The organism is Micromonospora cabrerizensis, from assembly GCF_022230955.1.
Taxonomy (GTDB): domain Bacteria; phylum Actinomycetota; class Actinomycetes; order Mycobacteriales; family Micromonosporaceae; genus Micromonospora; species Micromonospora cabrerizensis.
Genome location: NZ_JAKKFI010000089.1, coordinates 56,788 through 114,458, shown reverse-complemented (window position 1 = coordinate 114,458; position 57,671 = coordinate 56,788). Strand labels below are relative to the sequence as shown.

Genomic DNA, 57,671 nt, shown 5'->3' with positions numbered 1-57,671 from the left:
TGGCGGTCGCGGCGTGGGCGGCGCCAGCCGGCGCCACGAGCGTGCTCAGCCCCGCGGCGAGCAGCAGCGCCAGACTCGGGCGTACGAGGTTCGATGACCTCATCGCCGCTCCTTTCGTGTTGCGATCCTGGCCTGCGCCGGGATGGTCGAGCCGGGCTGGCGGTTGACCGGACCGGCGATGATCTTCCTGGCCAGCCGATCAGGCGGGGGTGAACACGGCAGGCGATCGACGTGAACCGCCAGCGCCGACTTGATCAACTGCCGGCGCGGGCCCGATGCCGGCCGGCTCGGGGCCGGCTCGGGGCCGTGGGGCTGCCTGGCCGCCAAAAACTTTTGTTCACTTCCTACAACTGAGAGACGGTTGGTTCGGTGGTTGCGCCATAGCGCTGGCAGCCGCCAGCCGGAAAGGTGATCACTGCTGGGAGCCGTCGTCTCGCGGTACGCAGTTCAAGGTCTAGCTAAGGGGTCAGTCGGGTGTTCAACCGTGTCGCCATCGTCAACCGTGGTGAAGCCGCCATGCGGCTCATCCACGCGGTCCGCGAGTTGGCCGCGGAGACCGGCAACCAGATCGAAACCGTCGCTCTCTACACCGACGTCGACCGCACCGCCACCTTCGTCCGCGAAGCGGACATCGCCTATGATCTCGGACCGGCGTCTGCCCGTCCGTACCTCAATCTGGCGGTGCTGGAACGCGCCCTCACCGAGACCGGGGCCGACGCCGCCTGGGTCGGCTGGGGTTTCGTCGCCGAGGATCCGGCGTTCGCCGAGCTGTGCGAGAAGATCGGCGTCACGTTCGTCGGACCGAGCGCGGACGCCATGCGCCAGCTCGGCGACAAGATCGGCTCCAAGCTGATCGCCGAGAAGGTCGGCGTGCCGGTCGCGCCGTGGAGTCGCGGCGCCGTCGAGACCCTGGACGCCGCCCGGGCCTCGGCGGCCGAGGTCGGCTACCCGCTGATGCTGAAGGCGACCGCCGGCGGCGGCGGGCGCGGCATCCGCGTGGTCCGCACCGAGGCCGACCTGGTCGACGCGTACGAGCGGACCAGTCAGGAGGCCGCGCGGGCGTTCGGCAGCGGCATCGTGTTCCTGGAACGCCTGGTCACCGGGGCCCGGCACGTCGAGGTCCAGGTGATCGCCGACGGGCAGGGCACCGCCTGGGCGCTCGGCGTGCGGGACTGCTCGGTCCAGCGACGCAACCAGAAGGTCATCGAGGAGTCGGCGTCGCCGGTGCTCGATGCGGCGCAGGCCGCCGAGCTCAAGACGTCGGCCGAGCGGCTGGCCATCGCGGTCGGTTACCGCGGCGCGGCGACCGTCGAGTTCCTGTACCACCCCGGCGACCGGCTGTTCGCGTTCCTGGAGGTCAACACCCGCCTCCAGGTCGAGCACCCGATCACCGAGCTGACCACCGGGTTCGACCTGGTCAAGGCGCAGCTGCACGTCGCCTCGGGTGGGCGGCTCGACGGCGAGCCGCCCATGGAGCGCGGGCACGCCATCGAGGCCCGCCTGAACGCCGAGGATCCCGACCGCGACTTCGCGCCGTCGCCGGGGCGGATCGCACGGCTGGACCTGCCCAGCGGCCCCGGCATCCGGGTGGACACCGGCGTCAGCGAGGGCGACACCATCCCGGCCGACTTCGACTCGATGATCGCGAAGATCATCGCGTACGGCCGCGACCGCGACGAGGCGCTCGGCAAGCTCCGTCGGGCGATGGCGAACACCACGGTGATCATCGAGGGTGGCGCGACGAACAAGAGCTTCGTGCTCGACCTGCTCGACCAGCCCGAGGTGATCGACGCCAGCGCGGACACCGGCTGGATCGACCGCGTCCGCGGTGAGGGCCGACTCGTCACGCACCGCCACTCCGCGGTCGCCCTGGCAGCTGCCGCCATCGAGTCGTACGAGGAGGAGGAGCGCGTCGAGCGGCAGCGGCTGCTGTCGACGGCGTCCGGTGGGCGCCCGCAGGTGCAGCACGCCAGCGGCCGACCGCTGGATCTCAAGCTGCGCGGTGTCGGCTACCGCACCCGCGTGGCGCGGGTCGGCCCGCACCGGTTCCGGGTCGGCATCGAGGCGGGCACGGTCGTGCGCACCGCCGACGTCGAACTCGACCGGTTCGACCGGCACACCGGCCAGATCGTCGTCAACGGCATCCGGTACCGCCTGCTCACCGGCACGTACGGGCCGACGCACCTGGTCGAGGTGGACGGTGTGACGCACCGGGTCAGCCGCGACGAGGGCGGCGTCCTGCGCTCCCCGATGCCGGCACTCGTCGTCGCCACGCCACTGGAGGTCGGCGCCGAGGTCGAGGCGGGCGCTCCGGTGCTGGTGCTCGAAGCGATGAAGATGGAGACGGTGCTGCGTGCGCCGTTCAAGGCGCGGCTGAAGGAGTGCGCCGTCTCGGTGGGCAGCCAGGTCGAGGCGGGTGCGCCGCTGCTGCGCCTGGAGCCGCTCGCGGACGACGCCGAGGAGAGCACGGACGACCCGACCGCCGAGACCGTCGAACTGGACCTGCCGACCGCCGCCGAGACCGTTCCGGCGGACGAGCGCGGCAGGCGCGGTCAGGAGGACCTGCGGGGTCTGCTGCTCGGCTTCGACGTCGACCCGCACGACGACCGACGGGTGCTCGACGGCTACCTCGCCGCGCGCCGGGAGGCCACCGATGCCGGCCGTCGGCCACTCGCCGCCGAACTCGACCTCATCGAGGTCTTCGCGGACCTCGCCGAGCTGAGCCGGAACCGGCCGACGGGTGAGGACGGCGGCGCCGCCCACGTGCACAGCGCGCGGGAGTACTTCCACACCTACCTGCAGAGCCTGGACGTCGAGCGGGCCGGGCTGCCGGACGCCTTCCAGACCAGGCTCGCCAAGGCACTCGGTCGGTACGGCGTCACCGACCTGGAGCGCACCCCCGCCCTCGAAGCCGCCGTCTTCCGGATCTTCCTCGCCCAGCAGCGCGCGTCCGCCGACGCCACGGTCATCGCGACCCTGCTGCGCGCCTGGCTGCGGGAGACCCCGCCGGACGAGACGTTGCGCGAGCCCGCCGGCCTGGCGCTGGAGCGGTTGATCGCCGCGACGCAGGTCCGCTTCCCCGTGGTCGCCGACCTCGCCCGCGGCGTGGTGTTCGCCTGGTTCGCCCAGCCGCTGCTGCGCCGCAACCGGGCCCGGGTCTACGCCGAGGTCCGTGGGCACCTGCGGCACCTGGACGCGCACCCGGACGCGGCGGACCGCGCCGAGCGCATCGCCGAGATGGTACGCAGCACCGAGCCACTGGTCCGGCTGCTCGGGCAGCGGCTCGTCCGCGACCACCTCGACAACGCGGTCATGCTAGAGGTGCTGACCCGCCGGTACTACGGCAACCGGGCGCTCACCAGCGTGCGTACCCACGAAGCCGGGGGCTGCACGTTCGTGGTCGCCGAGCGCGCCGACTCGAGCGTGGTCTCCGCCGCGGTGAGCTTCGACGCGTTGGGTGGCGCGCTGCGAGGGCTGGCCGAGCTGGCCGGCGACGAGGACTCCGTCGACGCCGACATCTACCTCGGCTGGGAGAACCAGCCGGAGGACTTCGACGCGATGGCGGCGGCGCTGACCGAGGTCATCGCCGCGCACCCACTGCCGGCTCAGGTCCGCCGGGTCACCACCACCGTCGCGGGTCGCGGCGGAGCCGTCATGCACCACCACTTCACCTTCCGGCCGTCGGGCACCGAGCTGACCGAGGACCGGCTGATCCGCGGCCTGCACCCGTACATCGCGCAGCGGATGCAGTTGGAGCGTCTGCACAAGTTCGACCTGACCCGGCTGCCGTCGTCGGACGAGGAGGTCTACCTCTTCCAGTGCGTGGCGCGCGAGAACCGGTCGGACGAGCGTCTCGTCGCGTTCGCGCAGGTGCGTGACCTGACCGAGCTTCGCGAGCAGGACGGCCGCCTGGTCGCGCTGCCGACGACCGAGGACGCCATCGCGGCCTGCCTCGACTCGATCCGCCGCGCCCAGTCGCTGCGACCGTCGAAGACGCGGTTCAACACCAACCGGATCGTGGTCTACGTCTGGCCGCCGAGCGAACTCACCCGCGAGGAGATGGAGATGATCGCCGGGCGCGTGCGCCCGACGACCGCGGGCGCCGGGCTGGAGGAGATCCTGTTCATCGCCCGCCAACGCGACCGCCGGACCGGCGAGCTGACCAAGATCGCCGTGCGGATCTCGTTCGACGCCGCGGGCGGCGCGGAGCTGGCCGTCGGCGAGCCGCCGGTCGAGGCCATCGAGCCGCTCGACGAGTACCGGCTCAAGGTGTTGCGCGCGAGCAGCCGCAACACGGTCTACCCGTACGAGTTGACCGGCCGGCTCGGTGACTTCGTCGAGCACGACCTCGACGACGACCACGTGCTGGTGCCGGTGGACCGGCCGAGGGGGCGCAACAGCGCCGCGATCGTCGCCGGGGTGGTGACGACGCCGACCGAGCGCTACCCGCAGGGTGTCACCCGGGTGGTGCTGCTCGGCGACCCGACGAAGTCGCTGGGCGCCCTGTCGGAGCCGGAGTGCCGGCGCGTGATCGCCGCCCTCGACCTGGCCGAGCGGATGCACGTGCCGCTGGAGTGGTGGGCGCTGTCCGCCGGCGCCCGGATCTCGATGACGTCGGGCACGGAGAACATGGACTGGGTGGCCGCCGCGCTCAAGCGGATCGTGGAGTTCACCCAGGCCGGCGGTGAGATCAACATCGTGGTCGCCGGCATCAACGTGGGCGCGCAGCCGTACTGGAACGCCGAGGCCACGATGCTCATGCACACCAGGGGCATCCTGGTGATGACGCCGGACTCGGCGATGGTGCTCACTGGCAAGCAGTCGCTGGACTTCTCCGGAGGCGTGTCGGCCGAGGACAACTTCGGCATCGGTGGCTACGACCGGGTCATGGGCCCGAACGGGCAGGCACAGTACTGGGCGCCGAACCTGACGGCCGCCCGGGACGTGGTGATGGCGCACTACGACCACACGTACGTCGCGCCCGGCGAGGACGCGCCACGGCGGGCGGCCACCACCGACCCCACCGACCGCGACATCTCCGACTTCCCGCACGACGTGGCCGGCAGCGCCTTCCGCACCGTCGGGGAGATCTTCTCCGTCGAGGCCAACCCGGACCGCAAGAAGCCGTTCGACATCCGTACGGTCATGCGGGCCCTCTCCGACCAGGACCACCCGGTGCTGGAGCGCTGGGCGGGCATGGCCGACGCGGACACCGCGGTCGTGCAGGACATCCACCTCGGTGGCATCCCGGTCTGCCTGCTCGGCATCGAGTCCCGGTCGGTGCCACGGCACGGCTTCCCGCCCACCGATGGTCCGGACACCTACACGGCGGGCACGCTGTTCCCCCGCTCGTCGAAGAAGGCCGCGCGGGCCATCAACGCGGCCAGCGGCAACCGGCCTCTCGTCGTGCTGGCGAACCTGTCGGGCTTCGACGGCTCACCGGAGTCGATGCGCAAGCTGCAACTGGAGTACGGGGCCGAGATCGGCCGGGCGATCGTGAACTTCCAGGGGCCCATCGTCTTCTGCGTGATCTCGCGCTACCACGGCGGCGCGTTCGTGGTGTTCTCCAAGGCACTGAACCCGAACATGACAGTGCTCGCGCTGGAGGGCTCGTTCGCCTCGGTGCTCGGTGGCGCACCCGCCGCCGCGGTGGTGTTCGCCGCCGACGTCAACGCTCGTACGGCTGCCGACCCCCGTGTGCGGGACCTGGAAACCCGCGCCGGGGCCACGGCCGGCACCGAGCGCGCCGCGCTGACCGCGGAACTGGACGAGCTGCGCTCGTCGGTGCGCGCGGAGAAGCTCGGCGAGGTGGCGACCGAGTTCGACCGGGTGCACAACATCCAGCGCGCCGTGCAGGTCGGCTCGGTGGACGCCGTCATCCGCGCCGCCGAGCTGCGCCCGCGCATCATCGAGGCCATCGAGACCCGCCTGGGATGACGCCGACCAGGGACCAGCCGATCAGGCTGGTCCCTGGTCGATGACCGCGAACCCGGTGACGTCACTGTCGCCGTCATTGACGTGCACCCCGTCGCGTGTGCTGAACGCGACGACACCGGACGCGCTCTCGATCCGGTAGGTGCGCCGGCCCTCGCTGTCGCGCTTGTCGGTCTCGACGAAGCGGAAGAGTTGCCCCTGCGCCTCCGGGTCGCAGACGGCGACCACGAGGGTCGGCGGCCCGCTGGCGTTGCGGCGTACCCCCACGCACGAGTTGTCGGCGAAGGCGGTCCTGATCTGGTGACGGGCACCGACCGGGACGGGAACGAAGACGCTGCGCTCGGTCAGCCGCACGTTACCGATGACCTTTCCGTCAGCGGCGACGACGAGGTACCCCGGCGGCCCCGCTTCCATCCAGAGGGCGACCTCGCGCGTACCCGAGAAGACGCCGCCGCCCGACGGCGACGCACTCTCGGCGGGCGGCGACGCCGACGACGACGGGTTCGCGGCCGGTGTGGTGGGAACGTCCTCCGCCGGAGCCGCGCACGCCGGTGCGCTGAGCGTGAGTGCGGTGACGGTCGTGATGAGGCCGGTACGGAACACGGGTTCCTCCAGGGTGGTGGGTGGGAATGCTCCAACCAGGACACGCGGCAGCGGTCTAGCCGATTGCAGGCGGCCAGGTGCAATCGGCGGCCGACCCGGCGCGTGTCTGTGGTGGGAGATCCGCGACCGCAGGAGGTGCCGTGCAGGGCGACCAGCCGGATGACCGTGCCGCCTTCGAAAGGTTCTTCCAGACCTCGTACGGCCGGGTCACCGCACAGATCCACGCGTATCTCGGTGACCGGACCGAGGCCGAGGACGTGAGCCAGGAGGCGTTCCTGCGGGCCTGGCAGAAGTGGCGTCACATCTCCTCGTACGAGGATCCCTTGGCGTGGGTGCGCCGGGTGGCCTGGAACCTCGCCACCAACCGGCACCGCCGACTCACCGTCGCGGCCCGCGTGTTACGCCGCCAGCCCCTTGTGGCGCCCACGCCCGGGGTCGAGCCGGACCACGTGGCGCTGGTCGCCGCCCTGCGTACGCTGCCGGAGCGGCAGCGCCGGGTGATCGTGCTGCACTACATCGCGGACCTGCCGACCGCCGAGATAGCCGCCAGCCTCGGCGTGCCCCAGGGCACGGTGCTGTCGTGGCTGCACCGTGGCCGCGCGAAACTGGCGGAACATCTGAGCGAAACGTCGAGCGGAGAGGCGGTCACGTCGTGACACCCCCGGAGCCGGATCCCGGTCGAGACGACGTCACCGGTTTCATGCTGCGGTCGTACGCCGACAGCGGCCACCTGTCGTTCACCGCGCCCCCGGCCGACGTGATCGTGCGCCGGGCCCGGCGTCGCACCACGACGAAGCTGGCGCTGTCCTTCGCCGCGGTGGTGGCGGTCGCCGCCGGGAGCATCGCGGCGATCACCGGGCTTGGTCCCGACCCGGACCGGGACCCCCCGATCATCGGGCCCACTCCGACACCGTCGGTCAGCCTCTCCCCCACGCCGTCGCCACCGCCCACACCCGCGACGACGCCGCCCTCGACACCACCCGACCCGTCAGGCCGCTCTCGGCCGGCGTCACCGGACAACACACCGAGCGGGACCGGCAGCGCTCCGACGCCGGTGAGCGTGCGCGGCGTCGACTGGGCGAACGCCACGATCACCATGACGGCGTCGACGGGCGACGAGTGCCTGACGGGCAGGATCCGGTTCGTCGACGGCAGGGGCGGCAGGCCGGGCGACGACGCTCCGCACATCATGATCGCCCCCTCGTACTATGACGAGCGTGCCGCGACGTTCGGTGATCTGAACGGCGACGGCCGAGACGAGGCGGTCGTGCACGGGTCCTGTCTTTCAGGCCCTGGCGACGAGGACGGCTCCGGTCAGGTCCTGGTCGTCACCGGGCGCAGCGGCCAACTGGTGGGCAGTTGGGTCGGGCCCGTGGCCGAGGTGGTCAACGACGTGGAAGTCACCGGCGAACGACTGGTCATCTCCTCGACCAAGAAGTACGCCGAGCCCGAGGTCCCGGTGGATCGAACGTACCGCTGGACGGGAACCCGCTACGTCCAGAGTTGAGCCGTCAGTCGCGGTGGCGTTCGCCGCGGACGTCGGCGCCCCCGTACGGTCAGCACCACCGATCGTCGACCGGTGGGACCGTACGGGGGTGCTGCCAAATTCAGCTGGTCGCCGCGTTCAGTGCGACAGCGATGACGAGCCAGACCATGGCCGTGACGATGCCGACGCCCACCATGGCGAGCGCCTTGACGGCGGGTGCCATCCGGGTGCGGGCAACGGTCAGGTTCGCCAGGAAGCCCAGCGCCCCGATCAGTCCACCCAGGACACCGCCGACGATGAGCAGCAGGATCGGCAGTGGGGCCAGGATGCGCAGGAAGACCGGTACCGGGGGCCCGGTCCGGTGCTGCACACCATTGATCTCCATGGTCGGGTAGGGGTCGGCGAAGGGGGTGCGCAGCGTGGCCTGGACGACGCCACCGTCCACTGCCGGCAACGCGTAGCGCCTGCCCGTCCTGGGGGCGGGGACTCCAGCGACGCTGACGGCAGGGTGGCCCCAGAGGGCCTTGGTGGCGATGACGATCGGGCCAGCTACGCCGGCGACGCTGAGAGGTTCTGTGTTCACCGGCGTGATCTTAGGAAGCGCGGTACGCCTCGTCCAACCCCTTGATCGAGCGGGTCAGTTCCACCGGTCCTGGTTCAGGAACCGGGCGAAGCCCCGCCACGAGTTCGGGCCCATCACCCCGTCGATCGGGCCGGTGTAGCCCCAGCCCGAGGCGAGTCGCTGCACCGCCCTCCAGGTGTTGGTGCCCGGCACGCCGTCGACGGGGCCGGTGTAGCCGTAGCCGCGCATGGCCTGTTGCAGTGCCGCGTACGTCCGGGTGCCGGGCGCGCCGTCGATCGGGCCGGTGTAGCCGGCGGTGATCCGCAGCCAGTTCTGCATCCGCTGGTAGAAGATGGTGCCGGGGATGCCGTCCTGCTCGGTCGACGTCTTCGGCAGGCCCCCGCCGCCCGGGTTCTGGTTGACGTAGGTCAGCGGGTTGATGCGGACGCCGCTGGGGTTGATCATGTGCCAGTGCAGGTGCGGGCCCGTGGAGCTGCCGGAACCGGGAGCGCCCACCGCGCCGCCTGAGCGGCCCACGATCGTGCCGGCACCGACGGCGGTGCCGTTGCCCAGCAGGAACTGCGACAGGTGCAGGTACTGGCTGCGGTAGCCGTCGGCATGGTGGATGGTCACCGTGTGGCCGCCCGTACCGTTGTTCGGGATGTTCTGGATCGTGCCGGCACCACAGGCCGGCAGGTTGGTGCCGACGCCCATTCCGAAGTCGATGCCGCCCAGCGAGCCGCTGTTCAGGTGGTCCTGCCAGCTTCCGGTGATCGGATAGCCGGCGAACGGGTTGTAGATCGCGGGCGCGGCGTGAGCGACCCCCGGCAGGCCGACGACACCCCCGACGGCGAGGGCGCCGGTGGTCAACGCGGTGCCGCGCAACAGCCCGCGGCGGGTCAACCCTGCCTGCGGCCGCTCCCCGTCGCCGCCACAGCAGGCGGGCAGGTGGTCGTGGTTCATCGCCAGTCTCCGAACGGTCGCAGTTGACCATGGACCAACCGAGGGTAGCCGTCCAAGTGACTCCGATCAATGTCGAGCGGCGCTGTTCGCCCTCAGCCGGTGCGCCGCGTACGACTCTGGTCGCCCTCGGCCTGCCAGGCGGCGACGAGATCCTCTCGTGCCCGGGCGACCCGGGAGCGGATCGTGCCGATGGGGCACTGGCAGACATCGGCGGCCTCGGCGTAGGAGAGGCCGAGCACGTGGGTGGCGACGAACGCCTCGCGACGCTCCCGGGAAAGGCCGGCGATCAGCTGGTCCAGCGTGACGCCCTCGTCGGCACCGGCGGTGATCGCGCCGGCCGACTCGGCCGCGGTCTGCCAGTCCGGCACCGACGCGATCCTCGGCCGGGCCACCGCCGTCCGGACGTGGTCGACGGCGACGCGCCGGGCGATCGTGAACACCCACGTCCGGGCGGACGAGCGGCCGGCGAAGCCGGACAGGTTGCGGAACGCCCGCAGGAACGTCTCCTGGGTCAGGTCGTCGGCCTCACCCGGCCCGGCGAGATGCGACAGGAACCGCCAGACCTGGTCCTGGAGGGCCCGGACGAACGCGGTGGCGGCCTGCCGGTCACCCCGGCCCGCCTCCTGCGCCCAGCGGGTCACCTGGTCGTCGTCAGCGACGCCGTCTCGCACGGACCACCGTCCTGTGTGCCACGGGCGCTCCTTATGGCGAGGTGCCGTCGTCGGGACGCCGCCGGTCAGCCGCGCATCCTGGTTGTCGCTGGCCGGCCCGGAAAAGTTCCCGGGCTCCCACGTTCGGTCGACCAGGCGGTCGCGTACCGGCAGGGCCGGGGCCACGGCGGCACGACACGCGCCTGGTCGGCCGCTCAGCCCAGGACGGGCTGCTCCTCGATCTGCTCCGTGCTCGCGCGCCCCTGCGGCGGCACGGGGTCGGGCATGTGCCAGGACCGCCACAACCGGCTGTAGCCGCCCCCGGCGGCCAGCAGCTCGGCGTGCGTGCCGTGCTCGGCGACACGCCCGTGGTCCATGACGACGATGCGGTCCGCGGTGGCCGCCTGGCTGAGTCGGTGGGCGACGACCAGGGTGGTACGCCCCTCGGTGGCCGCCACGGCGGCGCGGTCGAGGTCACGCGCGCCCGCGCTGCCCGCCTCCGCGGTGGCCTCGTCGAGGACGGCGACGGCGGGATCGGCGAGCACGAGGCGGGCCAGCGCGAGCTGCTGGGCCTGCGCCGCGGTGAGGCGTCGTCCACCCTCCCCCACCTCGGTGGCAAGGCCGTCCGGCAGGGTGCGGAGCCAGGGGGCGGCGCCGACGAGGTCGAGCGCGGCGGTCAACTCGTCGTCGGTGGCGTCCGGGTCGGCCAGCCGCAGGTCGTCGGCGAGCGGCCCGGCGAAGACGTGCACCTCCTGGCTGACGAGGGCGATCTCGCGGCGGAGACGGTGCTCGCCGAGCTGGGCCAGCGGCACGCCGCGCAGGGTCACCGACCCGTGGGTGGGCGCGATGATGCCGGCGATGATGCCGGCGAGTGTGCTCTTGCCCGCGCCGCTGGCACCCACGAGGGCGACGCGCTCCCCGGGTGCGAGACGGAGGTCGACGTCGCGCAACACGACCGGCCCGTCGTCGTAGCGGTGCTGCGCGACGGTCACCTCCAGTGCCGCCGGTTCGCGCCGCGCCTGCCGGGCAGGTTCCGGGCCGGACGGGGTCGCGGTGTCCGGCAGCGCGGTGACCCCGACGAGCCGGGCGAGGCTGGCCCCGGCCTGCAGCACGGAGTCCGACTCGAACAGCAGCAGGCCGATGGGGTTGAAGAGGCGGTGGAAGTAGAGCGCGGCGGTGGTGGCGGCCCCCACCGTGGCCAGGTCGTCGCGCACCAGCAGAAAGCCGGCCAGCAGCACGGCGGCCAGTCCCACGAACTCCGACCGGTTGATGCGCAGGCCGAACCGCGTGAACAGCCCGAAGATCTCCAGCGACAGGTCGCGGGCGATGCCGGAGCGCTCCGCGATCCGTGCGACGTGGGCGTCCTCCATCCGGTAGGCCCGCACGGTCGCCGATCCGCGGAGCGCCTCGGCCGTCGCCTGCGCACGCTCGCCCGTGGCGATCCGCTCGCGGGCGTAGTACGGGATCGACCGTCTGAGGTACCAGCGCAGCGCCAACGCGTACGCCGGTGCGGCGGCCAGCCCGGCGATGCCGAGCCGCCAGTCGAGGGCGAAGAGCCCCGCCGCGGTCAGCACGACGGACAGCAGCGCGCCGAGGAAGGCCGGGCCGCTGGTGGCGATCACGTTCGTCACCACGGCCACGTCGTCGCCGGCACGGGCCACCAGGTCCCCGGTGCCCGCTCGCTCCAGGGTGGCCGACGGCAGGTGCAGGGCGCGGTCGAGGACCCGCTCCCGGAGCCGGGCCAGCACCGTCTCGCCGAGGCGTGCGGCGACCGTGGCGCCGACCGCGGTGAGGAGTCCCGCGAGCACCGCGGCGCCCGCGATCACGCCGGCCCAGGTCACGATCTGCGTGGTGTCGGCGTCGGCGATGACGTCGTCCACGAGGCGACCGAGCACCCAGGGGGCGACGAGCCCGGTCGCGGACGCGGCGACCAGCAGCGTGCCGGCGAGTGCGCTGAGCCCCGGCAGGCGGGCCAACTCGGCGCGGAGGGTGGCCCAGGTCTGTCCGGCGGTGGCCGTCGGCAGCAGTTGGCGGGGCTCGACCCCGGCCCTGGTCGACTCGGTCATCGCAGGATCTCCTCCCGGTAGCGGGCGTCGCTGGCCAGCAACTGCTCGTGCGGCCCCTCGGCGATGACCCGGCCCCGGTCGAGCACGGCGACCCGGTGCGTGACCCGCAGCAACGCCGGGCTGGTGGTGATCAGCACCGTGCCGTGGGTGTCCGCTCCGCGAGCCGAGGCCAGCCCTTCGGCCAGCAGGCCCTCGGTGACCGCGTCGACCGCCGTGGTGGGGTTGTGCAGCACCAGCACCGGGGGGTCGGCGACGAGCGCCCGGGCCAGCCCGATCCGCTGCCGCTGCCCGCCGGACAGGTTCGCCCCCCGCTCGGTGAGCTGGCGGTCGAAGCCGTGCGGGTGCGCGGCGAGCACGTCCTCGGCCGCCGCGGCCCGCACAGCGGCCCGCAGGACCGTGTCGTCGACCTCGGTGCCGGCGCTGAGGTTGGCGCGCAGGGTGCCCTCGAACAGCGCCACGTCATGCTGCTCCACCAGCACCACGGCGCGCAGGGCGTCGATGTGCAGCTCCTCGGCGGGCACGCCGTCGACGTACAGCGTTCCCCGGTGGTCCGGGTGCGGCACCCGGCCGGCCAGCACCGCGACCAGCGCCTCGGCGTCGCTCGGGTCGTAGGCGAGCACGCCCAGGATCTCGCCGGCGCGGACGTGCAGGTTGACCTTGTCGAGGCCCGCGTGACTGACCCCGTCGAGCGTCAGCCGGGACGGGGTCGGTGCGGGCGGCCCGGCGTCGCCCGGCGCCAGGACCGGTGCCGCGCCGAGGACCCGGGCGACCCGCCCGGCGGAGGCGCGGGCCATGGCGAACAGCTGGACGCAGTACCCGAGCGTCTGCACCGGCTCGGCGATGAACTGGGCCAGCCCGACGACGGCGACGAGTTCGCCGATGGTGAGCCGGCCCTGGAGCGCGAGCCAGCCCGCGACGCCGGCGACCGTCGCGAGGAACAGACCGTTGACCATGGTGGTGAGCCCGAGGTGAAGGCCCTTGGTGGTGGCGGCACGCAGGGTGACGTCGAGCGCGTGGCGGCTGGCGCCCGCGTACCGCCGCGCGGCGTGGTCCTGCGCGCCGATGCCGCGCAGGACGCGCAGGCCGGTGACGAGGTCGACGGCGAGCGCGGTCGTGGCGGCGAGGGCTTCCTGCTGCGACGAGCTGCGCCGGGTGAGCAGCGGCGCCATCCGTTGCAGGGCGAGGACCAGCAGGGGTACGCCGAGGAGCACTCCGAGCCCGAGCGGGACGTCCACGACGAGCAGCGCGACGGCGGCGACCACGATGGCGGTGAACGCGGCGGCGGTGAGCCCGGCGACCCGTACGACCAGCGCGGACAGCTCGGCGTCGGAGGCCGTGACGGACAGCAGCTCGCCGTCGCGCATTCCCGAACGGTGCCCTCGCGGGTCGAGGGCGCTCCGGGCGATCTCGACCCGCGTCGCGTGCGCCTCGTGCTCCACCGCGGCGTAGGCCATCCGGGCTCCGGCGCGGTAGGCGAAGGCGAGGACGGTGAACAGGGCGGCCAGCCCGGCGAGTGAGAGCAGCAGCGCGCGGACGTCACCGGTGGCGACCGCCCGGTCGATGACCACCCCGATGGCGACCGGGACGAGGGCTTCGGTGGCCTGGTGGGTGCACAGCAGCGCGATGCCGAGCAGCACCCGGCCACGCTGTCGGCGCAGCGCGCGACGAAGCACCACGCCACCGCTGATCTCGGCGACTGACATGCGAGGCGGACTCCGTTATCGATTAGGGCAGGCTAACCTAACATGCTCCGGCGAGGGTCGGGACGGCGGGATGCGCCCAGATCGAGGCCCTCGATGGCCGCCGCGACCAGGGCCTCCGGAGCGAGCGAGACGTCGAGCACGAGCACCGACTCGTCCGGATGCGCCGGTTCCAGCGTGGCGAGCTGTGACTCGAGCAGGCTGGCCGGCATGTAGTGCCCCTCGCGCCGGGCCATCCTGGCCCGGATGACCTCCGCCGGCCCGGCGAGGTGCACGAAGTCCAACCGGGGTGAGCCCTGGCGCAGCACGTCCCGGTACGACCGCTTGAGCGCCGAGCAGGCCAGCACCGTCGAGCGGCCCTCCGCGCCGCGATCGGCGATCCACGCGGCGATGTCGCGCAGCCAGGGCCAGCGGGTGGTGTCGTCCAGCGGCACGCCGGAGCGCATCCGGGCCACGTTCGCCGGGGAGTGGAACTCGTCCGCCTCGGCGAACGCCAGCCCGGTCGCCGCGCTGATCCCCCGCGCCACCGTGGTCTTGCCGGCGCCGGAGACACCCATCACGACGACGTGCCGGGTGGGTGGGGCGTCGCCGCGCCACTCACCAGTCATGGATCGTGCCGTCCTTGAGCCGGTTGAACGGCAGGTAGGCCGGCTCGTACGGGAACCGGGCCGCCACCTCCTCGTCCAGCTCCACCCCGAGACCCGGCTGGTCGCCCGGGTGCAGGTAGCCGTCGGTGAAGGTGAACGACTGCCGGAACACCTCGTTGGCCAGCGGGGTGTGCTTCATGTACTCCTGGATCCCGAAGTTGTGGATCGCCAGGTCCAGGTGCAGCGCCGCGGCCATGCCCACCGGGGAGATGTCGGTGGGGCCGTGGATGCCGGACTTGATCTGGTACTGGGCGGCGAAGTCGAGCAGCTTGCGCATGGCCGTGATGCCGCCGGTGTGGGTGACCGCGGAGCGGACGTAGTCGATCAGCTGCTCGCGGATCAGGGTCTGGTAGTCCCAGACCGTGTTGAAGACCTCGCCGATCGCCAGCGGGGTGGTGGTGTGCTGACGCACCAGGCGCAGCGCCTCCTGGTTCTCCGCCGGGGTGCAGTCCTCCAGCCAGAACAGGTCGTACGGTTCGAGGGCCTTGCCGAGCTTGGCGGCCTGGATCGGGGTCATCCGGTGGTGACCGTCGTGCAGCAGCGGCAGCTCCGGGCCGAACTCGCCGCGCACGGCCTCGAAGACCGACGGCAGGTGGCGCAGGTACGCGCGGGTGTCCCAGTCCTCCTCGGCGGGCAGCGGGGTGCGCTGCGCGGGCTCGTAGTCGTAGCGCTGACCGGTGGCGCTGGGCTGCGCGGCCACGCCGTAGACGGCGTTGATCCCCGGCACCGAGGTCTGCACCCGGATCGACCGGAAGCCCTCGTCGAGGTGGCGACGGATCGAGTCGAACAGCTCGGGGATGTCCCGTCCCGACGCGTGCCCGTACGCCATGATGCCGGTGCGCGACGCGCCGCCCAGCAGTTGGTACAGCGGCATGCCCGCGGCCTTGGCTTTGATGTCCCACAGCGCGACGTCCACCGCGGCGATGGCCGCCATCGTGACCGGTCCACGACGCCAGTACGCCGAGCGGTACAGGAACTGCCAGGTGTCCTCGATCCGGTGCGGGTCCCGCCCCATCAGCAACGGGGCCACGTGGTCACGCAGGTAGGAGGCGACGGACAGCTCACGGCCGTTGAGCGTGGCGTCGCCCAGACCGGTGATGCCCTCGTCGGTGGTGATCTTCAGGGTGACGAAGTTCCGGTCGGGGCTGGACACGATGATGTCTGCTGCGACGATCTTCACGGGGTGCCTTTCGTTCCTTCAGAACAGGGGTGGTCTCACCATTCGGCGAACGAGCCGTCGGGGTGCCGCCAGGTCGGACTGCGCCAGGCGTGGCCCCGCTTGTCGGCCGTCCGCACCGCGTGCTCGTCGATCTCGATGCCGAGACCGGGTGCGGTCAGCCGCTGGACGTACCCGTCGACGAAGGTCAGCGGGGTCTTGTCGAGGCAGTAGTCGAGCACCTCGGCGCCCTGGTTGTAGTGGATGCCGACGCTCTGCTCCTGGATCAGGAAGTTGGGCGTCGCGAAGCCGACCTGGAGGCAGGCGGCGAGGGCGATCGGCCCGAGCGGGCAGTGCGGGGCGAGCTGCACGTCGTACACCTCGGCCAACGTGGCGATCTTGCGCACCTCGGTGATGCCGCCAGCGTGTGCGAGGTCCGGCTGGGCCACGGCGATGCCGGCCTGCAACACGGGCAGGAACTCCTGCCGGCTGTAGAGCCGCTCCCCGGTCGAGACCGGGGTGGTGGTGCAGCGGACGACCTCGCCGATCAGGTGCGAGTTCTCCGGCACCACCGGCTCTTCGAGGAAGAACGGCCGGTACGGCTCCAGGAGGGGGGCGACCCGGCGGACGTTGGCGAGGGTGAACCGCCCGTGGAAGTCGACGGCGACGTCGCGGTCGTCGCCGAGGACCTCGCGGGCGACGGCCACCCGCTGCACGACCGCGTCGAGTTCGGCAACCGAGGCGAGCGCGCCCATCCGCCCCGACGCGTTCATCTTCACCGCGGTCAGGCCCGCCTCGACCTGGGCGCTGATCTGGTCGCGGATCTCGGCGGGCTCGTCACCACCGACCCAGCCGTAGACCCGGATCCGGTCCCGGACCGGCCCGCCGAGCAGTTGGTGCACGGGGGCGCCGTAGTGCTTACCGGCGATGTCCCAGAGCGCCTGGTCCAGACCGGACACCGCGCTGGCCAGGATCGGGCCACCCCGGTAGAAGGAGCCCTTGGTCATCACCTGCCAGTGGTCCTCGATGCGCAACGCGTCCCGACCGGTGAGCAGCTCGCTGAGCTGGTGGACGGCCGTGCGTACGGTCTCGGACCGGCCCTCGCAGGTCGCCTCGCCCCAGCCGACGATGCCGGACTCCGTCTCGACCCGGACGAACAGCCAGCGCGGCGCGACCAGGAAGGTCTCCACCTTTGCGATCTTCGTCATGGAGCTGTCAGCCCTTCGTGGCACCGGCGGTGAGGCCGGAGACGACGTACTTCTGCACGAACAGGGCGATCAGCATGATCGGCAGGGTGACCACGGTCGCGGCGGCCATCAGGCCACCCCAGTCGATGCTGGCGTACCCGACGAAGTCGAAGATCGCCACGGGCAGCGTCTTCGTGTCGGAGCCGGAGAGCACCAGGGCGAACATGAAGTTGTTCCAGGAGAAGATGAACGAGAGGATGCCGGCCGTCGCGACGCCGGGCACCGACAGCGGCAGGGTGATCCGCCGGAACGCGCCGATGTGGGTCAGCCCGTCGACCAGCGCGGCCTCTTCCAACTCGGTCGGCAGGCCGTCGAAGTAGCCCATCATGATGTAGACGATCAGCGGCAGCGACACGAACATGTGGCTCAGGATCAGCACGCTGAACCCGCCGACCAGCTTCAGGTTCGAGAACACGTAGTACCAGGGCACCAGGAGCGAGACGCCGGGGATCACCCGGGCCATGAGCACGACGAGCGCCGACTTCCTCATGTTGAAACGGCTCATCGAGTAGGCGGCGGGCACCCCCAGCAGGAGCGAGAGCGTGGTGGCCGCGAACGCCACCCAGAGACTGTTGCCGATGAACTCGAGATAGTTGGCCTGCTGGAGCACGGTCTCGTAGTTCTTCAGGCTGGGCGAGAAGACGAACGCCTTGGCGGTGTCGTAGATGTCCACGTTGGTCTTGAACGACGCGGCGATCATCCAGAGCAGCGGCGCCATCAGCGCGAACACCACGACGACGAGAGCTGAGGTGCGGAACACCTGGTACGGCTTGCTCGGCTTCATCGGCCCAGCCCCTTCTTGCGATAGGTGAGGGCCCACATCACCCCGATGATGATCAGGAAGAAGATGATGAGAACGGTCGAGGAGACGCCGTAGTCGTTGTAGTCGAAGCTGAGGCCGTAGGCGTACACGTTGAGGGTCTCGACCTCGTGGAAGGACCCGCCGCCGCGACCCTTGGTGGCGTAGAGGATGTCGAACGTCTTGAGCGCGTCGATGCCGCGCAGCAGGATGGCGACGATCACCGTGGGCATCAGCAGCGGGAGCGTGACGTGCCGGAACCGCTGCCAACTGCTGGCGCCGTCGATCCGAGCGGCCTCCTGGGGCTCGTCGGAGAGTGAGGTGAGCCCGGCGAGCAGGATCAGCACCACCATCGGGGTCCACTGCCAGATGTCGATGAACATCGTCGTGGGCAGGGCCGAGTTCTGCCCGGCCAGCCAGGGCTGGGGGCCGATGCCGACCCAGCCGAGCAACTGGTTCGCCATCCCGATGTTGGGGTCGAAGATGAGACGCCACATCATGCCGACCGCGACCGGGGTGGCCACCAGCGGCAGCAGGATCGCGACGCGGACCCACTTCTCACCGCGGAAGGGCCGCCACAGCAGCAGGGCGATCGCCATGCCGAGGACGACCTCGAAGAACAACACGACGCCGGTGAACAGGACCGTACGCCAGACCGCCGGCCAGAACCGGTCGGTGTCGGTGAGCACGTCGAGGTAGTTCTGGACCCCGATGAACTCGGACTCGGCCCGCACCGAACCCTCGGCGTCGGTCAGGCTCAGATAGCCGGTCCACGCCACCGGAAAGATGATCAGCACGGCGACGAACGCCATGGCGGGTGCCGCGAAGAGCCACTTGCGATGTTTGTTGGCCCACTGCGACCAGGCCGACGACTCCGGGGACGCCATGGGGGCCTTGGGCGAATCGGTGCGGGGTGCGGTGACGGCTGACATTGAGATCTCCGGGTTCGGGGGCCAGGTCCCGGCGAGGCGGCGGAGCGCGTCGGCTCCGCCGCCCGGCGCGTGGGTTACTTCGCCTCGTCGTCGAGGAACTTCTGGAACGCCGCGTTAGCCGCGTCCGCCGAGCTGGCGGCGTCCTTGCCGGTGATCGCGTCGACGATCGGCTGGCCGACGATCTCCCGCGCCTCGGCCACCTTGACCACCAGCGGACGGTCGTGCCCGACACCGTTGGCGGTGCTGACCGTGTTGGCCTCGGCGAGGTCCTTCGGCAGGGTCGCGGTGCTCGCCGGGTTCGCCCAGACCGAGGTACGGGCACCGGGTACGCCGGCCGTCTGCTGCGCCAGCGCCTGCTCCTTGCCGGCGGCCCACTGGATGAACTTCCAGGCGTTGTCCTTGTTCTCCGAGCTGTCGTTCATGCCGAGGGCCCAGGAGGGGATGTTGTACGGCTTCGAACCGGCCGGTCCGGCCGGGAAGGCGGCGAAGCCGACGGAGTCGACGACCTTGGACTTGGTCGGGTCGGTGGCGTTCTTGTAGAGCGAGTTGGCCTCGGTGTAGAAGGCGGCCTTGCCCTGCGTGAAGATCGCCATCGCCTCCGACCAGCTCATGTCGGTGCTGACGTTCTCCGGGCCGTGGTCCCGCAGCAGCCCGCCGTAGAAGGCGTACGCCTGCTTGGCCTGCTCGGTGTTGACCGTGGCCTTGCCACTGCTGTCCACGAAGTCGCCACCGAAGCTGAACAGGAAGCTGGAGAACTGCGTGACGGCGGCGGCCTTGCCGGTCCGGGCGACGAATCCGGCGACGCCGGGGTTGTCGGCCTCGATCTTCGCCGCCTGGGCCTTGAGCTCGTCGAGGGTCTTCGGCGGGGCGGTGAAGCCGGACTTGGTCAACAGGTCCTTGCGGTAGTAGAGGACCTCCTGCTCGGTGATGATCGGCAGGCCGACCACCTTGTCCTCATAGGTCGTCGCCTGCACCGGCCCGGCCTGGAAGTCGCCGAACTCGAAGGCGCTGTCCGACTTGACCTTCTCGCTCAGGTCGGCGAGGTACTTGTTCTTGCCGAACTGCTTCCCCTCCTGCAGGGGCCGGTACATCATCACGTCGAGGTCGGTGGACCCGGCGTTCAGCTTGACGTTGTACTGGTCGGACAGCTGGTCCTCGCCGAGCTGGGTCACTTCGACCTTGAGGCCGGACTGCTTCTCGAACTCCGGCAGGGCCTTCTTGATGTTCTCGGTCCAGACGTGGTTGACCAGCGTCACGCGGACGGTCTTCGAACCTTCGCCGCCATCGCCGCCACCGCAGGCGGTGAGGCTCATGGCGGTGACCACGGCCAGAGAAGTGCCGATTATCGATCGACGTCGCACGCTTGTCTCTCCTTCTGTCGTGGCTGCCGCCCCGGAAGAGCCGCTACCTCGGTGTTACATCCGCTTAACATCGGGATGCTAGGCCGAATAGGCGGATTACTTCAAGAGGTTGATGTAAATGATATGATCTTTGAGTGGAACCGTCCTCATCAGAGGTTGCAGCCGCTCCGACCGTCCCTGCCGAGGCGGGGCTGCACGCCCGCGTCCTCGACCACCTGGGCACCGCCATCTGCGGCGGCGAGCTGGCACCCGGCGCGATCCTCAACATCGACGAACTGGTCGACCGGTACGCGGTCTCCCGCTCGGTCGTCCGCGAGGTGCTGCGGGTCCTGGCATCGATCGGGTTCATCGAGGCACGACGCCGGGTGGGGGTGATGATCCTGCCGGCCAGCGAGTGGAACGTCTTCGACCCGCAGGTGATCCGCTGGCGGCTCGCCTCGGCGGGCCGGATGGCCCAGCTCCGGTCCATCACCGAGCTACGCACCGCCGTCGAGCCGCACGCGGCCTACCTGGCCGCTGGCCGGATCGGCCACGACGAGGCGAGCGACCTGGTCGGGCTGGCGGCGAAGATGTGGGCGGCCGGCGAGGCCGGTGACGAGGAGCGGTTCCTGCACCTCGACATCGAGTTCCATCGGCGCGTCCTGCTCGCCTCCGGCAACGAGATGTTCGTCCGGCTCCAGGATCTGGTCGCCGAGGTGCTCACCGGCCGGCACAAGCACCACCTCATGCCGCACCACCCGCACGAGCAGGCTCTCCAGATGCACGCGGACGTCGCCCAGGCGATCCAACGACGCGACGGGGCACGCGCCCGGCAGGCGATGGTGCAGCTGATGGAGCAGGCGTTCGGCGAGATGAAATCACTGTGGGAGCAGATCTCGGTGCCCGAGCAGAGCGCGGACCGCGGGTCGGCCACCCGCTGACCGTGGCGTGATCGACCCGGCTCTCGTGACGTCGCGGTGCCGGGCCTCCCCGCACACCCCGACATCCGTGAGGCCGGGTCGATCACGCCTCCTGGACGGGTACGCGTCAGCGCACCACGCCGATGCCGGTGAACGACCGGTCGTACTGGGTGAAGGACTGGTTGGTGTACGGCGCGTAGATCCAGGTCCGCAGCGAGTTGGCGGCGGTGTCGACCTCGACCAGGCGCACCGGGTTGGTGCTGTTGGAGTGGAACGTCTGGAGGAACGAGTAGATCTTGTTCCCGTTGACCCCGGTGTCGACCCGGTTGCCGGCGATGCCCGTGTGACCGGAGAAGACGAACCGGATGTTGGCGTACTGCTTGACCAGGTTGTCGAAGAGATACTGCGGGCTGGTCTCGCCGTACCCGGCGCTCTGCTCGATGGCGCCGTTGCCGTCGATGTAGTCGTGGGTGACGACGATGACGTTGTGCCGGGGGTTGGCGGCGACGACACTCCTGGCCCAGTTGACGGCCGCGACCCGGGGCCACAGCTCCAGGGTCAGCACCATCCACCGCACGCCACCGGCCTCGAAGGTCGAGTACGAGTTGTCGACCTTGCCGGCCTCGAACTGCCCCCTGACCGCGCGGTACTGGCCGACGGTGAAGTACTGGTTGAACACGGTGGTGTCGCGGACGAGCTCCCGGGTGCGGGCGGGGTCGCGGGCCGAGCCGCCGACGCCGGTGGCCTGGGTGTCGTGGTTGCCGAGCGCCAGCGCGTACGGGATGGCGGCGTTCTCGATCGGCCGCATCGCGTTGCGGGCGATGACGTACTGCGAGTGGTCGGGGGTGTCCCAGTTGACCACGTCACCCGAGGAGGTCACGAAGCGCAGGTCCAGCGCGGACCGGTTCTGCACCAGCCAGTTCGTCCGGTTGAGGAACCGGCTGTCGCTGCTGGTGAGCACCTCCTGCTGGGTGTCCGGCAGGACGGCGAAGCTGAACTTCGTGTCGGTGGCGCCCGCGGTCTCCATCCGCGCGGACGCGATGTGGACGTTGCGGTCGCAGGCGTCGGTCCGGAAGTCGTTGACGAACTGGATCTGCACGGTGTGCTGCCCGGCGCCGACCGCCGTGCCGACCGGGTAGGTGCCGTAGCTGGTCGCGCTGACGATGGTGGTCTGGCCGACGCTGACCCCGTCGACCGTCACCCGGACGGTCGGCCAACCCTGGCAGTTGTCACCGATGGCCCCGATCAGCACCCGCCCGGAGCCGCTGACGCTGGTGGTGGCGTAACTGCTGTTGCTCCAGAGTGAGGCGTGCGTGCCGGAGGCGGGCACCGGAGTGCCGGTCGCCGTGCGGATCGTGCCGCCGACGACGGTGAACGGGGAGGGCTCGGCGGCGTTCGCCGTGGCACCGGTGAGCGTTCCGCCGGCCAGGGCGACCAGCACCGCCGTGGCCATCGCGACGAACCTTGACCTGGATCTCCTGATACGCACCGCTGATCCTCCCTTGACGACGAACGCCCAGAAGCTGGGCATTCGTAGCCTAAGGACAATCAGGACGACACATGTGAATGCGTGAAGACCATCCTGGGTACCGGAGCTGTACGGTCCGTTTCACACCGGCCGGACAGCGCTTGATCGACTCGGGATCCTGGAAGTCGGGGTGTCCTGGTCGCGTCGACACCCCGACCTCCTGAAAACCGAGTTGATCACGCGCCCGTCCGGGCTGGCCGGACCGGTCTCAGCGCGCGGTGCCGCCCGATCGACCCGCACCGGCCGAGGGCCGGTGCGCGATGCGGGGCGCCCGCACGGCGGAGGCGTTGCCGGAGCCCGGGCGGAAGTCGCGTGCCGCGCTGGCCACCATCTCGTCGGGGTCGCGGGTGAGCTGCTGCCGGATGTGCGCCGGAACCACCTCGGACGTCGCCATCGCCAGGCGGACCTGCACCGACCGGTCGTCGACCAGACGCTCCAGGTCGGCCTCGTCCAGCTCGACCGAACGGACCAGCGCGGCCCGCACGTCGACCACCGGGTCCGCCGCGAGCGCGCTGCGCTGCGCGGCGGTGGTCCGCGGGTTGCGGGCGGCCCCCTTGCGGACGCGGGCGGTGCGATCGGCCAACAGGGTGGTGATCACGTTCGGGTCGTGGGTGTGGGTGGCGAGTCGTTCGCGCACCTCGGGTGAGACGTCGTCGGTCAGCTTGGCGGCCAGCTCGGGCTCCAGCTCCCGGCTCTCCGCCAGCAGGCCGCGAAGCTCCTTGTCCGATGCCTGGAGCATGGCCCGGCGGACCGACCCGTCGCAGGCCGGGTTGCTGGCAACCGCCCAGCGGATCCACCGGTCGGCGTCCTTGACGAGACGCAGGAGGTTGGCGATCGAGGTGGACGGGTTTCTCGCCACGGCCTCCCGAACCTGACGATCATGGTCCCTGGTGAGCGGTCGCAGGGCCTGCGCGGGTGCGTCGGCCCGAGCGGCGACCGCCTTGCGGACCACGGCCGACGGGTCGGACGCGAGGTCGATAAGGGTCATTTGTGGCGTTGTGGGGTCCTGTGCGAGGGCGAGCCGCGCGTCAGCGTCGCCACCGATCGGACGGTGGGCGGTGGCGTCGGACCCGCTGTGACGGTCGGGCTCGCCGACGTCCTGCTGTTTCCCCATGGCGCAATCATGTCACGCGCCCGATCCGGCACTGCGGGCCTGACCAGCGGCAGGCGGGACCTGGGCGGGCAGTCGCAGGCCGGACATGCCACCATCCACCGCCAGCGACGTCCCGGTCACCGACCCGGTGGCGGGCGACGCGAGGTAGACGACGGCGGCGGCCACCTCGTCGGCGGTCACCAGACGACCGGTCGGCTGACGGGACGCGAGCTGCCGCTTCTCCGCCGTCGGGTCGGCCGCGCCGGCCAGCAGGCGGGCCACCCACGGCGTGTCGACGGTGCCGGGGGCGACGCAGTTGACCCGGACACCCTCGGTCACCAGGTCGGCGGCCATGGCGAGGGTGAGGGCGTGCACGGCACCCTTCGACGCCGAGTACAGGGCACGTCGGGGCAGGCCGACGGTCGCCGCGATCGACGAGACGTTGACGATAGCCGCCGACGACGACCGACGCAGGTACGGCAGGACGACCGCACTGGTGCGGGCCACGCCGGTGACGTTGACGTCGAGCACCCTGCTCCACTGCTCGTCGTCGTCCTCCTCCACCGTGCCGACGGCGGAGATGCCGGCGTTGTTCACCAGGATGTCGACGCCCCCGAAGGCCTCGGCGACCGAGGCGACGGCCGCGCTCAGCGAGGACCGGTCGGCGACGTCGGACCGGACGCCGTGGACGTGCGGATCGTCGGGCAGGCCCGACAGGTCCAGATCCAGGACACCGACCCGGGCGCCGGCGGCCACGAACGCCCGTACGCAGGCATACCCGATCCCGGAGCCGCCGCCGGTCACCACCGCCACGAGGCCGTCACACCGCATGTCTCTCTCCCATTCCGAGTAGTCCTCCACGTTGACGCACCGCCCACAGGAAGGCTGTGCGGTCGAGCAGGCCCAGGCCCGTCAGGCCCATGCCGGCCCGTCGGGGTACGCGTACCTGACGAGGCTCTCCGGGCGCATCGCGGCGGAGAACCCGGGGGCGGTCGGCGTGACGTAGTGCCCGTCGGAGATCACCACCGGGTCGACGAAGTGCTCGTGCAGGTGGTCGACGTACTCGACGACCCGGTCGTGGGTGGAGCCGGACACGGCCACGAAGTCGAACATGGAGAGGTGCTGGACCAGCTCGCAGAGGCCCACTCCCCCGGCGTGCGGGCACACCGGCACCCCGTACCTCGCGGCCAGCAACAGGATGGCGACGTTCTCGTTGACGCCACCCACCCGGCACGCGTCGATCTGCACGACGTCGACGGCCCCGGCCTGCAACAGCTGCTTGAACACCACCCGGTTCGCCACGTGCTCGCCGGTGGCGACCCGGATCGGCCCGCCACCGGGTGCGCTGGTGGACAGGGCGGACCGGATCGCCGCGTGGGCGAGCACGTCGTCGGGGCTGGTCGGCTCCTCGATCCACCACGGGTCGTACGGCGCCAACTCCCGCATCCGGGCGACCGCCTCGGCGACGTCCCAGCGCTGGTTGGCGTCGACGGCGATCCGGATGTCCGGGCCGACCGTCTCGCGGGCGATCCGGAGGCGGCGCACGTCGTCGGCGGCGTCCGCACCGACCTTGAGTTTGATCTGGGTGAACCCGTCGGCCACCGCCTGCTTGGCCAGCCGGATCACCTTCTCGTCCGGGTAGCCGAGCCAGCCGGGCGACGTGGTGTACGCGGGATATCCCCGCTCGGCGAGCCGGGCGACCCGCTCGGCGCGACCCGGCTGCGCCGCCCGCAGGATCTCCAGTGCCTCGTCGGGGGTCAGCGCGTCGCTGAGGTAGCGCCAGTCCACCAGGTCGACGATCTGCTCGGGGCTCAGGTCGGCCAGGTACCGCCAGACCGGTTTGCCCGCCCTCTTGGCGACCAGGTCCCACATCGCGTTGATCACTGCCGCGGTGGCGAGGTGCATCACGCCCTTCTCCGGGCCGAGCCAGCGCAACTGCGAGTCCTGGGTGAGCGAGCGGGCGAACGCGCCGAGGTCGACGGTGTCCGGGTCGAGGCCGACGACGTACGGCACCAGCGCCTCGATCGCCGCCCGGCAGACGTCGTTGCCCCGACCGATGGTGAAGGTGAACCCGTGCCCGTCCGGGCCGTCGTCGGTGCTCAGCACCAGGTACGCGGCCGAGTAGTCGGGGTCGGGATTCATCGCGTCGGAGCCGTCGAGCTCCCGCGAGGTCGGGAACCGCACGTCGTACGTGTCGACGGAGGTGATCACCGCCATCAGGCGCTCCCGAGCGTGCTGCGCTGCCGGCCGAGACCGTCGATCTCGACCTCCATCACGTCACCCTCGGCCAGGTACGGGAACCGGCCGGAGAGCGCCACCCCCTGCGGGGTGCCGGTGTTGATGACGTCTCCCGGGTCCAGGACCGTGTACTGCGACAGGTGCCAGACCAGGTACCCCACGTCGAAGATCATGTCCTTAGTGCTGGAGTCCTGTCGGGGCTCGCCGTTGACCCAGGAACGCAGCCGCAGCGCCTGCGGGTCCTCGATCTCGTCGGCGGTGACCAGCCACGGGCCGAGCGGCTGGAACGTCTCACAGGACTTGCCCTTCGACCACTGGCCACCGGACACGGCGAGCTGGAAGTCGCGCTCGGAGACGTCGTTGGACAGCGCGTACCCGGCGATGTGGCCGAGGGCCTCGGCCGGCGAGGCGAGGTAGCGGGCCCGACGACCGATCACGACCGCCAGCTCCACCTCCCAGTCGGTCTTCGTCGAGCCACGCGGGACCAGGACGTCGTCGTACGGGCCGACGACCGTGTTGGGCGCCTTGTAGAAGATGATCGGGGCGGTCGGGGGCTCGGCACCCGACTCGGCGGCGTGCGCCGCGTAGTTCTGCCCCACGCAGAGGACCACCCCGGGGCGGGCGACCGGCGCGCCGACCCGCTGGCCGGTGATGTCGACCTCGGGCAGGTCGGTGGCCTTGCGTGCCCGCTGGACGCCGTCCCCGGCGAGGAAATCCCCGTCGATGTCGGCGGTGACCGACGAGAGGTCGAAGTGCCGTCCGTCGACGTACAGCACGGGGCGCTCCCGCCCCACGGGCCCGACGCGCATGAATCTCACGAACCAACCTCCAGTGCATAGGTACGAGTCGCGGTGCCCGCCAGCACGGCGGTCCGCTCGTCGGGCGACAACTCACCCAGGCAGGCGTCGAGCGCCGTCCACGCCTCGGCGTACGAGGCGACGAGGTCACAGACGGGCCAGTCGGAGCCGGCCATCAGCCGTTGCGGGCCGAACAGCTCCAGCGCGGTGTCGACGTACGGCCGGATGTCGGCCACCCGCCACCCGGCGCCAGCCTCGGTGAGCAGTCCGGAGAGCTTCGCGACGACGTTGTCGCAGGCAGCCAGGTCGCGCACCGCGGCGCGCCACCCGGCGAGACCGTCCGCGTCGATCCGCGGTTTGCCCAGATGGTCGAGGACGAAGGTGACACCGGGAGTGGCCCGGGCCGCCTCGGCGCAGGCGGGAAGCTGCCCGAGGTGCACGACCAGGTCGAACGTCAGCCCGGCGGCCCCGATCGCCGCGAGTGCGGCGCGTACGTCGGGACGGGCGAGGTGCCCGGGGTCGGCGACCGCCTGCACCTGGTCACGGATGCCGACCAGCTTCGTCGCGCCGGGCAGGCCCCGGTAGCCGGCGAGGGTGGCGGGCAGGGCCGGGTCGGTGAGCGACGCCCAGCCGACCACGCCGGCGATCCGGGGGCTGGTGGCGGCGAGGGCGAGGAACCCGGCGGTCTCGGCGGCGTCGCAGCGGCCGGCCTCGACCAGCACGGTCGCCGTCACCCCGGCCGCGTCGAGCCGGGGCACGAGGTCGGCGATGCTGTAGTCGCGCCGGATCGACTCCAGGCCCGGTGCGGCGAGCCACGGATAGTCGGCGGTCCACAGGTGGTGGTGGGCGTCGATGATCACGGCGTCGGCACCTCCCCCGGCAGCAGACCCTCGGCCTTCAGGTCCGCCCACAGCGCGTCGGGCACGTCCCACTCGAACATCGCCACGTTGTCGGCGATCTGCTCCGGGCTCTGGGCGCCGATCACCACGCTCGCGACCGCCGGGTGGCCCAGCGGGAACTGGATCGCCGCGGCCCGCAGCGGCACGCCGTGCCGCTCGCACACCGACCGGATCGCCGTGGCCCGACGCAGCAGCCCCGCGTCGGCCGGCCGGTAGTCGTAGTGGGCACCCGGCCTCGGGTCGGCCAGCAGGCCCGAGTTGTAGACCCCGGCGGCGAGGACCGAGATCCCCTTCTGCTGGCAGAGCGGCAGCAGCTCGTCGAGGCCGGACTGGTCGAGCAGGGTGTACCGGCCGGCGAGCATGAAGCAGTCGAAGTCGCCGGCGTGGGCCAGCTCGACCAGCGCCGGGGCCTGGTTCATCCCGGCGCCGACCGCGCCGATCTCACCGGCCTCGCGCAGCCGGGCCAGCGCCGGGTACGCCTCCGTCGCCGCCTCGGCGAGGTGGTCGTCCGGGTCGTGGATGTGCGCGATGTCGACCCGGTCCAGCCCCAACCGGGCCAGGCTCTCCTCGTGTGAGCGGCGCACCCCGGCGGCGGAGAAGTCGAACCGCGGCGCGAGATCGGTCGGCTCGGCCCAGAACCCCTGCCCGTCGCCACCGTCGGGGACGAGCAGCCGACCCACCTTGGTGGAGAGGGTGAACTCGCCGCGCGGCCTGCCGGCGAGGACCGCCCCGGCCCGCCGTTCGGAAAGGCCGCAGCCGTAGAGCGGGGCGGTGTCGAAGTAGCGCAGCCCGAGGTCCCAGGCCGCCTCCACGGTGGCGTGGGCGACCTCGTCCCCGACGGCGGTGAAGAGGCCGCCGATCGGGGCGAGCCCGAGACCGAGCCGGGTCACCGCCACGTCGGTACGCCCCAGCGTCACCTGGTCCGTGGCCCTCACGCGACCACCCCCTGCCCGTCGTGGATCAAGCGGATCACCGACTGGCTCATCCGGTCATAGTCGTGGTCGTTGTCCAGCTCCCCGACGATGGCGAACTCCCGCATCACGGCGATCCGGTCGGCGAGGGTCACCATCTCCGGCAGGTCCGACGAGATCAGCAGGATGGCCATCCCCCGCGCGGCCAGGCCGGCGATCAACTCGTGGAAGGCGGCCTTGGTGCGAACGTCGATGCCGACGGTGGGTTCGTCGATGATGAGCACGTCGCAGTCGGCCGCCAACCACTTGGCCAGGCTGACCTTCTGCTGGTTGCCGCCGGAGAGCTGACCGGCGTGCTGGTCGGGCGAGGCGAGTCGGATGCCCAGCCGATCGGCGTACTCGTCGACCAGGGACCGCTCCGCCCGGTCCCGGACGAGGCCGAGCCGGGCCAGCTTGCGCCACACCGTCACCGCCGTGTTGCGGGCGACGGTCTGGTCGAGGAAGAGGCCCTCCTCCTTGCGGTTCTCGGTGACGTACCCGATCCGGTGCCGGTGCAGGGCGTCGCCCACGTCCCGGATCCGGGCCGGGCGTCCGTGCACCCGCACCTCGCCGGCGGTGATCCGGTCGAGGCCGAGGAGCGCCTTGGCCAGCTCGCTGCGGCCGGCACCGACCAGCCCGTACAGGCCGACGATCTCGCCGGGGCGTACGACGAGACTGACGTCGTGGTGGCCGGCGGTGGTGGCGACGTGGTCCAGCGCCAGCGCCGGTTCGGTGTCCGCGTCGACGGTGCGGTCGGCGAGGTGCACCTGCTGGTACGCCCGGCCGACCATCAGGTCGACGATCTGCTCGCGGGTGTGGTCGGCCAGGGGCTCGGCCTCGGCGACGGTGCGCCCGTCGCGCAGCACGGTCACCGTGTCGGCGACCGCGAAGACCTCCTCCAGCTTGTGGCTGACCAGCACGGTGGCGTGACCCCGCTCGGACAGTCGACGCACGATCCCGTAGAGCCGGTCGGCCTCGTCGTTGGTCAGCGAGGCGGTCGGCTCGTCGAGCAGCAGCACCGTGGAGTCGGCCGACAACGCCTTGGCGATCTCCACCAACTGCATCTGGGCCACCGAGAGCCGCGACACCGGCAGGTCCGGGTCCAGGTCGAGGTCGAGCAGGCCGAGGCACCGACGTGCCTCGACGCGCAGCGCCGCCCGGTCGAGCAGGCCGGCGCGCCGGGGCAGGTGTTGCAGGCAGATGTTCTCCGCGACGGTGAACGCCGGGATGAGGTTGCGTTCCTGGTGCACCACGCCGATGCCGGCCCGTTGGGCGTCCTGCGGGTTGCCGAGCTGCACGGTGCGCAGCTCGCCGTCCGGCCCGGGCAGCCGCAGCAGCCCACCGTCCGGCCGGTACACCCCGGTGAGGATCTTGATCAGGGTGCTCTTGCCGGCGCCGTTCTCACCGAGCAGCGCGTGCACGCTGCCGGCGGTCAGGGTCAGCGTCGCCTCGTCCAGGGCACGCACCCCGGGGAACGTCTTGACCAGGTTCTCCGCGGACAGCACGACGCTCATCGCTGGCCTCCGGAGAGCTTGTCGCGGAACTGACCGAGCAGCACCGCGCCGAGGACGACCGCGCCGATGATGAGGTCCACCCACCGCCGGTTGATGTCGAACTGCGACTGGCTCACGTCGACCAGCCGGACCAGGAAGGCCGCGAGCACCGTGCCGGTCACGCTGATCATGCCGCCGGCCAGGGCCACCCCGCCGATGATCGGCGCGGCGAAGCTGGGCAGCAGCAGGTCGTCGCCGATCGAGGCGTTCACCGAGCCGAAGGCGGCCACCACGATCACGGCGGCGAACCCGGCCAGCAGCCCGGACAGGGTGTGGGCCAGCACCAGCGCCCGGTCGTTGGAGATGCCCGACAACCGGGCCGCGAACGGGTTGCCGCCGGAGGCGAGCAGGTGCCGCCCCGGCACGGTACGCCGGAAGAAGAGCGCGACCGCGACCGCGATGGCGACCGCCAGCAGGAACACCACCGGCACGCCCGCCAGGGACGCCTGCCCGAACTCGCGCAGCCCGGGTGAGTAGCCCTGGTAGGTGCCGGTGCCGTTCACCCCGTACCGCAGCCCTTCGAGGATCGTCATGGTGGCCAGGGTGACGATGAACCCGTTGATCCGGGTGAAGATCACCAGCAGGCCGTTGACCAGGCCGACGGTGGCGCCCAGGGCCAGCGCGGCGAGCACCGCGATGGGGGCCGGCAGACCGGCGTCGATCATCAGCCAGCCCGAGGCCACCGCGCAGAACCCGGTGAGCACGCCCACCGAGAGGTTCATCTGACCGACGGCCAGCACCACCATCTGGGCCAGGCCGATGACGATCGGCAGGGCGAGGAAGCGCAGGAACGCGTCCAGTGTGCCCGCGGTGAGCAGGTTGAAGTCGGTGGCGACCGCGAGCGCGGCGAACCCGAGGGCCGCGATCACCGCGAGGGTGAACTCGTTGGTCCGGACCAGGCTCCTCATGATGTCGACACCGCCCGTCGCTCGGCGATCACGGCCCGGAGCCGGTCCAGCGACAGCGCCGCGAGCAGGACCAGCCCGATGTAGAGCTTCAGCTCCTCCAGGGAGAACTGGAGCAGGTTGAGGCCCTTGTAGATGACCTGGGTCAAGGTGGCGCCGAGTGCGGTGCCGAGCACGCTGACCGCGCCACCGGCGAGCAGGGTGCCGCCGAGCACCGGGGCCAGGAACGACGGCAGCAGGAACGACTCCCCGATGTTGGCGGAGAAGGCACCGTTGTTGGCGGCCAGCAGGAACCCGGCCAGCGCGGCCAGCAGACCGCTCACCGCGTGCGCGGCGACGATCCGACGGTGGGTGGGGATGCCGGACAGCTCGGCGGCGACCGTGTTGGAGCCGGTCATCAGGATCTCCCGGCCCAGCCGGGCGTGCCGGAACAGCAGCCCGACGCCGAGCGCCGCCGCGACCGCGATCGGCACGACCAGCGGGATCCGGGGCCCGCACACCTCGCCCGTGCAGTAGTCGGCGAAGGTGTCGAAGCGCAGGGCGGACAACCCGCTGGGCTGCACCGCGAACGACACCCCGCCGGTGGCCCACGTGTAGAGGATGGTGACCAGACCCAGCAGACCGAAGTCGAGCGCGAGCGTCACCACGAAGGAGTTGACGCCGGTCTTGGCGATGAGCAGCCCGGCGAGCGCGCCGATGCCCGCACCGACGGCGAGACCCACGAGCAGCCCGACCAGCAGGGGTACGCCGAGCCGGTCGTAGACCAGACCCATCGCGAAGGTGGACAGCGCGGCCATCCGGCCGACGGCCATGTTCATGTGTCCGAGCGAGAGCACGGCGAGCTGGGCGAGACCGACCACGACGTACACGCTGATGTCGGCCTGGAGCGGCGCGAGGGTGAGCCGGGGGTCGAGGAACGCGGGGGTCAGCGACGAGAAGAGCACGACCAGAGCGGCGATGACGATGAGCAGGCCGAGTCGGGGGTTCGCCCAGACCGGCAGGACCCGGGCGGGAGGCCGGGGCTCGGCCGGAGACGCCGCTGGCGCCTCCGGCGCGGTTTCGGTCTTCACGCCACCCTCCTGTCCTCGATCGCGTCGCGGTCCCAGTCGATGCCGAGGCCGGCCTCGCCCGGGGCGAGGGCGTGGCCGTCGACGATCGTGACCTCGGTCCGGGTGATCGCGCGCAGTTGCGGGATGTGCTCGACGTAGCGGCTGTTGGGCACGGCCGCGCAGAGGCTCACGTGCAGCTCCATGAGGAAGTGTGGGCAGACCACCACGTTGCACGCCTCGGCCAGGTGCGCGACCTTGAGCCACGGGGTGATGCCACCGATCCGCGCGACGTCGACCTGGACGATGCCGGCGGCCTGGCGGCGCAGGTACTCGGCGAACTGGCCGATGGAGTACATCGACTCCCCCACCGCGACCGGGATGCTGGTCGCGCGGGCGAGCAGTTCGTGCCCGGCGACGTCGTCGGCCGGCATCGGCTCCTCGAACCAGGCGACCTGGTGCGGTTCGAGCAGCCGGGCCCGGCGGATCGCCTCCGCGGCGGTCAGGGACTGGTTGGCGTCGACCATCACGTCGAAGTCGTCGCCCAGGGCGGACCGGACCGCGCCGATGCGCGCGGCGTCCTCGGCCGGGTTCGGCTTGCCCACCTTGAGCTTGACGCCGGGCCAGCCGGCCGCCTGGGCGACCTTCGCGCCGGCGACCAGCTCGTCCTCGGTGAGGTGCAGCCAGCCGCCCTCCGTGTCGTACAACGGGATGCGGTCTTTGGCGCCGCCGGCCAGCACCCACAGGGGCAGGCCGGCGGCGCGGGCGCGCAGATCCCACAGCGCGGTGTCGACGGCGGCGAGTGCCAGCGAGGTGACGGCACCGACGGCGGTGGCGCGGGTGGCGGCGTGCAGGTCACGCCAGACCGCCTCCACCCGCGCGGCGTCGCGGCCGACCAGGTGTGGCAGCAGGTAGTCGCGCAGCAGCGCGAGCACCGCGGTGCCGCCGGTCCCGATCGTGTACGAGTAGCCCGTGCCGTGCCCGCCGTCGGCCGTGCGTACCTCGACGAAGACCGTCTCCTGCTTGAGGAACGCCTGCACCGCGTCGGTGCGGACGGTCTCGACGGGAATGTCGACGAGGTACGCCTCGGCCTTCGTGATGGTCGACATCAGTTGCACTGGAGCAGGTCGCCGTCGAACTTCTTCCGCAGTGCCTCGGTGGTCGCGGTGCGGTCGGCCTCGTAGCCGTCCAGGTTGTCCCTGGTCACCACGAACGACCCGGAGTCGATCGTCACGCCGGGCTCGGAGATCGTGCAGCCGCCGCTGAGCTTCATCAACGCGTACGAGCCGACCCGGGCCTGACCGACCGGGTTCTGCAGGACGGTGGCGGCCACCGAGCCGCCCCGCAGCCCGTCGAGGACCGTCGGGTCGTCGTCGATGGCGATCACCTTGATGGGCAGCTTCGACTGGCGTACGCCCTCGGCGGAGGCGACCGCCGGGTTGTAGGCGGTGTTCACGATCGCCTGGATCTGGCGACCCTTGGCGGCCAGCAGGTCGGCCACCGCCTTCTGGGCGCTCTGGAGGTCCTTGTCGATGTCGGTGACGCTCTGGACGAGCACGACCTTGCCGCCGGTCTCGGCGACCGCCTTCTCCACGCCCTTGATCCGGCGCTGGGTGTTGGAGTCGACCTTGTTGCCGGTCAGGTGAACCAGGTTGCCCTGACCGCCCATCGCGTCGATGGCGGCCTTGGCGCCCTTGTAGGCGGCGACCTCCACGTCGGTGGAGAGGCAGAAGTCGGCCTTGTTGGCCCCGGCGGGGCACGATGCCAGAGAGCCGACGGCGAAGCCCTGCCGCTTGAGGTCCTCGAAGGTGGAGTTGATGTTGTCCGGGGAGACGCCGAAGACCCCGAAGGCGTTGTAGCCCTGTGCGGCCAGGGACTTGAGCACGTCGTTCTGTTTGGTCTGGTCCCAGCCGGCCGTCTCGTTGAAGGTGACGTCGCCGAGCGAGAGTTCCGACTTCGCCGCGGCCCCGGCGTCCTTCCAGGGCTGGAAGTACGGGTGCGAGCCGCCGGGAACGAGCGCGACCTTGACCTGGGCTGGTTCCCAGCCGCCGGCTTCGGTGTCGGTGGTGTCGCTCTTCTTGGTGCAGGCCACAGTGGTCGTGGCGAGGGCCAGGACGGTGAGGCCCGAGCCGATCCGGGACAGCGTTCTGCGCGACATGTTCGTCTCCTCGGGGGCGGTGGTGGTGAGACGGCGGCGAAGGAACCTATTTCCTATAGGATGTTGCTTTGCTAGTGTGTACTCGCTCACACCAGCACAGTCAAGGGGTTGCTTAGGAGACGAGATGGCCCAGCACGAAGCACGCGAGGGTCGACTCCGTCCCGCACGTCGACTCACCCTCAGCGAGGACGTCTACGAGTCGATAAAGACCCTGGTCATGGACCACATCCTTCCCCCGGGCGAGCGGGTCAACATAGACGCTCTCGCCCGCGAGCTGGACGTCTCGCCCACACCGGTCCGCGAGGCCCTCGCCCGGCTGGAAGCCGACGGCCTGGTCCGCAAGCGCCCCCTGTCCGGCTACACCACCACCCCGCTGCTGAGCCGCGCCGAGTTCGACGACCTGTTCGACGTCCGCCTGCTGCTGGAGGGCGCCACCGCCGGCCGGGCCGCCGCGCACGCCTCCACCGAGGAGCGACAGCGGATCACCGCCGAGGCGGCGGCCAGCATCGACGTGGAGGCCGGCGACGGTTACCGCCGGCACGCCGCCTTCACCGCGCTGGACGCGACGTTCCACGACCTGATCGCCGAGGTCGCCGGCAGCCCACTGCTGCGCGACAGCGTCACGCGGTTGCACTCGCACCTGCACCTGCACCGGCTGTACTTCCCGGTCACCGGCGCCCCGGCCACCAACACCGAGCACCAACGCATCGCCGCCGCCATCGCCGCCGGTGACTCCGAGGCCGCCGCCGAGGCGATGCGGGCCCACCTGACCGCCGCCCGGGAACGCCACCTGCCCGCCTTCGACCAGCTCCCCGACCCCGGAACACCGCGCGACCCGGTGTGACCCCGCCCCGACACACGCGAGGAGTCGCCATGCGCATCGCCCTCTTCATCACCTGCGTCAACGACGTCGCCTACCCCGCCACCGGCATCGCCGTCACCCGCATCCTGCGGCGGCTCGGCCACATCGTCGACTTCCCCACCCGCCAGACCTGTTGCGGGCAGATGCACGCCAACACGGGCTACCGGGCCGAGGCGATGCCGATGGTGCGCAACTACGTCGACGTCTTCGACGGCTACGACGCCGTCGTCGTGCCGTCCGGGTCGTGCACCGCGATGATCCGCGACCAGTACCCGCGCCTGCACCCGCCCGCCGCGTCGGTGGCCGCCCGCACCTACGAGCTGTCCGAGCTGCTCGTCGACGTCCTCGGCGTCACCGACGTCGGTGCCGATTTCCCCGAGACGGTCACCTACCACCCCACCTGCCACGGCCTGCGGATGCTGCGGTTGGGCGACCGGCCGCTGCGACTCCTGCGTCAGGTTCGCGGCATCCGGCTGGTCGAGCTGGCCGACGCCGAGGAGTGCTGCGGTTTCGGCGGCACGTTCGCCCTGAAGAACCCGGACGTCTCCACCGCGATGCTCACCGACAAGTGCGCCCGCGTCGGTGAGACCGGGGCGCAGGTGCTCGCCGCCGCCGACAACTCGTGCCTGGCGCACATCGGCGGCGGCCTGGACCGCCACCGGTCGGGCGTGCGGGCCGTGCACTACGCCGAGATCCTCGCCGCGACGGGAGCCGCCTCGTGAACCGTCCCGTCGCACCGGCCACCGGCGGCGGTCGCATCCGCACCCGGCTGCCCTTCCCCACCGCGGCCAGACCGGCCGTCGCCGACACCCAGCTGCGCGCCAACCTGCACCGGGCCACCCGCACCATCCGCGGCAAACGCGCCCGGGTCGTCGACGAGGTGCCCGACTGGGAGGCGCTCCGCGACGCCGGCTCCGCGATCAAGGCGGACGTCCAACGCCGGTTGCCGGAGCTGCTGGAACAGTTCGAGGCGTCCGCCACCGCCGCCGGCGCCACCGTGCACTGGGCCCGCGACGCGGCCGAGGCCTGCCGCATCGTGGTCGAGCTGACCCGGGCAACGGGGGCCGACGAGGTCGTGAAGGTCAAGTCGATGGCGACCCAGGAGATCGAGCTCAACGAGGCGCTGGAGGCGGCCGGGATCGCCGCGTACGAGACCGACCTGGCGGAGCTGATCGTGCAGCTCGGCGACGACACCCCCTCGCACATCCTGGTGCCGGCGATCCACTACAACCGGGCACAGATCCGGGAGATCTTCCAGCGTCGTATGCCGGACGTGCCGGCCGACCTCAGTGACGAGCCGTCCGCGTTGGCCGAGGCGGCCCGCGCGCACCTGCGGCGACGTTTCCTCTCGGCCCGGGTCGCGGTGTCCGGCGCCAACTTCGCCATCGCCGACACCGGCACGTTGGTGGTCGTGGAGTCCGAGGGCAACGGGCGGATGTGCCTCACCCTCCCGGAGACGCTGATCAGTGTCGTGGGCGTCGAGAAGCTGCTGCCGACCTTCACCGACCTGGAGGTCTTCCTGCAACTGCTGCCCCGGTCGTCGACCGGCGAGCGGATGAACCCGTACACCTCGATGTGGACCGGCGTCACCCCCGGCGACGGGCCGCAGGACGTGCACGTGGTGCTGGTCGACAATGGCCGGTCCGCGGTGCTGGCCGACCCGGTCGGGCGGCCGGCGCTGTCCTGCATCCGCTGCTCCGCGTGCCTGAACGTCTGCCCGGTGTACGAGCGAGCCGGCGGGCACGCGTACGGGTCGGTGTACCCGGGGCCGATCGGGGCGATCCTGTCACCCCAGTTGACCGGCGTGGCCGACAACGCGTCCCTGCCGTACGCGTCGACCCTCTGCGGGGCCTGCTACGACGTGTGTCCGGTGAAGATCAACATTCCGGAGATCCTGGTCCACCTCCGCCAGCAGGCACCGCATCCGCTGGCCGAACGCGCCACCATGGGCGTCCTGTCGTGGGTGATGCGCAGTCCCCGGCGCTGGGCCGCCGCCCTGCGCCTGGCCCGGGCCGGCGCGGGCCCTCTCGGCGCGTACCGCCAGCGGCGCACCGGCGCGCGGACGCTGCGCCGGCTCCCCTGGCCGGCCTCCGCGTGGACCCGGTCGCGGGACCTGCCGCTGCCCGCGCCGCAGACCTTCCGAGAATGGTGGGGGAAGCAGTGACCGCACGCGACGAGATCCTGGCGCGGCTCCGCACGGCCCTGGCCGACGACCCGCCGCCCGTGGAGGTGCCCCGCCGGTACCGTCGGGTCGGCGACCGCCCCGACCCGGTCGCGATCCTCGTCGACCGGCTGGAGGACTACCGGGCGGTCGTCCACCACGGCATCGGCGCGCTGCCCGGGCTGCTGGCCGAGGTTGGCCGGCTCGCCGTGCCCGTCGACGTTCCCGCCGACTGGCTCGCCGGCTGTCCCGGCCAGGTGTACCGCGACGCTCCCCCGCTGTCACCGGCCGATCTCGACGCGATGGACGCGGTCCTGACCGGCTGCGCCGTGGCGGTCGCGGAGACGGGCACCATCATCCTCGACGCCGGCCCGGCGCAGGGGCGACGGGCGCTCACCCTGGTGCCCGACCGGCACATCTGCGTCGTCCGCGCGGACCAGGTCGTCGGCCTGCTGCCGGAGGCGCTGACCCGGTTGGACCCGCGCGCGGCACAGACCTGGATCTCGGGCCCGTCCGCGACCAGCGACATCGAGCTCAACCGGGTCGAGGGTGTGCACGGCCCGCGCCGGCTGGAGATCGTGCTGGTCGGCGGCACCTCAGGAGCGTGACGCCACCTGCTCGTCGCCCGACGTGGCCGTTTCCCGCAGGGGGATGCCCCGGGCGTTGAGCACCATGACGATGCCGACGCCGACCACCAGCGCGATGTCGGCGACGTTGCCGACGAAGAACCCCGCGTAGTCGATGAAGTCCACCACGTGCCCCCGGGCGAACCCGGGCTCGCGGAAGAGGCGGTCCAGCAGGTGCGTGGCCGCGCCGCCGAGCACCAGCCCCAACGCCACCGCCCAGGCGCGCGACGTGACCCGCCGCGCCACGACCGTCACCGCGACCACCGCCGCGGCCGCGAACACCGCGAAGATCCAGGTGTACGCGGCGCCGATCGAGAAGGCGGCGCCCGGGTTGTAGACGAGTCGCAGTTGCAGCAGGTCACCGACGAGCGTGATGGTCTGCCCGTCGCTCAGCGCGGACTCGGCCCAGTACTTGGTGAGCTGATCCGCGGCGAGCACCACAGCTGCGATCAACACGACGGCGCGGAACATCCCGGAACCCTAACCGCTCGACCTCGACCGTCACCAGCGACGAACGGGCACTGCCACCGGTCGCGGCAGGGGGCGGTCAGGCCGCGGCTCGTCTTCGCCGCAGCCGCCACGACACCAGCAGCACGCCGCCCGCGACCGCCAGAGCCGCGCCGAGAAGGGCGGCGATCGGGACGCTGGCGCCGCGGTCGGCGCTGGCGCTGGCGCTGACCACGGCCCGGCTACCGTCGAGCGTCCATTCGTGGGAGTCCTCGCCCGGGCCGTACACGAAGCGCTGTCCGTCGGGCCCGGTGGCCGCCGCCCGGTACGCGGGGTTGAGGTCGGTGAGCGTCCGCACCGCGACGGTCACCGTGTGGACCGGCCCGGGGCAGGTGTAGTCGATCGTCGCACCGGCCCTCGCCAGGCCCTTCGACTGGGTTACGGCACCGGGGCAGGCACCCGTGCCGTCGGCCACCGTGATCTGCCGGAGCAGGTACGCGGAGAACAGCTCGGACGAGGCGATCACCGTCGGATCCGTCGCGCGGTAGTCGACGGCACCGTCGAGCAGGACGCGGTCGGGCGGCAGCAACCCCAGCGAGACTCCCAGCAGCGTCAGGTCGTCGGGGCCGCCGACGCGCCAGCGCACCCGGACGACCTCCGGCCGCTGCTCGTCGCGCGCGACGGACACGGTCTGCGGGTCGCCGGACGGGTGCGCCACAGCGGGTGCCGGCGGGGCCAGGACGGACGCGGTGACGGCCAGCGCCACCAGCGGAAGGACGGCCACCGCGCTTCGTCGACGACGTCGGTGCAGGGACACGAAGCGCTCCGGGATCGCGGTGGCGGGGATCGCGTCCACGGTGCCGGGCGCGCGGTAACGGGCAGGTCCACGCGGGTGTTCGGTGCCCGACCGCGACGTGAACAGTCGTTGATCAACTGCTTGATGCGCGTGTGTGGCAATTGCCAAAGACTGGCAACTGTGCCACCGTGTTGATCAACGGTTGCGGCGTCACGCCCACCCGACCACGACTTCTCCCCACACCACAGGAGCGTTCTGTGACCCGGATGCGTCCGACCTTCCGACGCCTCGTGGCGTCGACCGCGGCAGCGGGGATGCTCGTCCTCGCCGGTTGCTCGGCCCCGACCAACCCCGACGGTTCGTCCGACGGCACGACGCTGGTCGTCGCCACCTCCGACGAGCCGGACGCGCTGAACCCGGTGCTCAACTACGGCGTCGACGGCGCCGCGCTGATCTTCGACGGCCTCGTCTCCCGCGACGGCGACAATCGACTCGTCCCCGGCCTGGCCGCGACGTTGCCGACGGTGTCGGCCGACGGGCGGACCGTGACCGCGAAGCTGCGCGACGGCGTGCTGTTCCACGACGGCACCGCGCTGACCGCACAGGACGTCGTCTTCACGTACCAGGCCGTCCTGGATCCGAAGGTCGACTCGACGCTGCGCTCCGACCTGGACATGGTGGAGTCGGTGACCGCCCCCGACCAGGCGACGGTCGTGTTCAGGCTGCGCCACCCGTACGCGCCGTTCCTGCAACGGCTCACCCTCGGCATCGTGCCGTCCAAGCTGCTCAGCGGGCAGGACGTCAACACCGCCGGGTTCAACCGCAAGCCGGTCGGGACCGGGCCGTACGCCGTCGAGTCGTGGACGCCGGGCGACCGGCTGGTGCTCACGGCCAACGAGCGCTACTTCGCTGGCCGGCCGGCGAACAACCGGGTCGTGGTCGCGTTCGTCGCCGACGACAACGTCCGCGCCCAGCGGATGCGTGCCGGCGAGTTCGACGCCGCCGAGTTGCCGCCGAAGCTCGCCGCCGCCTTCGATGAGGACACCACGTACCGGGTGCAGCGGGTGCCGACCGCCGACTACCGCGGCGTGATGCTGCCGGCGGGCAACCCGGTCCTCGCCGACCCGGCGGTCCGCCGGGCGCTCAGCCTGGCCGTCGACCGGTCCGCGATGGTGTCCGGCATCCTCGGCGGCGCCGGCGAACCGGCGTTCGGGCCGATCCCCCCGACCTCCGAGTTCGTCGATCCCTCCGTCGTCGGCGCGCCGACCGCCGACGCGACGGCCGCCGCGGCGCTGCTCGACGCCGCCGGCTGGAAGCCCGGTCCGGGCGGGGTACGCGCCAGGGACGGCCGGCCGGCCCGGTTCACGCTGATGTACCCGGCCGGCGACACCCTGCGCAAGGACCTGGCCCTCGCGGTGACCGCCGACGCGAAGAAGATCGGCATCGAGGTGACCCCGGCGGGGCTCACCTGGGACGCCATCGACCCCCGGATGAAGTCCGACGCCCTGCTGATGGGCTACGGCACCCCGTACGACCCGGACTTCGTCTCGTACAAGCTCTTCGGCTCCACGTTCGCCGGGCAGGGCTACTTCAACCCCGGCTCGTACCGCTCGGAGGTGGTGGACCGGGCCCTGCAGAACGGCCGGGACCAGATCGACCCGGCCCTGCGCAAGGCCGCGTACGCGCAGTTCCAACAGCAGCTCGCCGCCGACGTGCCGTGGCTGTTCCTCACCTACCTGCGGCACACCTACGTGCTGAAGTCCTCGGTGCGGGGCGTGACCCCCCGGGTCGAGGCGCACGAGCACGGCGTGGCCAACAGCATCTGGTGGAACATCGACACCTGGACGCGGTCGTGACCCGCTCCGGTCGCCTGGCCGGGGCCGGTGCGGTCGTCCGGCGTCGGCTCCTCGTCGCCGTGCCGGTGCTCGCCGCGACCAGCATCGGGATGTTCGCCCTCGGCGCCGCGTCGCCGGTCGACCCGGCGAAACAGTACGCGGGCGCGGCGGCCTTCACCGCCACCGAGGAGAACCTGGCGCAGATCCGCGCCAACTGGGGTGTCGACGACCCGTTGCCGGTGCAGTACCTGCGCTGGATCGGCAATCTCGTCCAGGGCGACCTGGGCTGGTCGACCAGTCGACACGAGCCGGTCGCCTCGGTGCTCGCCGCCCGGGCGGGCTGGACGCTGCTGCTGATCGGCGTGAGTCTCGCCCTCGTCCTGGCCGCGAGTCTGCTGCTGGGCGCGCTGGCCGCGTACCGCCGGGGTGGGCTCTTCGACCGCGCGTTGCGGACGGCGGCCTACGCGGTCCAGTCGATGCCGGTGTTCTGGCTGGGCCTGGCCGCGATCGCCGTGTTCGCGCTGGCCCTGGGATGGTTGCCGGCCGGCGGTCTCACCGACGTCACCGCGACGAGCACGTCCTGGGGCGACGTGGCGCACCACCTGATCCTGCCGGTCGGCGTGCTGGCGGTGTCCCAGGCGCCGTGGTTCGTGTTGTTCGTCCGGGACGCGGTCGCGGAGAGTATGCGCGACGATCACGTGCTCGCGGCGCGGGCCCGCGGGTTGCCGGGGCGGACGGTGCTGTTCGGGCACGCGCTGCGGACCGCCCTGCTGCCGTTCCTCACCCTGGTCGGCACCCATCTGCCCGAGCTGGTCGGCGGGGCGGTGCTGGTCGAGACGGTCTTCTCGCTGCCGGGCCTCGGCGCCGTCACGGTCGCCGCCGCGATGGGCAGCGACTTCCCGCTGCTGGCGGCGATCACGCTGGTCACCACCGCGGTGGTGCTGGCCGCGAACCTCGCGACCGACCTCGCCTACGCCGCCGCCGACCCGAGGGTACGACTCGATGGCTGACCTCGCTGCCCGACCGGCGCTGCTCCGGACCGCCCGGTCCCGGCTGCGGCTGCGGCCCGGCCAGGCCGGTGTCGTCACGGCCGGCCTCGTGCTCGTCGTCGCCGTCGTCGGCTCGCTCCTCGCCCCACTCGTCTGGCCGCTCGACCAGAGCGCTGTCGCGTTGGACCAGACCCGGTCGGCGCCGTCCTGGGCGCACCTCGCCGGCACCGACGACCTCGGCCGGGACGTGGCGCACCGGGCCGTCTACGGGCTGCGGGTCTCGCTGCTCGTCGGTGCGGTCGCCGCGCTCGTCGCCACCGTCCTCGGCGGCGTGGTGGGCGGGATCGCCGGCACCCTCGGCGGCCGGGTGGACCGGATCCTGATGCGGGTCGTGGACACCATCGCCGCGATGCCGCACCTGCTGCTGGGCATCTTCATCGTCGCCATGCTGCGTCCCAGCCTCGGCGCGGTGATCGCCTCCGTTGGGCTCACCCACTGGCTCTCCACCGCCCGCATCGTCCGATCCGAGTTGCTGAGCCTGCGTACCCGGCCGTTCGTCGACGCCGCCATCAACGGCGGCGCCGGCCGGCGTCGGGTCCTGGTGCGACACCTGCTGCCACACGTGCTGCCCCGGCTGGCGCTGGCCACCACCCTGATGATCCCGCACGCGGTGTGGCACGAGACCGCGCTGTCGTTCCTCGGCCTGGGGCTGCCACCGCACCTCGCCTCACTGGGCAACATGATCAACGACGGTCAGGGGTCGCTGCTGACCGGCGCCTGGTGGGCCAGCCTGGCGCCGGGGGCGGTCATCGTCGTCGTCACCCTCGCCATCGCGGTCCTCGCCGCCCGCTGGCGCGACCGCCTCGATCCCCGGGTCCGAGCGGAGCTGCACCTGTGACCACCACCGAGCGTCTCACCGCCCCGACACCCGGCCGCAGGGCCGTGCGTCGCCCGTTGCTGGCCGTGGACGGTCTCGGCGTTCAGTTCCGGCTCCGGGACACGCGCATGCACGCCGTCACCGACCTCAACCTCACCGTACGGGCCGGCGAACTGCTGGCCGTTGTCGGTGAGTCCGGCTGCGGCAAGTCCGTGCTCGCCCACGCCCTGCTCGGCCTGTTGCCGGGCAACGCGACGGTCACCGGTCACGCCGTGCTGCACCACCCGGACGCCGACCCGGTCGACCTGGTCACCTGCGGTCAGCGCCACCTGGCCCGCCGGGTACGCGGTCGCCGGGTCGGGCTGGTTCCGCAGAGCCCGGCCACCGCGTTGAACCCGGTCCGCACCGGGCGACGACTGCTCACCGAGACGCTGCGGGCGCACGGCCGGCGCCGCGAGGACGGCGACCAGCTCGCGGTCGACGTCGGGCTCGACCCGGCCGACCTGGACCGCTACCCGCACGAACTCTCCGGCGGCATGGCGCAGCGCCTGGTCACCGCGCTCGCGCTGGCACCGGACCCGTCGCTGCTCATCGCCGACGAGCCCACCACCGGCCTCGACCGCCCGCTGGTGGACCACACCCTGGACCTGCTGCGCCGCCGCTGCGACGAGGGCTCGGCCGTCGTGCTCATCACGCACGACCTGGCCGCCGCGCAGCGGGTCGCCGACACCGTCGCCGTCATGTACGCCAGCCGCATCGTGGAGCACCGGGACGCCGACCAGCTCTTCACCGCACCAACCCACCCGTACGCGGCGGCGCTGCTCGACGCCCTGCCGGACCGCGCCTTCCGGCCGGTGCCGGGCGACCCGCCGATGCTCACCGCGCTGCCCGCGGGGTGTGCGTTCGCGCCCCGCTGCCCCCGTCGCACCGACATCTGCGCGAGCCAGCCACCGCCGACAGCGGTCACCGGGGGCGCGGTCGCCTGCCACCACCCGATCACCACCGGAGCCGTCACGTGACCAGCTCGCCGCACCTACTCGCCGACGACGTGACCGTCGGGTACGGCCGGCAGGTCGTCCTCGACGGCGTCACCCTGCGCGTCGATCGGGGCGAGACGGTCGGCCTTCGCGGCCCGTCCGGCTGCGGAAAGTCCACACTGGTCCGGGTCCTGGCGCTCCTGCACCGCCCCGACCACGGCCGGGTCAGCATCGACGGCACCCCGGTCGACGGCGTGCGCTACGCCGTGCCGGTCGGCCTGCGCACGCGCGTCGCCGTGCTCTTCCAGAGCCCTCGCGCCGCCGCCGACCCCCGGCTGAGCCTCGACGACCTGATCGCCGAACCGCTACGCGCCGTCCGAACGCCCGAGCCGACCATCCGCGAGCGGGTAGCCGAACTCACCGACCTCGTCGGCCTCACCCCGGACCTGCGCGCCCGGCGGCCACACGCGGTGTCCGACGGGCAACTGCAACGGGCCTGCCTCGCCCGGGCGCTCGTACACCGCCCCGACTACCTGCTCTGCGACGAGGCCACGGCGATGCTCGACGCCTCGACCCAGGCGCACGTCGCCGCCGTCATCCGCGACTACCAGCGGACGCAGCACGCCGGCGTCCTGGTCATCACCCACGACGAGATCCTGCTGAACCGCTGGGCCGACCGGGTCGTCGGCCTGGCCGACGCGGCGAGGACACACACCTGATCCCCGGGCAGGGCCGGACAGTGCCGAGCAGCGTCAACTATTCATCCCGGCCACTCAGGCGCGGCCGGATCACCCGACGTCGGGAGACACCCGCCGAGCGCGGGAGTCGGGACGGCCAGCGAGGATGCCGGCGAGGATCTCTGCGCCGTCGACGACCCGCGGGCCTGGGCGGTTGAAATAGGCAGGCCCGTCGACCACCCACACCTGCCCCTGACGAACCGCGGGCAGGTCCGCCCAGCCGGGTTGCGCCGCCGCCACCGACAACTCGTCGAAGGTCCGCTCGGGCGTGAACCCGCACGGCCCGAACACCACCACCTCGGGAGCCAGGTCGGCGACCACCGACCACGGGTGCGGGGTGCTGTGCGAGCCCGGCCCGAGCAGCAGAGACCGCCCGCCCGCGTAGGTGATCTGCTCCGGCACCCAGTGCCCGCCGGGCATCAACGGGTCGATCCACTCGACGAACAGCACCGTCGGCGCGCCGGTCGCCGATCCCGGCAATGCGGCGAGGCGACGCCCGGCGTCGGCTCGGATCTCCGCCGCCCTGCCTTCGGCGCCGGTCAGCGCGGCCACGGCGTCGACCGTGTCCAGGATCCCGTTGATGGTCCGCGCCTCCAGGGACACCACCCTGGTGTCGAGATCGATCAGACGAACCGCGTCGTTGACCCGCTCGTAGGAGACCGCGCACACATCGCAGAGATCCTGGGTCAGGATCAGATCCGGCTTCAGGTCCTCCAGCATGGCGACGTCGAGCTGGTACAACGACGATCCCCGGTGCGCGTCACCGGCGATCGCCGCCGAGATCTCCCGGCTCGTCAGGGCCTCGGGCAGGGACGTCGCGGTCACCGCCGGGATGTCGGCCAAGGCCCCCGGCGGCCAGTCACACTCGTGGGTACGGCCGACCAGGTGCCTGGTCAGGCCGAGCATGGCCACGATGTCCGTGGCCGCCGGCAGCAGGGAGACGATTCGCACGTCCGCCTGCCTACCAGGCGCGACCGAGCCGCGTCCACTCCCGGCAGCGAGGCCACGGCGGCCATCAACGTGGCCAACGAGCGCCTCAGCTCAGCACGCCTCGACGCTGCTCTCGATGGCGCGCCTCCCGGCTCGGTTCGGTTGGCAGCGTTGCTGCGCTTCGCTGCTGCACTGCTGGCTTCGACAGCTCGGCCTCCCTGGTCCATCCGAGAAACCGGCGGTGCAGCACGCCGGCCGGGGTCCAAGGCATGTCCTCGGTCGCCTGAACGAGGTAGGACCCGAGGTAGAGGGCCAGCGACACGGGAGCATCCGCATACTCCGCCCGCAGCTCGCGCTTCCGGGTCAGGCAGGGCCAGGGCAGGCCGCAGCCCTCGCAGCTCCAGATCGGCATGACCGGGCCGTGGACGGTCACCGCACACCCGCCAGGAAGCGAACGGTGATCGCCCGTGCCTGCCGACTGGTCGCCCGATCGACCTGCCAGCACGGGTACGGCGTGAGCAGTGCCCACCACGCCCGGCAGCCGCTGCACATGCCGTCAGGCCCTCGGACGTGCACCGCGATGGTCGCCTTCTGCTGCCCGCCACTCACTGCTCACCTTCCTGCGGCCAGTGGCCACGATTGATCGGAATCCGGTGCCGGGCACGGCATGGCAGATCGGCTCCACAACGGCAGATATGCCGCCAGAGCCGCCACGACCACACCGGCCGATGCCTGCGGGCGAGAGTCAGCGCGGTGGCCGAGAGGCATTCGTCATACGAGACGCGCCGCACGGACCCTCCCTCGTTCGAGCACGAGGACGGCCTCTTGCCCTCGAAGCTGAGGGGACGCGGCGGCCAGGCGATACCCGCACCGCCCGCCGCATCCCGTGAGCAAGAAGCTACGGTGGGTCGCGGAGCGGAATGGGTACGGTTCCTAACCTTGGATCACGAAAGCAACCCGACCTTGATCGCGAGGTCACGGGCGTCGTCACGAGTGGAACGCGGGCCGTCGAGCAGGTCCAAGGTGATCTGGCGGGCATAACCGTTGAAGCGGATCGTCTCCGGGGCCGATTCGTACGCCTGCCGGAGGGTCATCATGGCCGCTTCCTTGTCGTCCTTGCCGTAGTGCGCCCGCGCGACTTCGATGAGATGGCGTGCCCGGCGCGGCCTCGACGGGATCGCGGCGGAATCATGACGGCGGGCCTGTCGCACCGCCTCACCGGACTTCTGCAACTCCACCGCCACGGTCACCGCGTGAGCGCCCATGATGACCTGTGAGAACGATGTCTGCGGCTGATAGAAGCCCTGCGGCAGGCGCTGCGCCACCCGGTCCGCGCGGTCCCAGTACCGCCAGGCTCGACCGTCCTCACCAGCGCGGGCCGCGGTGTAGGCAGCCTCGAAGTTCAGTGCACCCCAGAGCGCCAACAGGTTCGTGTTCCCGTCGGCCGTGCGCAGCTCCAGCGCCGACAGGAGGTCCACCGTCACCGCCATCGCAGTGTCCCAATCACCGGCATCCCGATGTACCTGGCACAGGAACCATCCCGCGCACGCCAGCGCCTCCGGGTCGCCGGACTCCTGTGCCGCCACCATCGCTCGGTCCGCGACCCGCCACAACAACTCGGCGGCGGGTTGGTAGGCAAGAAACATCTGCGTCAGCCCGAACGTCTCCGCCAACAGGGCTTGAGCCTGCCGACGCTCATCACCCTCGTACGCCAACGCGGCGCGCTGCACGTCGCGCAGCAGCCCCGGCAACAACCCGCCCAACACCGTGCGGTGATCCGACGCCTGATGGCGTGCCCGCCAGGCCATCGCAAGCCGCTCTCTCAGGCTCGTCAACGACTCCGGGGAAGCCTCGTCGGACATTGCGAAGCGGTTCACGGCGTCACGGACGGACGCCAGCGCCGGATGCTCCGGCCCATTGACGACAGCAGACCGGGCGCTCAACTCCCCGGCCAAGGCAGACACGTCGACCTTGAGAGCACGCGCGATGGGATCCAGCATGTGAATGCGCGGCGGCAAGATGCGATCGGTCTCCACTGCCTTGACCCACTCGGCGCTGCGCCCGACCAACCCCCCGAGCACCGCACGGGTCTTCCCGGACCGCTCCCGGTAGACCTTCAACCGCTGCCCGAAAGTCAACTCCGGCAAGGAATCCATCCCGGACCTCCTCGTAGCGCGGGACGCAGCGTCGACGCTCAGGCCGCCGTGCCACCCAACGCTACCGGCCGGCCTGCCGCCTCATAACCCTCACACGCCGCGCGCTGCCTTCCACGCCGACACCCAAAGCCCTGGACTCCTCGCTGGCAAGTTCCGGGGCGCTTCGTGCGGCGACATCCGTCCTCGCACGCGACCTCGGGCGACGCACTGCCACCCGAGCTGCTGTTCCAGGGCCCTTGACCTGGGCGCGCGGTCCGCCATCATCCGAGCTTGTCCACTGGCGTCCGCACCGATCGTCACTCGGTTAGTCCCCCAGGATCGCCCGCCTCGCCCACCCGCACAACATTCTCACGGGTCGCCCGCCACACATGCCGGGGCAACGCCTTGTTGAGCTACAGGCGCTAGCTGAGTAACAGTTGCCCGTCGGCGACCAACATCGCCACGCCCGCCAATATCATCAACACCCCGAAGAGCCTGTCGAACACAATGAAGAAGGTGCGGCGTCGAGCCAGTCGGTCATCCGTCCACCTGAAGGGACTCAGCGGACGCACGATCTGCATCGATAGTTCTATATGTTTTGTCGCGATGCCGCGATAGTCACTCGCGAGGGCCGCTCCAATCACGATGAAGAGCAATCCCAATAGAAGTCCGAGCAGAACCTGCCACATCACGATGCCTCCGCCGAACGGATCCCGGGCAGCCCCGCTGACACAGCGAGGCTAGACGACATCCTCAAGCCATCCCGTCTGCCGCCGACCCGCCCTCCTGGGGAGTGGGCTGCTCCTCGGACCGGCCAGCGCCGCAGCGGACGGACCGACACGTCTCAGCCGTCGACGCCGTCGAGCAGCGCGCGTCGCAGCGCCAGCCGGTGCTCCCGGCGGATCTCCGCCTCCCGGTACCGTCGCCGGTCCCCGTCGGTCTCCGGCAGCAGCGGCGGCACCGTCCGGGGCTGACCGTCGTCGTCGATGGCGACCATGACCAGGTGTGCGGTGGCCACGTCGGTGGGTGGCACCGCCCGGTCCCACCGGTCGGCGGTCACCTTGACGGCCACCTCCATCGAGCTGCGGCCGGCCCAGGTGATCCGGGCGTCGACGTGTACGACGTCGCCGACCCGCACCGCGCGCAGGAACGCGGTCTCGTCGATGGCGGCGGTCACCGCCGGCCCGTCGGAGTGCCGGGCGGCGACCACACCGGCGACGGAGTCGATGAGGTTGAGGATCCGGCCGCCGTGCACCGTACCCATCAGGTTGGTGTGGTGCTGGTCCATGATCTGCGACAGGGTGAGGTGCGACGCCGACGGCGCTCGGCCGGCGATCGTGGTGGTGTCGTGCACAGCGGTAGTCCGTCCCTCGGGAAACCACACCGCCGGGTCACGGGCACACGCTGACGAGGACGCGCCACACGCACGGCCCGTCACCCGCCCAGCCCACCCGCGAGGCCGACGGCAGCGCACACGGTTGTGTACGCGGCGCCGGCAGGTCTTCGGACTCGCGGGCCTGACCGGTCGCGCCGGTCCCCTACTGGCCGTCGCTTCCCAGGCCCGCTGGCCCAGTGCTGATGACGGCGGTCGTTCCCACTCACCGCTGCGGGGCAGCCCCGGATTTCCACCGGGTTCCCTCTTACGACGCCCAGTCGGTCCCGACGGGGCGAACCAGCGCCGTCGGCAGCATAGCTGGCCAGGGATTCCGTCCATCCGGCGCGTCGTACCGCAGCCGCACGGCGTCCTCGTCGTCACCTTTTGCCATCTGAGGAAAAAGATCGCCAGCTCTTGAAAAAAGTCTCGCGACGGTCAGGATATTCAGATGCGTCGTCTCCCTCAGACTTGCGGGCGGGTGGTCTCGGGCCTCCTCGCGTTCCTCCTCGCCTCGGCGGTTGCCCTCCTCGCGTCCGCCCAACCCGCCGCAGCTCACGGGACTCTCGCCATGTCCACACCGGCGAGCGGCGCCACGGTGAACGAGCCAGTGACGTCGGTGCAGCTCTACTTCACCGAGAAGGCCGCCGCCAACGCGTTCTTCACCATCACCGCCCCGGGCGGCGTCCGGGTCGACAACGGCTGGTCGTACGGGGAGCCGAAGCCCCTGGACAAGCCGGTGCGGGAGTATTTCCTGGTCAACGGGCAGTTCGAGCCACGGGAGTACACGACCGGGTTCCCCGCGGTGGTGCCCGTCTCCCACCTGCCGGCCAAGGGCGAATACTCGGTGAGCTACCTGTCGGTCGCCTCGGACGGCGACACCGTGCGGGGCACGTTGACCTTCCGCTACAACGGTCGGGTGACGGCAGCTCCACAGGGGTGGAGCCCGCCGTCGACCCAGCCGGACCCGGCGCTGGTGGCCGCCACCGAGCAGCACGGATCATCCGGGCAGGCCTCCGCGGTTCCGACCACCGGGGCCGAGTCGGCGGCCCCGCCGACCGCGGCTGCGGCGGCCCCGCCGACCGGGTCGGCCGATGAGAGCGGCTCCGGAGCACTGGCGTGGGCCGGCTTGGCGGTGGCGGCCGGGGCGGTGGCCGGGTTCGTCGTCTGGCGTCGCCGATCGGCATCCGCCGGCCGATCCACCGGCCGGGGCCGTACCTCGTCGGCGGCCTCCGGTCGACGCGGCGGCGGCGCCCGTCCCACGGGCAAGGCCGCCGCGGGCAAGGCTGGCGCGGGCAAAACCGTCGGTGGCAAGGCCAGCAGTGGCAAGGCCAACGGTGCCAGGGCCAGCAGTGGCAGGAACAACGGTGGCACGGTCGGCGCGGCGACCGGCATCGTGGCGCAGACCACGGGCGACAAGCGACGCCCCACCACCGTGCCGGCGGCACGCAAGGGCGACGCGGTCGTCACCGCCCGCACGGGCGTCGCAATCGATCCGACGCCGACCGATCAGGCGGCGAAGGCGCCCGCCACCACGGACGACGCGCCAATTGTCGACCCCGACCCACGGCCCGACACGGACCTCGCCGCCGTGACATCGGGGTCCCGGCTCAGCAACACCCACCTGGCGCTGCTCGTCGGCGGGCTGGTGATCGCCCTGCTGGCCGGGTTCGGGCTGGCGCGCATCGGGGCCGGCGACCAGAGCCCGACGGGCGGCAACGCCCGACCGGCCGCGGGCGGTCCGCCCGCCGCGGGGCAGGCGGAGTCCGCGACCGACGGGCACCAACACCCGGCGGGCACCGGGCCGCACACGCATCGCGGTGACGGCGCCACGGGCGAAACGCTGGCGACCGGGACGACGGTCAGCGCCGGTGGCTACACCCTGCAACCGCTGGAGCGGTCCCAACCCCCAGGTGTACGCGCGGACTACCGGTTCCGCATCGTCGGGACCGACCGGCAGCCGGCGACACGCTTCGCGGTCGTGCACGACAAGCCGTTGCACCTGATCGTGGTGGGCCGCGACCTGTCCGGCTACCAGCACCTGCACCCGACGATGGCGCCCGACGGCACCTGGAGCGTTCCCCTGAGCCTGGCGCGGCCGGGCGGCTACCGCGTCTACGCCGACTTCTCCGTCACCGCGACCAACGGCGCGCAGGTCCCTCTCGTGCTGGGCGTCGACCACACCGTGCCCGGGGCGCACACCCCGACCGCGCTGCCGCCGGTGCAGGCGAAGACGACGGCCGGGCCGTACGAGGTGTCGATGAACGGCACCCCGACGGTGGGCGTGACGGCGCCGATGCACTTCCAGGTCAGCGGCGCTCCGACCACGCCGGTGCAACTGGAGCCGTACCTGGGCGCGTACGGGCACCTGGTCGTCGTCCGCGAGGGTGACCTCGGGTACGTGCACGTCCACCCCGAGCCGGAGTTGGTCGACGGGTCGGTCAAGTTCTGGCTGACCGCCCCGAGTTCCGGCAGGTACCGGGCGTTCTTCGACTTCCAGGTCGCCGGGAAGGTGCACACCGCCGAGTTCACGATCAACGTGCCCTGAGCCCGGAACTTTCTCCCTGCTGCGGCCGACCAACCAGCCAGCAGCAATCATCGGAGGAAGAACACATGCGCACCACCAGCCCGCTCGGTCCACGCCGCTCGGCCACCGTCCTCGCCGCCGCCATCCTGGCGCTGGGGGTCGCCGGCTGCGGCTCGTCCGACTCGTCGTCGGCGGCGCAGCCGAGCCCGTCCGCGTCGGCCTCGGCGAACCCGGACGCCGGTGTGATCGGCATTCGTGACCCGTGGGTCAAGGCGGCCGACAAGGGGATGACGGCGGCCTTCGGGACGCTGGTCAACGAGGGCGACAGCGATGTCACGCTGACCAGTGCCACGACCCCGCTGTCGCCGATGGAGCTGCACGAGATGGCCATGAAGGACGGCAAGATGGTCATGCGGCAGAAGCAGGGCGGCATCGTGATCAAGGCCAAGGGCACGCACGCGTTGGAGCCCGGTGGCGATCACCTCATGCTGATGAACCTCACCAAGCCGGTCCAGGCCGGGGACGAGGTGACGTTCACCCTGACCTTCGCCGACGGCAGGACCCAGCAGTTCCGTGCGGTGGCCAAGCCGTTCACCGGCGCGCAGGAGAGCTACGCCCCCGGGCACGGCGAGCCGATGCCCGGCATGAGCGCCACGCCGGGAATGAGCATGAGCCCGGCATCGTGACCGGGACGTCACCCGTCCGGCCGGTGAGCAGGCGTGGCCTGCTCACCGGCGGGGCTCTCGCCGTCGGCGGTGCCGTGGCCGGCGGGGCCACGATCGCCGCGACCCGCGCCGGGCAGTCCGGGCCACCGGCGGCGAGCGCTGCCGACGCGACGCTGGCGGCGACCGTCGGCGGCCTGGTCGAGCCGTTCCACGGCACCCGGCAGGCCGGGGTGGCCACCGAACCGCAGGCGCACGCCGCATTCGTCGCGTTCACCCTGCGGGCCGGCACCGACCGGGCCGCGCTGGGGCGGATGCTGCGGCTGCTCACCGACGACGCGGCCCGGCTCACCCGGGGCCAACCCGCTCTGGCCGACACCGAAGCCGAACTCGGGCTGCTGCCGGCACGGCTGACGGTGACCTTCGGCTTCGGGCCCGGCCTGTACCGGGCCGCCGGTGTCGACGACCGGCGGCCGACCTCGGTCGCCGATCTGCCCTCGTTCCGCGTCGACCGGCTCCAGCCGGCCTGGTCCGGCGGTGACCTGCTGGTGCAGATCTGCGCGGACGACGCGATCACCGTCGCCCACGCCCAACGGGTCCTGATCAAGGACAGCCGGCCCTTCGCCACCGTCCGCTGGGTCCAGCAGGGCTTTCGGCGCAGCCCCGGCGTCGAGCCGGGCGGCCACACCCAACGCAACCTGTTCGGCCAGCTCGACGGCACCGCCAACCCCCGACCCGGCACACCGTTGGACACGGCACTCTGGGTGCCGGACGGCCCGGCGTGGCTGCGCGACAGCACCACAGTGGTGGTGCGGCGCATCAGCATGAACATGGAGACGTGGGACCTGCTCGGCCGCGCCGATCGCGAACTCGCCGTCGGGCGGCGGCTCGACACCGGCGCTCCCCTCACCGGCACCGCCGAGCACGACGAGCCCGACTTCGCCGCCACCGACGCCGACGGGCTCACCGTCATCCCCGACTTCTCGCACCTCACCCGGGCGCACGTCACCGACGACCGGCTCAAGATCCTGCGCCGGCCCTACAACTACGACGGGGCGCCGACGGCGGACGGCCACGCCGACAGCGGGTTGATCTTCGCCTCGTACCAGGCCGACATCGCCCGGCAGTTCCTGCCCATCCAACGCCGGCTGGCCGACCGGGACCTGCTCAACGAATGGACCACGCCGATCGGGTCCGCCGTCTTCGCCATCCCGCCCGGCTGCCCGCCGGACGGGTGGATCGGCCAGCAGGTGCTCGGATGATCCCGCCAACCGGAGACACCGCCATGACCGCACCGTCGTCCCGTCGCACCGCCGCCCGGCTCGGCGCGGCGGTGCTCGCCGTCGTCGTGGCACTGCTCGTCCCGGCGTCGCCGGCCTGGGCGCACAACTCGCTCAAGTCGGCGACGCCGGCCCGGGACGCGACAGTGCCGCTCGCACCGACCGAGGTCACCCTCGAATTCATGCAGCGGCTCGACCCCACCTTCACCACCATCGTGCTCACCGACGCCGCCAGGCGGAAGCTCGCCACCGGCGCCCCGGTGGTCACCGGGGCGAAGAGCACGGTCCAGGTGACCGACACCCTGCCCAACGGGACGTACACCGTCGCCTACCGGGTCGTCTCCGCCGACGGGCACCCGGTCCAGGGGTCGTACCCGTTCACGGTGGCCGACCCCGCGTCCAGTGCCGCGCCGGTCGCCGACGCCGGTACGTCGGCCGCCACCCCGTCCGCCGTCGCCGCGGTGCCGACCGACGGCGGCCCGGGTGCCGGCGTCCTCGTCGCGGGTGCCGCGCTGGCCGCGCTCGTCGTGGTGGCGGCCGGGCTGCTGTGGCGGCGGGCCGCCCGTCGCTGACCCGACCCGCTCTCGCACGGTCGCGTCACCTCAACACTTCACAGGTCAGGGTCACCACGTGTCCGACACACATCACCGGCAGCTCGCCAGCGACGATCCGATCGCGGCGTCCACTGTCACCACCACCCCGGCCGCCACCACCGTGGCGTCCGCCGGTTCGCTCCGGTCCGCGGCCCGCCGGCACAGCTTTGCGGGGTACGGCTGGTTCGTCACGGTCGCCGCGGTCATCTCGGGGGTCGTCCTGCTGGTGCTCGGCCTCCGGGTCGGTGGCGCCCTCACGGCCGCGCTGCCCGGCCTCCCCGACGCGGGACCGTTCACGACCCGGGCGTTGCCGGCGGTCCGGTTGCTCGCCGACGGCCTCGCCACCGTCACCGTCGGTATGCTGGTGACGGCCGCGTTCCTGCTGCCCGGTGACGGCCGCAGCGTCTCGCCGCACGGCTACCTGCTCCTCCGGCGGGCCGGTGTCGCCGCGCTCGGGTGGTCCGTGACGGCCCTGGCCCTGATGGTGCTGACGGTCTCGGACCTGCTCGGGCAACCGCTGGCGACGCTTCGGCCCGCGACGGTCGTCAGCTTCGCCACCACCATCTCGCAGGGGCAGTCGCTCACGGTGCAGGCCGGGCTGGCCCTGGCCGTCGCGGTGCTGTCCCGATCCGGGGTGTCCCGGGGGCTGGCCGCGACCGTCACGATCCTGGCCCTGGTCGCGGTGCTGCCTCCGGCCTTCACCGGCCACTCCGCCGGGGCGGGCAACCACCAGATCGCCGTCACCAGCCTGGCCCTGCACATCCTGGCCGCCGCGGTGTGGGTCGGTGGCCTCGTCGCCCTGCTGATGGTGCGACGCAGCCGACTGTTGGCCGACGCCGCCACCCGCTACAGCCGGCTCGCGCTGGGCTGTTTCGTGGCCGTGTCGGTCAGCGGGCTGGCCAACGCCGCCGTCCGCCTCGGTGCCGTGGACCAGCTGTGGCAGTCCCGCTACGGCTGGCTGGTCCTCGGCAAGCTCGCCGCCCTGCTGATCCTCGGCGCGCTCGGCGCGGCCCACCGCGTCCGTACGCTGCCGGCGTTGCGCGCCGGACGGCGTTGGGCGTTCGGCCGGTTGGCCGCCGGGGAGCTGACCGTGTTCGCCGCCACGGTGGGGCTGGCGGTGGCGCTGTCGCGCAGCCCCACACCCATCCCCGACGACGGCGTCGACGCCGACCCGATCACCGAGCTGCTCGGCTTTCCGATGCCCGCCGCGCCCACGGCGGAACGCCTGCTCGGGCAGCCGGTGCCGGACATGTTCTTCCTGACCCTCTGCGCCCTCGGTGTCGGCGGCTATCTGGCCGGGGTACGACGACTGCGCGCGCGAGGCGACCACTGGCCGGTCACCCGGACGGCGAGTTGGCTGGGCGGGATGCTCCTGCTGGCGGCGGTCACCGACCTCGGCGTCGCCCGCTACGCGTACGTGCTGTTCAGCGCGCACATGGCACAGCACATGGTGTTGTCGATGCTGGTGCCGATCCTGCTGGTCGGCGGCGCGCCGGTCACCCTCGCCCTGCGCGCCCTGCGCCGACCGGCCGACCCCCGGGTGCGCGGCGCCCGGGAGTGGCTGCTGATCGCGGTGCACAGCCGCGTCGCCAGAGTGCTCACGCACCCGCTCGTCGCACTGGGCATCTACACCGCCAGCCTGTTCGGCCTGTACTTCAGTGACCTGCTCGGTGTGCTGATGCGCTCGCACCTCGGTCACCTCGCGATGCTCACCCACTTCGTGGTGGCGGGTTGCCTGCTGTTCTGGGTGCTCATCGGTGTGGACCCGGGCCGCCGGCGCCTCCCCCATCCCCTCCTGGTGATCATTCATCTGGCGTCGATGATGGCGCACGGCTTCTTCGGCCTGGTCCTCATGCAGACGACCACCGTCCTGGCCCCCGACTGGTACACCGCTGTCCACCCCGCCTGGGCGACGTCACTGCTGGCCGACCAGAAGCTCGGCGCGGGCATCGCCTGGGCGTTCGGAGAGCTGCCCGCCGTCGCCGTCATGATCATCCTGATCCGCCAGTGGATTCGTGCCGACCAGCGTGAACAGGGCCGCCTGGACCGGGCCGCCGACCGGGCCGACGCCAGCGGCGAGGAGGACGACCTCGCCCGCTACAACGCGTTCCTCGTCGCGGCCGCCCGCACCGACGGCGACCCGCCCCGCGCGGCCGGGCCCGACCGACCCTGACCTCGGCGGATCGACCTTCGGCATTTCCCGGGAACCGGCGGCGCTGGTCATCCGACTACCAGACAGAGCCGACGCGACACACCACCGGGCGACCAGACCAGTACGGGAACCGCCTTCGGGTGCTTCCCGACTCTTCCGATCGGATCACCATGTCTCTTACCGAGTTGTCCGGCACGCCGACGCCAGAACCCTCCACCACCGAGAAACCGGCCCGGCCGGTCCGGCGAGTGTCGCCGTTCGGCGCGCTGCTGCTGCGGCTGCACTTCTACGCCGGCATCCTCGTCGCCCCGTTCCTGGTGGTCGCCGCGCTGACCGGGCTCGCCTACACCACGACCCCGCAGCTCGACTCGATCCTCTACGGCGACCAGTTGACCGTCGCCCAGGTGGGTGACCGTCAGCTCCCGTTGGCCGAGCAGGTCGGTGCCGCGCGGAACGCGCACCCCGCCGGCAGCATCACCGCCGTGCAGCCCGGCGACGGCGACCGGACCACCAAGGTGGTGTTCTCCCTGCCGGAACTCGGCGAGAACCAGCACACCGTCTACGTCAACCCGTACACGGCCGAGTCCCAGGGGCAGCTCACCACCTGGTTCGGCTCCACACCGGCCACCACCTGGCTGGACGACCTGCACCGCCACCTGCACCTGGGCACGGTGGGCGAGCACTACTCCGAGCTGGCCGCGAGCTGGCTGTGGGTGATGGCGCTGGGCGGGGTCATCCTCTGGTGGCGTCGACGCAGCGTCGCCCGAGCCACCGCCCGGCACCTGCTCGTGCCGGACCTGTCCACGGGCAGGGGCGTCCGCCGTACCCGGGGATGGCACGCCACCACCGGCATCTGGCTCACCGTCGGCCTGCTCTTCCTCTCGGCCACCGGCCTGACCTGGTCCCGCTACGCCGGCGCGAACTTCGCCTCCGGCCTCGACGCGCTCAACGCCCGCACACCGGAGATCTCCACCAGCCTCACCGCGGTCCCGGCCGAGCCGGGCGGCGGTCACCATCACGGTGACGCCGGGGCGGGCGGGACGGTCGAGTCGGCGGCCTTCGACCGGGTCCTGACCGTCGCCCGTGATGCGGGACTCGCCGGGCCGGTCGAGATCATCCCCGCGCAGGAGCCGGGCTCCGCCTGGACCGTCACGCAGATCGACAACACTTGGCCGGTCGCCAAGGACCGCGTCGCCGTCGACCCGGCCGCCAGCACGGTCACCGACCGCAGCGACTTCGCCGACTGGCCCCTGCTGGCCAAACTCAGTGGCCTCGGCATCCAGGCCCACATGGGGCTGCTCTTCGGCCTGGTCAACCAGATCCTGCTGGCCGCGCTCGCCCTCGGGCTGCTCTGCGTCATCGTCTGGGGCTACCGCATGTGGTGGCAACGCCGACCCACCCGCAGCGACCGCCGCGCCTTCGCCGGCACCCTACCGGCCCGTGGCGGCGTGCGTGGCCTGCCGCTCTGGGCACTGCTGATCGGCGTACCGGTGGTCGCGGCGGTGGGCTGGGCGCTGCCGCTGTTCGGGCTCACCCTGCTC

52 protein-coding genes and 1 riboswitch (2 of these 53 only partly in view) are annotated in these 57,671 nt (G+C 71.8%); of the genes, 19 read left to right on the top strand and 33 right to left on the bottom strand.

The window, feature by feature from the left end; translation table 11 throughout:
- On the bottom strand, positions 1-103 hold the 5' end (the start) of the coding sequence (locus LADH09A_RS24020; protein ID WP_238647728.1) for a phosphodiester glycosidase family protein. It extends 1,154 nt beyond the left edge of the window; 103 of the gene's 1,257 nt are visible here — the first part of the coding sequence; the start codon lies at positions 101-103; its stop codon lies off the left edge, out of view.
- A 371-nt stretch (positions 104-474) separates the two neighbouring features.
- Between LADH09A_RS24020 and LADH09A_RS24015 the strand changes: the two genes are divergently transcribed.
- Entirely contained in the window at positions 475-5,937 is a 5,463-nt protein-coding gene (locus LADH09A_RS24015; protein WP_238647727.1) for an ATP-binding protein, read from the top strand.
- A gap of 21 nt (positions 5,938-5,958) precedes the next feature.
- Here the strand turns inward: LADH09A_RS24015 and LADH09A_RS24010 are convergent, their stop codons facing one another.
- Positions 5,959-6,537 carry a hypothetical protein gene (locus LADH09A_RS24010; protein WP_238647726.1) on the bottom strand — a complete coding sequence of 193 codons (579 nt, stop codon included), beginning with the start codon at positions 6,535-6,537 and terminating at the stop codon, positions 5,959-5,961.
- A 140-nt stretch (positions 6,538-6,677) separates the two neighbouring features.
- Between LADH09A_RS24010 and LADH09A_RS24005 the strand changes: the two genes are divergently transcribed.
- Positions 6,678-7,193: an RNA polymerase sigma factor gene (locus LADH09A_RS24005; protein ID WP_238647725.1), complete on the top strand. Its 516-nt coding sequence runs from the start codon at positions 6,678-6,680 to the stop codon at positions 7,191-7,193.
- The gene (locus LADH09A_RS24000) at positions 7,190-8,044 is read left to right on the top strand and encodes a hypothetical protein (RefSeq protein WP_238647724.1); all 855 of its coding nucleotides are present in this window, start codon (positions 7,190-7,192) and stop codon (positions 8,042-8,044) included. Before LADH09A_RS24005 ends, LADH09A_RS24000 begins: the two co-directional genes overlap by 4 nt.
- 100 nt (positions 8,045-8,144) lie before the next feature.
- Here the strand turns inward: LADH09A_RS24000 and LADH09A_RS23995 are convergent, their stop codons facing one another.
- The 11 genes from LADH09A_RS23995 to LADH09A_RS23945 all read right to left on the bottom strand — a co-directional run bounded on the left by LADH09A_RS23995 (position 8,145) and on the right by LADH09A_RS23945 (position 20,106).
- Positions 8,145-8,606, bottom strand: coding sequence for a hypothetical protein (locus LADH09A_RS23995; protein ID WP_238647723.1), 462 nt, complete (start codon positions 8,604-8,606; stop codon positions 8,145-8,147).
- A 54-nt stretch (positions 8,607-8,660) separates the two neighbouring features.
- Entirely contained in the window at positions 8,661-9,548 is an 888-nt protein-coding gene (locus LADH09A_RS23990) for a peptidoglycan DD-metalloendopeptidase family protein (protein WP_238647722.1), read from the bottom strand.
- A 92-nt stretch (positions 9,549-9,640) separates the two neighbouring features.
- Positions 9,641-10,219 carry a sigma-70 family RNA polymerase sigma factor gene (locus LADH09A_RS23985; protein WP_238647721.1) on the bottom strand — a complete coding sequence of 193 codons (579 nt, stop codon included), beginning with the start codon at positions 10,217-10,219 and terminating at the stop codon, positions 9,641-9,643.
- A gap of 194 nt (positions 10,220-10,413) precedes the next feature.
- Complete coding sequence (locus LADH09A_RS23980; protein WP_238647720.1) at positions 10,414-12,264, bottom strand: ABC transporter ATP-binding protein; 1,851 nt, start codon at positions 12,262-12,264, stop codon at positions 10,414-10,416.
- The gene (locus LADH09A_RS23975) at positions 12,261-13,967 is read right to left on the bottom strand and encodes an ABC transporter transmembrane domain-containing protein (RefSeq protein WP_238647719.1); all 1,707 of its coding nucleotides are present in this window, start codon (positions 13,965-13,967) and stop codon (positions 12,261-12,263) included. Before LADH09A_RS23975 ends, LADH09A_RS23980 begins: the two co-directional genes overlap by 4 nt.
- Before the next feature lie 32 nt (positions 13,968-13,999).
- The gene (locus LADH09A_RS23970) at positions 14,000-14,572 is read right to left on the bottom strand and encodes a gluconokinase (protein ID WP_238647718.1); all 573 of its coding nucleotides are present in this window, start codon (positions 14,570-14,572) and stop codon (positions 14,000-14,002) included.
- Positions 14,562-15,791: a D-mannonate dehydratase ManD gene (gene manD, locus LADH09A_RS23965; protein ID WP_238647717.1), complete on the bottom strand. Its 1,230-nt coding sequence runs from the start codon at positions 15,789-15,791 to the stop codon at positions 14,562-14,564. Before manD ends, LADH09A_RS23970 begins: the two co-directional genes overlap by 11 nt.
- A 35-nt stretch (positions 15,792-15,826) precedes the next feature.
- Positions 15,827-16,975 carry a galactonate dehydratase gene (gene dgoD, locus LADH09A_RS23960; protein ID WP_088948825.1) on the bottom strand — a complete coding sequence of 383 codons (1,149 nt, stop codon included), beginning with the start codon at positions 16,973-16,975 and terminating at the stop codon, positions 15,827-15,829.
- 7 nt (positions 16,976-16,982) lie between these two features.
- Positions 16,983-17,798, bottom strand: coding sequence for a carbohydrate ABC transporter permease (locus LADH09A_RS23955; RefSeq protein ID WP_238647716.1), 816 nt, complete (start codon positions 17,796-17,798; stop codon positions 16,983-16,985).
- The gene (locus tag LADH09A_RS23950) at positions 17,795-18,745 is read right to left on the bottom strand and encodes a carbohydrate ABC transporter permease (protein WP_238647715.1); all 951 of its coding nucleotides are present in this window, start codon (positions 18,743-18,745) and stop codon (positions 17,795-17,797) included. Before LADH09A_RS23950 ends, LADH09A_RS23955 begins: the two co-directional genes overlap by 4 nt.
- Positions 18,746-18,819: 74 nt before the next feature.
- Entirely contained in the window at positions 18,820-20,106 is a 1,287-nt protein-coding gene (locus LADH09A_RS23945; protein ID WP_238647714.1) for an ABC transporter substrate-binding protein, read from the bottom strand.
- Positions 20,107-20,240: 134 nt separating this feature from the next.
- Here LADH09A_RS23945 and LADH09A_RS23940 point away from each other — a divergent pair, with 134 nt between their 5' ends.
- Positions 20,241-21,026 (top strand): FadR/GntR family transcriptional regulator, encoded by a 786-nt coding sequence (locus LADH09A_RS23940; protein ID WP_238647713.1) that lies wholly within the window; start codon positions 20,241-20,243, stop codon positions 21,024-21,026.
- A 106-nt stretch (positions 21,027-21,132) separates the two neighbouring features.
- On the opposite strand, the gene LADH09A_RS23935 is transcribed toward LADH09A_RS23940, so the two are convergent.
- The 12 genes from LADH09A_RS23935 to LADH09A_RS23880 form a co-directional block, all read right to left on the bottom strand.
- Positions 21,133-22,458 (bottom strand): carbohydrate-binding domain-containing protein, encoded by a 1,326-nt coding sequence (locus LADH09A_RS23935; RefSeq protein ID WP_238647712.1) that lies wholly within the window; start codon positions 22,456-22,458, stop codon positions 21,133-21,135.
- A 283-nt stretch (positions 22,459-22,741) separates the two neighbouring features.
- Positions 22,742-23,521 (bottom strand): hypothetical protein, encoded by a 780-nt coding sequence (locus LADH09A_RS23930; RefSeq protein ID WP_238647711.1) that lies wholly within the window; start codon positions 23,519-23,521, stop codon positions 22,742-22,744.
- A gap of 138 nt (positions 23,522-23,659) precedes the next feature.
- Positions 23,660-24,457, bottom strand: a complete 798-nt coding sequence (locus LADH09A_RS23925) for an SDR family NAD(P)-dependent oxidoreductase (protein ID WP_238647710.1) — start codon at positions 24,455-24,457, stop codon at positions 23,660-23,662.
- Positions 24,458-24,538: 81 nt separating this feature from the next.
- Complete coding sequence (locus LADH09A_RS23920; RefSeq protein ID WP_238647709.1) at positions 24,539-25,843, bottom strand: L-fuconate dehydratase; 1,305 nt, start codon at positions 25,841-25,843, stop codon at positions 24,539-24,541.
- Positions 25,843-26,682, bottom strand: a complete 840-nt coding sequence (locus LADH09A_RS23915) for a fumarylacetoacetate hydrolase family protein (protein ID WP_238647708.1) — start codon at positions 26,680-26,682, stop codon at positions 25,843-25,845. Before LADH09A_RS23915 ends, LADH09A_RS23920 begins: the two co-directional genes overlap by 1 nt.
- Complete coding sequence (locus tag LADH09A_RS23910; RefSeq protein WP_238647707.1) at positions 26,679-27,521, bottom strand: amidohydrolase family protein; 843 nt, start codon at positions 27,519-27,521, stop codon at positions 26,679-26,681. The genes LADH09A_RS23915 and LADH09A_RS23910 overlap by 4 nt, the downstream gene beginning before the upstream one ends.
- Complete coding sequence (locus LADH09A_RS23905; protein WP_238647706.1) at positions 27,518-28,495, bottom strand: aldo/keto reductase; 978 nt, start codon at positions 28,493-28,495, stop codon at positions 27,518-27,520. The genes LADH09A_RS23910 and LADH09A_RS23905 overlap by 4 nt, the downstream gene beginning before the upstream one ends.
- The gene (locus LADH09A_RS23900; RefSeq protein ID WP_238647705.1) at positions 28,492-30,024 is read right to left on the bottom strand and encodes a sugar ABC transporter ATP-binding protein; all 1,533 of its coding nucleotides are present in this window, start codon (positions 30,022-30,024) and stop codon (positions 28,492-28,494) included. The genes LADH09A_RS23905 and LADH09A_RS23900 overlap by 4 nt, the downstream gene beginning before the upstream one ends.
- On the bottom strand, positions 30,021-30,971 hold the full coding sequence (locus LADH09A_RS23895) for an ABC transporter permease (protein WP_238647704.1): 951 nt from the start codon (positions 30,969-30,971) through the stop codon (positions 30,021-30,023). The genes LADH09A_RS23900 and LADH09A_RS23895 overlap by 4 nt, the downstream gene beginning before the upstream one ends.
- Positions 30,968-32,038, bottom strand: a complete 1,071-nt coding sequence (locus tag LADH09A_RS23890) for an ABC transporter permease (protein WP_238647703.1) — start codon at positions 32,036-32,038, stop codon at positions 30,968-30,970. The genes LADH09A_RS23895 and LADH09A_RS23890 overlap by 4 nt, the downstream gene beginning before the upstream one ends.
- Complete coding sequence (locus tag LADH09A_RS23885) at positions 32,035-33,123, bottom strand: mandelate racemase/muconate lactonizing enzyme family protein (protein WP_238647702.1); 1,089 nt, start codon at positions 33,121-33,123, stop codon at positions 32,035-32,037. The genes LADH09A_RS23890 and LADH09A_RS23885 overlap by 4 nt, the downstream gene beginning before the upstream one ends.
- Entirely contained in the window at positions 33,123-34,172 is a 1,050-nt protein-coding gene (locus LADH09A_RS23880) for a sugar ABC transporter substrate-binding protein (protein WP_238647701.1), read from the bottom strand. Before LADH09A_RS23880 ends, LADH09A_RS23885 begins: the two co-directional genes overlap by 1 nt.
- Positions 34,173-34,296: 124 nt before the next feature.
- Between LADH09A_RS23880 and LADH09A_RS23875 the strand changes: the two genes are divergently transcribed.
- Genes LADH09A_RS23875 through LADH09A_RS23860 form a run of 4 tightly spaced genes read left to right on the top strand, consistent with a single transcriptional unit; the run spans position 34,297 to position 37,803 of the window.
- The gene (locus LADH09A_RS23875; protein WP_238647700.1) at positions 34,297-35,016 is read left to right on the top strand and encodes a GntR family transcriptional regulator; all 720 of its coding nucleotides are present in this window, start codon (positions 34,297-34,299) and stop codon (positions 35,014-35,016) included.
- A gap of 29 nt (positions 35,017-35,045) precedes the next feature.
- Positions 35,046-35,756: a (Fe-S)-binding protein gene (locus LADH09A_RS23870; protein ID WP_238647699.1), complete on the top strand. Its 711-nt coding sequence runs from the start codon at positions 35,046-35,048 to the stop codon at positions 35,754-35,756.
- On the top strand, positions 35,753-37,198 hold the full coding sequence (locus LADH09A_RS23865) for a LutB/LldF family L-lactate oxidation iron-sulfur protein (protein ID WP_238647698.1): 1,446 nt from the start codon (positions 35,753-35,755) through the stop codon (positions 37,196-37,198). Before LADH09A_RS23870 ends, LADH09A_RS23865 begins: the two co-directional genes overlap by 4 nt.
- Entirely contained in the window at positions 37,195-37,803 is a 609-nt protein-coding gene (locus LADH09A_RS23860) for a LutC/YkgG family protein (protein WP_238647697.1), read from the top strand. The genes LADH09A_RS23865 and LADH09A_RS23860 overlap by 4 nt, the downstream gene beginning before the upstream one ends.
- Here the strand turns inward: LADH09A_RS23860 and LADH09A_RS23855 are convergent.
- Entirely contained in the window at positions 37,792-38,292 is a 501-nt protein-coding gene (locus tag LADH09A_RS23855) for a signal peptidase II (protein ID WP_238647696.1), read from the bottom strand. The two genes, LADH09A_RS23860 and LADH09A_RS23855, sit on opposite strands and share 12 nt — an antisense overlap.
- Before the next feature lie 76 nt (positions 38,293-38,368).
- Positions 38,369-39,124, bottom strand: a complete 756-nt coding sequence (locus tag LADH09A_RS23850; RefSeq protein WP_238647695.1) for a hypothetical protein — start codon at positions 39,122-39,124, stop codon at positions 38,369-38,371.
- Positions 39,125-39,330: 206 nt separating this feature from the next.
- Between LADH09A_RS23850 and LADH09A_RS23845 the strand changes: the two genes are divergently transcribed.
- Genes LADH09A_RS23845 through LADH09A_RS23825 form a run of 5 tightly spaced genes read left to right on the top strand, consistent with a single transcriptional unit; the run spans position 39,331 to position 44,461 of the window.
- Positions 39,331-40,920: an ABC transporter substrate-binding protein gene (locus LADH09A_RS23845; protein WP_238647782.1), complete on the top strand. Its 1,590-nt coding sequence runs from the start codon at positions 39,331-39,333 to the stop codon at positions 40,918-40,920.
- Entirely contained in the window at positions 40,890-41,909 is a 1,020-nt protein-coding gene (locus LADH09A_RS23840; RefSeq protein WP_238647694.1) for an ABC transporter permease, read from the top strand. Before LADH09A_RS23845 ends, LADH09A_RS23840 begins: the two co-directional genes overlap by 31 nt.
- Positions 41,902-42,786 (top strand): ABC transporter permease, encoded by an 885-nt coding sequence (locus LADH09A_RS23835; RefSeq protein WP_238647693.1) that lies wholly within the window; start codon positions 41,902-41,904, stop codon positions 42,784-42,786. Before LADH09A_RS23840 ends, LADH09A_RS23835 begins: the two co-directional genes overlap by 8 nt.
- Entirely contained in the window at positions 42,783-43,784 is a 1,002-nt protein-coding gene (locus LADH09A_RS23830) for an ABC transporter ATP-binding protein (RefSeq protein WP_238647692.1), read from the top strand. Before LADH09A_RS23835 ends, LADH09A_RS23830 begins: the two co-directional genes overlap by 4 nt.
- Entirely contained in the window at positions 43,781-44,461 is a 681-nt protein-coding gene (locus LADH09A_RS23825; RefSeq protein ID WP_238647691.1) for an ABC transporter ATP-binding protein, read from the top strand. The genes LADH09A_RS23830 and LADH09A_RS23825 overlap by 4 nt, the downstream gene beginning before the upstream one ends.
- Before the next feature lie 69 nt (positions 44,462-44,530).
- Here LADH09A_RS23825 and LADH09A_RS23820 read toward each other — a convergent pair whose 3' ends face one another.
- From LADH09A_RS23820 to LADH09A_RS23795, 6 genes are all read right to left on the bottom strand, one after another.
- A complete protein-coding gene (locus LADH09A_RS23820; protein ID WP_238647690.1) occupies positions 44,531-45,430 on the bottom strand; it encodes an ABC transporter substrate-binding protein in 900 nt (299 codons plus the stop codon).
- Positions 45,431-45,515: 85 nt separating this feature from the next.
- Positions 45,516-45,842, bottom strand: a complete 327-nt coding sequence (locus LADH09A_RS23815; protein WP_238647689.1) for a hypothetical protein — start codon at positions 45,840-45,842, stop codon at positions 45,516-45,518.
- The gene (locus LADH09A_RS23810; protein WP_238647688.1) at positions 45,839-46,018 is read right to left on the bottom strand and encodes a hypothetical protein; all 180 of its coding nucleotides are present in this window, start codon (positions 46,016-46,018) and stop codon (positions 45,839-45,841) included. Before LADH09A_RS23810 ends, LADH09A_RS23815 begins: the two co-directional genes overlap by 4 nt.
- Positions 46,019-46,353: 335 nt before the next feature.
- Entirely contained in the window at positions 46,354-47,565 is a 1,212-nt protein-coding gene (locus LADH09A_RS23805; RefSeq protein ID WP_238647687.1) for a helix-turn-helix domain-containing protein, read from the bottom strand.
- 401 nt (positions 47,566-47,966) lie between these two features.
- Entirely contained in the window at positions 47,967-48,233 is a 267-nt protein-coding gene (locus LADH09A_RS23800) for a hypothetical protein (RefSeq protein ID WP_238647686.1), read from the bottom strand.
- 155 nt (positions 48,234-48,388) lie between these two features.
- Entirely contained in the window at positions 48,389-48,832 is a 444-nt protein-coding gene (locus LADH09A_RS23795; RefSeq protein WP_274530064.1) for an acyl-CoA thioesterase, read from the bottom strand.
- 189 nt (positions 48,833-49,021) lie between these two features.
- A riboswitch (cobalamin riboswitch) is annotated at positions 49,022-49,236 on the bottom strand.
- A gap of 251 nt (positions 49,237-49,487) precedes the next feature.
- Here LADH09A_RS23795 and LADH09A_RS23790 point away from each other — a divergent pair.
- The 6 genes from LADH09A_RS23790 to LADH09A_RS23765 form a co-directional block, all read left to right on the top strand.
- Positions 49,488-51,464, top strand: coding sequence for a DUF8832 domain-containing protein (locus LADH09A_RS23790; protein ID WP_238647684.1), 1,977 nt, complete (start codon positions 49,488-49,490; stop codon positions 51,462-51,464).
- A 65-nt stretch (positions 51,465-51,529) separates the two neighbouring features.
- On the top strand, positions 51,530-52,129 hold the full coding sequence (locus LADH09A_RS23785) for a copper chaperone PCu(A)C (protein WP_238647683.1): 600 nt from the start codon (positions 51,530-51,532) through the stop codon (positions 52,127-52,129).
- Positions 52,126-53,367, top strand: coding sequence for a Dyp-type peroxidase (locus LADH09A_RS23780; protein ID WP_238647682.1), 1,242 nt, complete (start codon positions 52,126-52,128; stop codon positions 53,365-53,367). The genes LADH09A_RS23785 and LADH09A_RS23780 overlap by 4 nt, the downstream gene beginning before the upstream one ends.
- Positions 53,364-53,957 (top strand): copper resistance CopC family protein, encoded by a 594-nt coding sequence (locus LADH09A_RS23775; protein ID WP_372492341.1) that lies wholly within the window; start codon positions 53,364-53,366, stop codon positions 53,955-53,957. The genes LADH09A_RS23780 and LADH09A_RS23775 overlap by 4 nt, the downstream gene beginning before the upstream one ends.
- 58 nt (positions 53,958-54,015) lie before the next feature.
- On the top strand, positions 54,016-56,151 hold the full coding sequence (locus LADH09A_RS23770) for a bifunctional copper resistance protein CopD/cytochrome c oxidase assembly protein (RefSeq protein ID WP_238647681.1): 2,136 nt from the start codon (positions 54,016-54,018) through the stop codon (positions 56,149-56,151).
- Between the two features lie 149 nt (positions 56,152-56,300).
- Positions 56,301-57,671 carry the 5' portion of a PepSY-associated TM helix domain-containing protein gene (locus LADH09A_RS23765; RefSeq protein WP_238647680.1) on the top strand. 93 nt of this gene lie beyond the right edge of the window, so the window shows 1,371 of its 1,464 coding nt (coding positions 1-1,371); the start codon lies at positions 56,301-56,303; its stop codon lies off the right edge, out of view.

What these genes read in the sequence shown, in the direction of transcription:
- dgoD (WP_088948825.1), bottom strand. Translation starts at nt 16,975, where the DNA reads ATGACGAAGATCGCAAAGGTGGAGACCTTCCTGGTCGCGCCGCGCTGG.
- LADH09A_RS23775 (WP_372492341.1), top strand. Translation starts at nt 53,364, where the DNA reads ATGATCCCGCCAACCGGAGACACCGCCATGACCGCACCGTCGTCCCGT.
- LADH09A_RS23955 (WP_238647716.1), bottom strand. Translation starts at nt 17,798, where the DNA reads ATGAAGCCGAGCAAGCCGTACCAGGTGTTCCGCACCTCAGCTCTCGTC.
- LADH09A_RS23980 (WP_238647720.1), bottom strand. Translation starts at nt 12,264, where the DNA reads ATGACCGAGTCGACCAGGGCCGGGGTCGAGCCCCGCCAACTGCTGCCG.
- LADH09A_RS23870 (WP_238647699.1), top strand. Translation starts at nt 35,046, where the DNA reads ATGCGCATCGCCCTCTTCATCACCTGCGTCAACGACGTCGCCTACCCC.
- LADH09A_RS23785 (WP_238647683.1), top strand. Translation starts at nt 51,530, where the DNA reads ATGCGCACCACCAGCCCGCTCGGTCCACGCCGCTCGGCCACCGTCCTC.
- LADH09A_RS23975 (WP_238647719.1), bottom strand. Translation starts at nt 13,967, where the DNA reads ATGTCAGTCGCCGAGATCAGCGGTGGCGTGGTGCTTCGTCGCGCGCTG.
- LADH09A_RS23970 (WP_238647718.1), bottom strand. Translation starts at nt 14,572, where the DNA reads ATGACTGGTGAGTGGCGCGGCGACGCCCCACCCACCCGGCACGTCGTC.
- LADH09A_RS23790 (WP_238647684.1), top strand. Translation starts at nt 49,488, where the DNA reads ATGTCCACACCGGCGAGCGGCGCCACGGTGAACGAGCCAGTGACGTCG.
- LADH09A_RS23795 (WP_274530064.1), bottom strand. Translation starts at nt 48,832, where the DNA reads ATGGACCAGCACCACACCAACCTGATGGGTACGGTGCACGGCGGCCGG.
- LADH09A_RS23920 (WP_238647709.1), bottom strand. Translation starts at nt 25,843, where the DNA reads ATGGCGGTGATCACCTCCGTCGACACGTACGACGTGCGGTTCCCGACC.
- LADH09A_RS23925 (WP_238647710.1), bottom strand. Translation starts at nt 24,457, where the DNA reads ATGCGGTGTGACGGCCTCGTGGCGGTGGTGACCGGCGGCGGCTCCGGG.
- LADH09A_RS23895 (WP_238647704.1), bottom strand. Translation starts at nt 30,971, where the DNA reads ATGAGGAGCCTGGTCCGGACCAACGAGTTCACCCTCGCGGTGATCGCG.
- LADH09A_RS23835 (WP_238647693.1), top strand. Translation starts at nt 41,902, where the DNA reads ATGGCTGACCTCGCTGCCCGACCGGCGCTGCTCCGGACCGCCCGGTCC.
- LADH09A_RS23885 (WP_238647702.1), bottom strand. Translation starts at nt 33,123, where the DNA reads ATGTCGACCATCACGAAGGCCGAGGCGTACCTCGTCGACATTCCCGTC.
- LADH09A_RS23845 (WP_238647782.1), top strand. Translation starts at nt 39,331, where the DNA reads ATGCGTCCGACCTTCCGACGCCTCGTGGCGTCGACCGCGGCAGCGGGG.
- LADH09A_RS23875 (WP_238647700.1), top strand. Translation starts at nt 34,297, where the DNA reads ATGGCCCAGCACGAAGCACGCGAGGGTCGACTCCGTCCCGCACGTCGA.
- LADH09A_RS23880 (WP_238647701.1), bottom strand. Translation starts at nt 34,172, where the DNA reads ATGTCGCGCAGAACGCTGTCCCGGATCGGCTCGGGCCTCACCGTCCTG.
- LADH09A_RS23805 (WP_238647687.1), bottom strand. Translation starts at nt 47,565, where the DNA reads ATGGATTCCTTGCCGGAGTTGACTTTCGGGCAGCGGTTGAAGGTCTAC.
- LADH09A_RS23855 (WP_238647696.1), bottom strand. Translation starts at nt 38,292, where the DNA reads ATGTTCCGCGCCGTCGTGTTGATCGCAGCTGTGGTGCTCGCCGCGGAT.
- LADH09A_RS23935 (WP_238647712.1), bottom strand. Translation starts at nt 22,458, where the DNA reads ATGGCCACGGCGGTGCTGGTCGCCCTGGCCGGCGGAACGCTCACCGGT.
- LADH09A_RS23930 (WP_238647711.1), bottom strand. Translation starts at nt 23,521, where the DNA reads ATGACCCTTATCGACCTCGCGTCCGACCCGTCGGCCGTGGTCCGCAAG.
- LADH09A_RS23900 (WP_238647705.1), bottom strand. Translation starts at nt 30,024, where the DNA reads ATGAGCGTCGTGCTGTCCGCGGAGAACCTGGTCAAGACGTTCCCCGGG.
- LADH09A_RS23950 (WP_238647715.1), bottom strand. Translation starts at nt 18,745, where the DNA reads ATGTCAGCCGTCACCGCACCCCGCACCGATTCGCCCAAGGCCCCCATG.
- LADH09A_RS23800 (WP_238647686.1), bottom strand. Translation starts at nt 48,233, where the DNA reads ATGTGGCAGGTTCTGCTCGGACTTCTATTGGGATTGCTCTTCATCGTG.
- LADH09A_RS23990 (WP_238647722.1), bottom strand. Translation starts at nt 9,548, where the DNA reads ATGAACCACGACCACCTGCCCGCCTGCTGTGGCGGCGACGGGGAGCGG.